Source organism: Sinomonas susongensis (genome assembly GCF_005877005.1).
Lineage (GTDB): Bacteria > Actinomycetota > Actinomycetes > Actinomycetales > Micrococcaceae > Sinomonas > Sinomonas susongensis.
Genome location: NZ_SSNH01000014.1, coordinates 1 through 56,540, shown reverse-complemented (window position 1 = coordinate 56,540; position 56,540 = coordinate 1). Strand labels below are relative to the sequence as shown.

51 protein-coding genes and 1 pseudogene (1 of these 52 running past the window's edge) are annotated in these 56,540 nt (G+C 68.1%); 34 read left to right on the top strand and 18 right to left on the bottom strand.

What is annotated here, in order from left to right; translation table 11 throughout:
• The 3 genes in view from E6A21_RS15905 to E6A21_RS15895 are tightly spaced (at most 2 nt apart) and all read left to right on the top strand, a layout consistent with a single transcriptional unit that may run on beyond the window.
• Positions 1 to 1,260: the 3' portion of an MFS transporter gene (locus E6A21_RS15905; protein ID WP_212745961.1), read on the top strand. Its footprint begins 93 nt before the window's first position; 1,260 of the gene's 1,353 nt are visible here — the last part of the coding sequence; its start codon lies beyond the left edge, outside the window; the stop codon is at positions 1,258 to 1,260.
• Positions 1,261 to 1,262: 2 nt separating this feature from the next.
• The gene (locus E6A21_RS15900) at positions 1,263 to 2,534 is read left to right on the top strand and encodes a CaiB/BaiF CoA transferase family protein (RefSeq protein WP_246036575.1); all 1,272 of its coding nucleotides are present in this window, start codon (positions 1,263 to 1,265) and stop codon (positions 2,532 to 2,534) included.
• Entirely contained in the window at positions 2,531 to 3,304 is a 774-nt protein-coding gene (locus E6A21_RS15895) for an enoyl-CoA hydratase/isomerase family protein (RefSeq protein ID WP_138445135.1), read from the top strand. The genes E6A21_RS15900 and E6A21_RS15895 overlap by 4 nt, the downstream gene beginning before the upstream one ends.
• A 22-nt stretch (positions 3,305 to 3,326) precedes the next feature.
• Here the strand turns inward: E6A21_RS15895 and E6A21_RS15890 are convergent, their stop codons facing one another.
• Both E6A21_RS15890 and E6A21_RS15885 read right to left on the bottom strand, forming a co-directional pair.
• Positions 3,327 to 4,679, bottom strand: a complete 1,353-nt coding sequence (locus E6A21_RS15890) for an MFS transporter (protein WP_138445134.1) — start codon at positions 4,677 to 4,679, stop codon at positions 3,327 to 3,329.
• 55 nt (positions 4,680 to 4,734) lie between these two features.
• Entirely contained in the window at positions 4,735 to 5,712 is a 978-nt protein-coding gene (locus E6A21_RS15885; RefSeq protein ID WP_138445133.1) for a LacI family DNA-binding transcriptional regulator, read from the bottom strand.
• A gap of 173 nt (positions 5,713 to 5,885) precedes the next feature.
• Here E6A21_RS15885 and E6A21_RS15880 point away from each other — a divergent pair, with 173 nt between their 5' ends.
• The 6 genes from E6A21_RS15880 (at position 5,886) to E6A21_RS15855 (ending at position 12,897) form a co-directional block, all read left to right on the top strand.
• The gene (locus tag E6A21_RS15880; RefSeq protein WP_138445132.1) at positions 5,886 to 7,106 is read left to right on the top strand and encodes a glycosyltransferase family 4 protein; all 1,221 of its coding nucleotides are present in this window, start codon (positions 5,886 to 5,888) and stop codon (positions 7,104 to 7,106) included.
• Complete coding sequence (locus E6A21_RS15875) at positions 7,103 to 8,113, top strand: glycosyltransferase family 9 protein (RefSeq protein ID WP_212745960.1); 1,011 nt, start codon at positions 7,103 to 7,105, stop codon at positions 8,111 to 8,113. Before E6A21_RS15880 ends, E6A21_RS15875 begins: the two co-directional genes overlap by 4 nt.
• Positions 8,114 to 8,175: 62 nt before the next feature.
• A complete protein-coding gene (locus E6A21_RS15870; protein ID WP_246036574.1) occupies positions 8,176 to 9,009 on the top strand; it encodes an IclR family transcriptional regulator in 834 nt (277 codons plus the stop codon).
• Between the two features lie 25 nt (positions 9,010 to 9,034).
• Entirely contained in the window at positions 9,035 to 9,979 is a 945-nt protein-coding gene (locus E6A21_RS15865) for a shikimate dehydrogenase (RefSeq protein ID WP_138445131.1), read from the top strand.
• Positions 9,979 to 11,958: a sugar phosphate isomerase/epimerase and 4-hydroxyphenylpyruvate domain-containing protein gene (locus tag E6A21_RS15860; RefSeq protein ID WP_138445130.1), complete on the top strand. Its 1,980-nt coding sequence runs from the start codon at positions 9,979 to 9,981 to the stop codon at positions 11,956 to 11,958. Before E6A21_RS15865 ends, E6A21_RS15860 begins: the two co-directional genes overlap by 1 nt.
• Before the next feature lie 69 nt (positions 11,959 to 12,027).
• Positions 12,028 to 12,897: a hypothetical protein gene (locus tag E6A21_RS15855; protein WP_246036572.1), complete on the top strand. Its 870-nt coding sequence runs from the start codon at positions 12,028 to 12,030 to the stop codon at positions 12,895 to 12,897.
• 46 nt (positions 12,898 to 12,943) lie between these two features.
• Here E6A21_RS15855 and E6A21_RS15850 read toward each other — a convergent pair whose 3' ends face one another.
• From E6A21_RS15850 to E6A21_RS15830, 5 genes are all read right to left on the bottom strand, one after another.
• Positions 12,944 to 13,303, bottom strand: coding sequence for a DUF202 domain-containing protein (locus E6A21_RS15850; protein ID WP_138445129.1), 360 nt, complete (start codon positions 13,301 to 13,303; stop codon positions 12,944 to 12,946).
• Entirely contained in the window at positions 13,300 to 13,623 is a 324-nt protein-coding gene (locus tag E6A21_RS15845) for a YidH family protein (RefSeq protein WP_138445128.1), read from the bottom strand. The genes E6A21_RS15850 and E6A21_RS15845 overlap by 4 nt, the downstream gene beginning before the upstream one ends.
• Positions 13,624 to 13,810: 187 nt before the next feature.
• Positions 13,811 to 15,997, bottom strand: coding sequence for a glycogen debranching protein GlgX (gene glgX, locus E6A21_RS15840; RefSeq protein WP_138445127.1), 2,187 nt, complete (start codon positions 15,995 to 15,997; stop codon positions 13,811 to 13,813).
• Between the two features lie 50 nt (positions 15,998 to 16,047).
• A complete protein-coding gene (locus E6A21_RS15835; RefSeq protein ID WP_138445126.1) occupies positions 16,048 to 17,103 on the bottom strand; it encodes a zinc-dependent alcohol dehydrogenase family protein in 1,056 nt (351 codons plus the stop codon).
• 4 nt (positions 17,104 to 17,107) lie between these two features.
• Positions 17,108 to 18,115, bottom strand: a complete 1,008-nt coding sequence (locus E6A21_RS15830) for an SDR family oxidoreductase (protein WP_138445125.1) — start codon at positions 18,113 to 18,115, stop codon at positions 17,108 to 17,110.
• A 156-nt stretch (positions 18,116 to 18,271) separates the two neighbouring features.
• Here E6A21_RS15830 and E6A21_RS15825 point away from each other — a divergent pair, with 156 nt between their 5' ends.
• Both E6A21_RS15825 and E6A21_RS15820 read left to right on the top strand, forming a co-directional pair.
• Positions 18,272 to 19,702, top strand: a complete 1,431-nt coding sequence (locus E6A21_RS15825) for an MFS transporter (protein ID WP_212745959.1) — start codon at positions 18,272 to 18,274, stop codon at positions 19,700 to 19,702.
• Positions 19,703 to 19,795: 93 nt separating this feature from the next.
• The gene (locus E6A21_RS15820) at positions 19,796 to 20,566 is read left to right on the top strand and encodes an SDR family NAD(P)-dependent oxidoreductase (RefSeq protein WP_138445124.1); all 771 of its coding nucleotides are present in this window, start codon (positions 19,796 to 19,798) and stop codon (positions 20,564 to 20,566) included.
• A 13-nt stretch (positions 20,567 to 20,579) separates the two neighbouring features.
• Here E6A21_RS15820 and E6A21_RS15815 read toward each other — a convergent pair whose 3' ends face one another.
• Together E6A21_RS15815 and E6A21_RS15810 are read right to left on the bottom strand one after the other, a co-directional pair.
• Positions 20,580 to 21,785, bottom strand: coding sequence for an MFS transporter (locus tag E6A21_RS15815; protein WP_138445123.1), 1,206 nt, complete (start codon positions 21,783 to 21,785; stop codon positions 20,580 to 20,582).
• A gap of 39 nt (positions 21,786 to 21,824) precedes the next feature.
• Positions 21,825 to 22,808 (bottom strand): aldo/keto reductase, encoded by a 984-nt coding sequence (locus tag E6A21_RS15810; protein ID WP_138445122.1) that lies wholly within the window; start codon positions 22,806 to 22,808, stop codon positions 21,825 to 21,827.
• A 368-nt stretch (positions 22,809 to 23,176) separates the two neighbouring features.
• Between E6A21_RS15810 and E6A21_RS15805 the strand changes: the two genes are divergently transcribed.
• Complete coding sequence (locus tag E6A21_RS15805; RefSeq protein ID WP_138445121.1) at positions 23,177 to 23,866, top strand: type IV toxin-antitoxin system AbiEi family antitoxin domain-containing protein; 690 nt, start codon at positions 23,177 to 23,179, stop codon at positions 23,864 to 23,866.
• A 54-nt stretch (positions 23,867 to 23,920) separates the two neighbouring features.
• On the top strand, positions 23,921 to 24,952 hold the full coding sequence (locus tag E6A21_RS15800) for an aldo/keto reductase (protein ID WP_138445120.1): 1,032 nt from the start codon (positions 23,921 to 23,923) through the stop codon (positions 24,950 to 24,952).
• A 72-nt stretch (positions 24,953 to 25,024) separates the two neighbouring features.
• Here E6A21_RS15800 and E6A21_RS15795 read toward each other — a convergent pair whose 3' ends face one another.
• Entirely contained in the window at positions 25,025 to 25,792 is a 768-nt protein-coding gene (locus tag E6A21_RS15795) for a FadR/GntR family transcriptional regulator (RefSeq protein WP_246036570.1), read from the bottom strand.
• 95 nt (positions 25,793 to 25,887) lie between these two features.
• On the opposite strand from E6A21_RS15795, the gene E6A21_RS15790 reads away from it, so the two are divergent.
• From E6A21_RS15790 to E6A21_RS15780, 3 genes are read left to right on the top strand one after another with little or no spacing between them, the layout of a single operon-like run.
• The gene (locus tag E6A21_RS15790; protein WP_246036568.1) at positions 25,888 to 26,766 is read left to right on the top strand and encodes a carbon-nitrogen hydrolase family protein; all 879 of its coding nucleotides are present in this window, start codon (positions 25,888 to 25,890) and stop codon (positions 26,764 to 26,766) included.
• A gap of 31 nt (positions 26,767 to 26,797) precedes the next feature.
• Positions 26,798 to 28,144, top strand: a complete 1,347-nt coding sequence (locus E6A21_RS15785) for an APC family permease (protein ID WP_138445118.1) — start codon at positions 26,798 to 26,800, stop codon at positions 28,142 to 28,144.
• A 16-nt stretch (positions 28,145 to 28,160) separates the two neighbouring features.
• A complete protein-coding gene (locus E6A21_RS15780) occupies positions 28,161 to 28,997 on the top strand; it encodes a carbon-nitrogen hydrolase family protein (protein ID WP_138445117.1) in 837 nt (278 codons plus the stop codon).
• On the opposite strand, the gene E6A21_RS15775 is transcribed toward E6A21_RS15780, so the two are convergent.
• From E6A21_RS15775 to E6A21_RS15755, 5 genes are all read right to left on the bottom strand, one after another.
• Complete coding sequence (locus tag E6A21_RS15775) at positions 28,994 to 30,907, bottom strand: FAD-binding monooxygenase (protein ID WP_138445116.1); 1,914 nt, start codon at positions 30,905 to 30,907, stop codon at positions 28,994 to 28,996. The two genes, E6A21_RS15780 and E6A21_RS15775, sit on opposite strands and share 4 nt — an antisense overlap.
• Before the next feature lie 194 nt (positions 30,908 to 31,101).
• Positions 31,102 to 32,094 carry an aldo/keto reductase family protein gene (locus tag E6A21_RS15770; RefSeq protein ID WP_138445115.1) on the bottom strand — a complete coding sequence of 331 codons (993 nt, stop codon included), beginning with the start codon at positions 32,092 to 32,094 and terminating at the stop codon, positions 31,102 to 31,104.
• Between the two features lie 98 nt (positions 32,095 to 32,192).
• The gene (locus E6A21_RS15765) at positions 32,193 to 33,050 is read right to left on the bottom strand and encodes an SDR family NAD(P)-dependent oxidoreductase (protein WP_138445114.1); all 858 of its coding nucleotides are present in this window, start codon (positions 33,048 to 33,050) and stop codon (positions 32,193 to 32,195) included.
• A 74-nt stretch (positions 33,051 to 33,124) separates the two neighbouring features.
• Complete coding sequence (locus tag E6A21_RS15760) at positions 33,125 to 33,868, bottom strand: hypothetical protein (protein ID WP_138445113.1); 744 nt, start codon at positions 33,866 to 33,868, stop codon at positions 33,125 to 33,127.
• Complete coding sequence (locus E6A21_RS15755) at positions 33,865 to 36,249, bottom strand: hypothetical protein (RefSeq protein WP_212745957.1); 2,385 nt, start codon at positions 36,247 to 36,249, stop codon at positions 33,865 to 33,867. The genes E6A21_RS15760 and E6A21_RS15755 overlap by 4 nt, the downstream gene beginning before the upstream one ends.
• 301 nt (positions 36,250 to 36,550) lie before the next feature.
• Between E6A21_RS15755 and pcaH the strand changes: the two genes are divergently transcribed.
• From pcaH to E6A21_RS15700, 11 genes are all read left to right on the top strand, one after another.
• Positions 36,551 to 37,366: a protocatechuate 3,4-dioxygenase subunit beta gene (pcaH, locus tag E6A21_RS15750; RefSeq protein ID WP_138445111.1), complete on the top strand. Its 816-nt coding sequence runs from the start codon at positions 36,551 to 36,553 to the stop codon at positions 37,364 to 37,366.
• The gene (pcaG, locus tag E6A21_RS15745; protein WP_138445110.1) at positions 37,359 to 37,925 is read left to right on the top strand and encodes a protocatechuate 3,4-dioxygenase subunit alpha; all 567 of its coding nucleotides are present in this window, start codon (positions 37,359 to 37,361) and stop codon (positions 37,923 to 37,925) included. The genes pcaH and pcaG overlap by 8 nt, the downstream gene beginning before the upstream one ends.
• 4 nt (positions 37,926 to 37,929) lie before the next feature.
• Positions 37,930 to 39,378, top strand: a complete 1,449-nt coding sequence (locus E6A21_RS15740) for a lyase family protein (RefSeq protein ID WP_138445109.1) — start codon at positions 37,930 to 37,932, stop codon at positions 39,376 to 39,378.
• Between the two features lie 51 nt (positions 39,379 to 39,429).
• Entirely contained in the window at positions 39,430 to 40,263 is an 834-nt protein-coding gene (locus E6A21_RS15735) for an alpha/beta fold hydrolase (protein WP_138445108.1), read from the top strand.
• Positions 40,260 to 40,727 carry a 4-carboxymuconolactone decarboxylase gene (pcaC, locus tag E6A21_RS17980; RefSeq protein WP_212745966.1) on the top strand — a complete coding sequence of 156 codons (468 nt, stop codon included), beginning with the start codon at positions 40,260 to 40,262 and terminating at the stop codon, positions 40,725 to 40,727. The genes E6A21_RS15735 and pcaC overlap by 4 nt, the downstream gene beginning before the upstream one ends.
• Positions 40,724 to 41,959, top strand: coding sequence for a thiolase family protein (locus E6A21_RS15725; RefSeq protein WP_138445106.1), 1,236 nt, complete (start codon positions 40,724 to 40,726; stop codon positions 41,957 to 41,959). Before pcaC ends, E6A21_RS15725 begins: the two co-directional genes overlap by 4 nt.
• Positions 41,960 to 41,996: 37 nt before the next feature.
• Positions 41,997 to 42,656: a 3-oxoacid CoA-transferase subunit A gene (locus E6A21_RS15720; RefSeq protein WP_138445105.1), complete on the top strand. Its 660-nt coding sequence runs from the start codon at positions 41,997 to 41,999 to the stop codon at positions 42,654 to 42,656.
• 4 nt (positions 42,657 to 42,660) lie between these two features.
• Positions 42,661 to 43,350 carry a 3-oxoacid CoA-transferase subunit B gene (locus E6A21_RS15715; RefSeq protein ID WP_138445104.1) on the top strand — a complete coding sequence of 230 codons (690 nt, stop codon included), beginning with the start codon at positions 42,661 to 42,663 and terminating at the stop codon, positions 43,348 to 43,350.
• Positions 43,351 to 43,453: 103 nt separating this feature from the next.
• Positions 43,454 to 44,251: an IclR family transcriptional regulator domain-containing protein gene (locus E6A21_RS15710; RefSeq protein ID WP_138445103.1), complete on the top strand. Its 798-nt coding sequence runs from the start codon at positions 43,454 to 43,456 to the stop codon at positions 44,249 to 44,251.
• Positions 44,252 to 44,335: 84 nt separating this feature from the next.
• The gene (locus E6A21_RS15705) at positions 44,336 to 44,776 is read left to right on the top strand and encodes a hypothetical protein (protein ID WP_138445102.1); all 441 of its coding nucleotides are present in this window, start codon (positions 44,336 to 44,338) and stop codon (positions 44,774 to 44,776) included.
• Positions 44,773 to 45,009 carry a hypothetical protein gene (locus tag E6A21_RS15700; protein ID WP_138445101.1) on the top strand — a complete coding sequence of 79 codons (237 nt, stop codon included), beginning with the start codon at positions 44,773 to 44,775 and terminating at the stop codon, positions 45,007 to 45,009. The genes E6A21_RS15705 and E6A21_RS15700 overlap by 4 nt, the downstream gene beginning before the upstream one ends.
• A gap of 212 nt (positions 45,010 to 45,221) precedes the next feature.
• Here the strand turns inward: E6A21_RS15700 and E6A21_RS15695 are convergent, their stop codons facing one another.
• The gene (locus E6A21_RS15695; protein ID WP_138445100.1) at positions 45,222 to 45,599 is read right to left on the bottom strand and encodes a hypothetical protein; all 378 of its coding nucleotides are present in this window, start codon (positions 45,597 to 45,599) and stop codon (positions 45,222 to 45,224) included.
• A gap of 575 nt (positions 45,600 to 46,174) precedes the next feature.
• Between E6A21_RS15695 and E6A21_RS15690 the strand changes: the two genes are divergently transcribed.
• Positions 46,175 to 46,843: a response regulator gene (locus E6A21_RS15690; protein ID WP_138445099.1), complete on the top strand. Its 669-nt coding sequence runs from the start codon at positions 46,175 to 46,177 to the stop codon at positions 46,841 to 46,843.
• A gap of 21 nt (positions 46,844 to 46,864) precedes the next feature.
• On the opposite strand, the gene E6A21_RS15685 is transcribed toward E6A21_RS15690, so the two are convergent.
• Positions 46,865 to 48,562, bottom strand: a complete 1,698-nt coding sequence (locus E6A21_RS15685) for a sensor histidine kinase (RefSeq protein ID WP_138445098.1) — start codon at positions 48,560 to 48,562, stop codon at positions 46,865 to 46,867.
• A 375-nt stretch (positions 48,563 to 48,937) separates the two neighbouring features.
• On the opposite strand from E6A21_RS15685, the gene E6A21_RS15680 reads away from it, so the two are divergent.
• The 6 genes from E6A21_RS15680 (at position 48,938) to E6A21_RS15655 (ending at position 56,306) form a co-directional block, all read left to right on the top strand.
• Positions 48,938 to 49,693, top strand: a complete 756-nt coding sequence (locus E6A21_RS15680; protein ID WP_138445097.1) for an IclR family transcriptional regulator — start codon at positions 48,938 to 48,940, stop codon at positions 49,691 to 49,693.
• Between the two features lie 303 nt (positions 49,694 to 49,996).
• The gene (locus E6A21_RS15675; protein ID WP_138445152.1) at positions 49,997 to 51,187 is read left to right on the top strand and encodes a 4-hydroxybenzoate 3-monooxygenase; all 1,191 of its coding nucleotides are present in this window, start codon (positions 49,997 to 49,999) and stop codon (positions 51,185 to 51,187) included.
• 122 nt (positions 51,188 to 51,309) lie between these two features.
• Positions 51,310 to 51,900 (top strand): PadR family transcriptional regulator, encoded by a 591-nt coding sequence (locus E6A21_RS15670; protein WP_246036567.1) that lies wholly within the window; start codon positions 51,310 to 51,312, stop codon positions 51,898 to 51,900.
• A 12-nt stretch (positions 51,901 to 51,912) separates the two neighbouring features.
• The gene (locus tag E6A21_RS15665) at positions 51,913 to 53,841 is read left to right on the top strand and encodes an ABC transporter ATP-binding protein (protein ID WP_138445096.1); all 1,929 of its coding nucleotides are present in this window, start codon (positions 51,913 to 51,915) and stop codon (positions 53,839 to 53,841) included.
• A gap of 46 nt (positions 53,842 to 53,887) precedes the next feature.
• On the top strand, positions 53,888 to 55,138 hold the full coding sequence (gene rlmN, locus E6A21_RS15660) for a dual-specificity RNA methyltransferase RlmN (RefSeq protein WP_138445095.1): 1,251 nt from the start codon (positions 53,888 to 53,890) through the stop codon (positions 55,136 to 55,138).
• 7 nt (positions 55,139 to 55,145) lie between these two features.
• Positions 55,146 to 56,306, top strand: a complete 1,161-nt coding sequence (locus E6A21_RS15655; protein ID WP_138445094.1) for an FUSC family protein — start codon at positions 55,146 to 55,148, stop codon at positions 56,304 to 56,306.
• Between the two features lie 115 nt (positions 56,307 to 56,421).
• Here the strand turns inward: E6A21_RS15655 and E6A21_RS18230 are convergent.
• Positions 56,422 to 56,540, bottom strand: a pseudogene (locus E6A21_RS18230) (IS30 family transposase); the annotation flags it as partial.

Here is a 56,540-nt window from a genome sequence, read left to right as displayed (position 1 = left end):
TTCCTCTACGGAACCGCAGCCGCCCTCGTCTTCCCGCAGCTGTTCTTCCCAGGAGGGGAGAGCTCGCTCACCGGAACGATCGCGGCGTTCGGCACCCAGTTCGTCGGGTTCGTCGCGCGGCCCATCGGAGCCGCGCTCTTCGGCCACTACGGCGACAGGATCGGCCGCAAGACCACGCTCATGGCGACCCTGCTCCTCATGGCCATCGGAACCGTGCTCATCGGGCTCCTCCCCACATACCAGTCCATCGGTCTGTGGGCTGCAGTCCTGCTGACCGTGCTGCGCGTCGTCCAGGGCATCGGCGTGGGCGGCGAGTGGGGCGGCTCGGTGCTCATCGCCATGGAGTGGGGCCAGAAGCACCGCCGGGGCCTCTCGGCGAGCTGGCCGCAGCTGGGCGTTCCGCTCGGCCTCATCCTCTCCACCGGACTCGTCCGCCTCACGACGGCGGCGACGGGGAAGGACTTCGTCACCTACGGATGGCGGATCCCCTTCCTTGCGAGCATCATCCTGATCGGCGTCGCGGTCTTCGTCCGGCTCCGCGTCGTCGAGAGCCCCGAGTTCCAGACCCTCCGCAAGGAGGAGAAGGTGGTGGTCGCGCCGATCATCGAGGCGATCCGGCGGCAGCCGAAGGAGATCCTCCTCTCGGCCCTCGTCCGCATGTCGGAGCAGGCGCCCTTCTACCTCTTCATCACGTTCGTCATCACGTACGCCACGAAGCATGTCAAGTTCAACAGCGACGCCATCCTCGTGGACACCCTCATCGCCGCAGCGCTGGGCCTCATCAGCATCCCGGTGTTCGGCATCCTCTCGGACCGGTTCGGCCGGAGGCTGGTCTACGGCGTCGGAATCGTCCTGACGGGTCTGTACGCCTTCCCGTACTTCGGGCTCCTCAATACCGGCAACGCGTTGGTCATCGGTATTGCCGTCGTGGTCAGCCTCATCTTCCATGACATCCAGTACGGGCCACAGGCGGCGCTCATCGCGGAGAGCTTCGACGCCGACATCCGGTACACGGGAGCCGGCCTCGGGTACCAGCTCGCGAGCGTCATCGCGGGCGGTCCCGCCCCGCTCATCGCCGCAGAGATCCTCCAGGGCACGGGCAGCTCGACCTGGATCTCGATCTACATCATCTTCTGCGCGGTTGTGAGCATGGTGTCCCTCCTCCTTCTCAGGAGGTCGACGGCGGGCGGCGGCCTGGCCTCGAGGGCGGCCCGAAGCAGGGGGACGGCCCGCAACAACCGGGGAACGACGACGGTATGACGGTGAGCGAGACGGCCCCGCAGTCCCGCGAGCCCGACCCTGGGACCTTGTCTTGGGCTCCTTTGGCCGAGGGTCCCCTGCGGGGCCTGCTCGTCCTGGACCTCAGCCGTATCCTTTCCGGTCCCTTCGCGACGATGACGCTCGCGGACCTCGGCGCCGACGTGATCAAGGTCGAGCAGCCGGGCCAAGGCGACGACACCCGGCACTGGGGGCCGCCCTTCCAAGGGGGCGAGGCGGCCTACTTCCTCTCGGTCAACCGCAACAAGCGGAGTCTCGCCGTCGACCTCAAATCGCCGGAAGGGCTCGCGGCCGTCAGGCGGCTCGCCCTCAAGGCCGATGTGATCGTGGAGAACTTCCGGCCGGGCACCGCGCAGCGCCTCGGACTCGGCTACGAAGAGCTCTCGGCGGCGAATCCGGGTCTGGTCTACGCCTCGATCAGCGGCTACGGCCAGACGGGACCGGAAGCGGGCCGGGCCGGATACGACGCGATCGCGCAGGCTCGGAGCGGGATCATGAGCGTGACGGGTGAGGCGGACGGCCCCCCTGTCCGCGTCGGTATCAGCAGCGCTGACCTGATTGCGGGGACGTGGGCCGTCATCGGGATCCTCGCGGCCCTGCACGAGAAGGCGCGCACCGGCCAGGGCCAGTGGGTCGACATCAGCCTGCTCGACGGCTCGGTCTCGTGGCTGACGTACGTCGCGAGCGGCTTCTTCGCGAACGGCGAGACTCCGCGCCGCTATGGATCTGCCCACCCGACCATCGCGCCCTACCAGGCATTCCCCACCTCCGACGGCTTCGTGATGATCGCGGTCGGAAACGACAGCCTGTGGAGGAAATTCGCCGTGGCCCTCGGACGGCCCGAGCTTGCGGACGACGAGCGCTTCGCGACCAACCCCTTGCGGGTGGCCCACCGCGACGAGCTCATCCCCCTGCTCGAGCAGGAGCTGCAGCGGTCGACGACGGCGGAATGGGTCGCAGGCCTCGATGCGGCGGGGGTGCCGGTCGGCCCAATCCAGACCGTGGACGAGGCGCTCGCGGACCCGCAGGTGCTCGCGAGGGGCATGGTCGCCGAGGTGGAGCATCCCGAGGCGGGCACGTTGAAAGTCCTCAACTGCCCGGTCCGGCTGACGCGAACCCCCGCGTCCGTGCGGATGCCGCCGCCACTGCTCGGCCAGCACAGCGACCAGATCCTGGCCGGAGCCGGGCTGTCTCCCTCGGACATCGACCGCCTCCACGCGCAAGGTGCCGTTCAATCGCAAGGTGCCGTTCAATGACGGGAAGCGGAGCCGGGGTGAGGGAGGGAGTGTCGGTCGACGTCGTGCACGACGTCGCGACGGTCGCCTTCGGCAACGGGGAGCGGCTCAATGCCCTCGGCATGGAGCAGTGGGGGGAGGTGGGACGTGCCGCGCGGAAGCTCGCGTCCGCGGAGTCGCTGCGCGCCGTCGTCGTCCGCGGCCGGGGAGGCGTGTTCAGTGCGGGGTCGGACCTGCGGGAGTGGGCAGCAGCAGATCCGGAGGAGGTGAACCAGCGCTTCTGGCGGATGGAGCAGGCGCTCCGTGCGGTCGAGGACCTTCCCGTGCCCACCGTCGCCGTCGTCGAGGGCGTCGCGGCGGGTGGCGGATTCCAGCTCGCGCTCGCTTGCGATCTGCAGCTCACAGCCGCTTCTGCGCGGGTGGGGATGCCGATATCGCGGCTGGGAATCCTCGTGCCGCCGTCGTTCGCCGCTCGGCTCTCCCTGCGCGTTGGGCCGGCTCGGGCAAAGGACCTGCTCTACGGCGGCCGCATCCTGACGGGTGAAGAGGCGCACGACGCCGGCCTCGTCACCACCTTGGCCGACGACGGCGAACTCGACGCCGAGTTGGGCCGACTGCTCGAGGCTTGGGCGGGCTCGGCGCCGGGGTCGCTGCGGGCCGCCAAGGCGGCCGTCGACTTTGGCCTGCGGCCGCTTGTCGGGCCGATCCGCGAGGAGCCCCCCGGACTCGCAACCGACCCGGACGAGTTCCCGGAGAGGGTCGCGGCGTTCCTGCATCGGCACCGCCGCTGACCCTCTCCCGGTTGCCGTCGACCTACTTCGAGCCGCGGACCTGGTTGCCGAGCTCGTGGATCGGCGTGCGGAACGTCTCTCGACCCCACACGGCACCGATGAGCGCGAGCACGGAGGAACCGGCCACGATCCAGGCGGCCGGGCCCCAGTTGGAGGGAACCCCGCCGACGAGCGCGGTGCCGAGCAGCGGTGTGAAGCCCGCGCAGAGGATGCCGATCTGCAGGCCGATCGCCATGCCCGAGTAGCGGACGCGGACGTTGAAGAGCTCTGCGAACCAGGCCGGGTAGATCGCGTTCGACATCGCATAGGTGCCTGCGGTGATGAGCGTGCTCGTGAGGAAGACGAGGGGCACGTTCTTCGTCGAGATCGACGAGAAGTAGATGAAGATGAGGACAGCCGAGCCGATGATGCCCGTGATGAAGAGCGGCTTGCGGCCGAAGCGGTCGGAGAGCATGGCCGCGAGCGGCTGGGTCGCGATCGCGATCACGTTGCCCACGATGCTCACCCACAGCATGGTCGACGTCGGGATGCCGACCGAGACGGCGTAGGCGAGCCCGAACGACTGCATGAAGGTGTTCGTCACCGTCTCGAAGGACATGAGTGCGACCTGGATGAACTGGGGTGTGTGCGTCTTGAACATGTCGGCGACCGGCAGCTTCACGAGCTCGCCGTGCTCCGCCTTCTGCTCGAAGACCTCGGGCTCCTCGAGCGAGCGGCGCACGATGTATGCGACGACGAGGACCACGAGCGAGCACCAGAACGGGATGCGCCAGCCCCAGGCGAGGCGCTCGGCCTCGCTCATCGCCGCGACCGGGAGGAACACGAGCGACGCGAGCACGATTCCGGTCGAGATCCCGCTCATCGAGAACGAGGGGAAGAAGGCGCGTCGGCCGACGGGGGATTCCTCCATGGTGAGCGCCGAGGCGCCCGCCGTCTCGGCGCCGGCCGAGAGGCCCTGGCAGAGGCGGAGCAGCACGAGGAGGACCGGGGCGATGTAGCCGGCCGTGCGGAAGTCGGGGAGCACGCCGATGAGGAACGTTGCGCCCCCCATGAGCACGAGGGTGAGGACCAGGGTGTTCTTGCGGCCGATGCGGTCGCCGAGGTGGCCGAAGACGACGGCGCCGAACGGCCGCGCGACGTAGGCGACGCCGAATGTCGCGAAGGAGGAGATCAGCGCGATCGTGGGGTCGCCGGAGGGGAAGAAGATCTTCGAGAACACGAGCGACGCTGCTGTCGCGTAGACGAAGAAGTCGTAGTACTCGAGCGCACCGCCGAGGAAGGCTGCGAGGGCTGCCTTCTTGGCGCGCTTGAGGCGGCGCGCCTGTTCCTCGGGGGTCCTGACGTCGGGGTCGGTGATGCCGCTGAACTCGGGCATGGGCTCTCGCCTTTCGTGGGAACAGGTGGAGTGGGACAGGTGGACGGGGTTGGGGTCAGGCAAGGGAGACGTGGGCGGGCGCGGTGCTGTTGCGCACGATGAGGTCTCCGGAGAGGTGGACTAGGCTGGCTGGCCGCGTTGGGTCGGCGATCCGCTCGGTGAGGAGCCGGAGGGCGACGGCGCCACCACGTTCGTACGGGGTGTTGACCGTGGTGAGCGCGGGCCGTGAGGCGGACGCGAGCCAGATGTCGTCGAAGCCGATGACGCTGATGTCGGTCCCGGCCGTGACCCCGCGGTCGGCGAGGCGGTTGATGCAGCCGAATGCCATGAGGTCGTTGTGCGCGATCACCGCTGTGACGGATTCCGCCAGGACGAGGTCCGCTGCGCGGACGCCGGCGGCGTACGTCGGCTCCGCGTGAGTGAGGACGATGAGGGTGCAGCCGAGGTGATGGGCCGCCTCCTCTGCCGCGGCAAGGCGCACTCGGCTCGAATAGTTGTCTTCGAGGCTGGCGAGGTACGCGATCGAGCGGTGCCCCAGGGCTGCGAGGTGTTCGACTGCCTGACGGGCGCCTTCAGGAGCGGAGAGGATGACCGAGGGCAGCCCTTCCGCAACGTGGTTGATGAGGACGACGGGGGAGACCGCGTCGAGCGCGCGGAGCCTCTCGGCGTCCATGCGCGGCGCGAAGATGATGGCGCCGTCGACACGGCCGATGACGCGCTCGAGCTCCTCGGCGTCAGCCTCCGGGTCGTTCTCGCCGTCGACGACGAGCAGCGAGATCGACTGTCGGCGGCACGCCGCCTGGATCGCCTTGACGAGCGGCGGGTAGTACGGGTTTGCGATGTCCGGGATGAAGAGCGCGATGGTCCCGGTGGCCTCGGCCCTCGCGGGGGCCGGGTTGTAGCCGAGCTCGGAGGCGACGCTGAGGATGCGGTCACGGGTCTCGCCGTTGACCGAATCGGGGCGCGTGAACGACCTCGACACTGTCGACTTCGACACGCCCGCGGCCTTCGCGATGTCGGCGATCGTGGTCATCCCCACCTCCTCGTGTGTTTGGCGTCACAGCCGTTTCACAGGATGACACCGTTTCTGCAACGCGTCAAGCTGTTGCTGAAACACACTGCATCGGTCTCATCGGCCTCCGGCTGGCTAGCCCACGGGGGAGCGGGTAAACCCGGGTTGCCGGAGTCGCCGAGGAGGGAGCAGCCGTGCGACGAGAAGGGTGCCGAGAGCGCCAGGGGCCGTTGCGGATCGGCTTGGTCTGCGGGTGGCCGCGCGCGGACCTCGACGGAGTCGCCGGCTACGTCGCAAGGCTCGCACACGAGCTCGAAGCCAGAGGCGTGGAACCGGTCGTCGTCGGGAGCGGCACCGAGACGGCAGGCAGTACTTCCATCACCGAGCGCTGGGACCTTGGCGGAACAGCCACGGCAGGCAGGGCCCTCCACAGGTTGGGCCTCGACGCCGTGCACGTCCAGTTCGCCCCCTCCATGTACGGCTTCCAGGGGTCGATAGGCCTTCTGCCCCTCCTCATCCCGCGGTCGCTGCCACTCCTGACGACCCTGCACGAGTACGGCTCGTGGGAGCTCCCGGTCGCCCGGGCCCGCGCGTCGCGCCGGCTCTGGCCCTTCGCGGAGCGGCGCAGAATCGCCGACCGCGAAACCGGCTTCCTCGTTCCCCGGAGCCGCGCCGTCGTCGTCACCAATCCCGCCCATCTCAGCACGCTCCGCGAACGCTTCCAGGGTCGGATCGAGGCGCACCACATACCAATCGGCGCCAACGTCCAGTCACCGCAGGACCGAGACCGCCACCAGTGCCGGCGCGAGATCCGTGGACGTCTGGGCCTCGGGCCGGGCACGAGGCTCCTAGCCTTCTTCGGCTTCGTGCATCCGGTCAAGGGGATCCGATACCTCCTCGAAGCCACGGCGCGGCTGCGTTCGGAGGGCGAGGACCTCCACGTGGTCGTCGTCGGCGGCTTCGAATCCCTTGCCCTGCCGGGGCAGGAGGCGCGGGACTTCCGTGCCGAGCTGCTGGGACAAGTGTGTCGCCTCGACATCGAGAGCCACGTGACCTTCACGGGATTCGAGCCCCCCTCCGAGGTCTCGCGGTGGCTTCTCGCGAGCGACGTCGGCGTCCTGCCCTTCACTGGCGGGGTCACCACCAAGAGCGGGTCCCTTCTCACGATGCTCGACCATGGGCTTCCGGTCGTGGTGACCGCTGGTGCGGACGCCGCGATCGAGGATGGCCGCAACTGTGTCGTGGTCCGCACTGTCCGGGACAGCGAGGCCTTGGCGGTTGGGCTGCGCCGCGTCCTGCACGACGACGGTCTCCGGGCGCGCGTTTCCCGGGCCGGCAAGGCGCTCGCGGAGGAGCACTCGTGGCGGGACATCGCGCGTCGTCACGCGGACCTCTACCGGGAGGTCCTCGCGTGAGCGGCGTCCGGAGCATTCTCATCGTGGACGTCATGGGCGGGCTCGGCGACGTCGTCCTCGCCCTCCCGGCGATCCACGCCCTCGCGCTGTCCCACCAGGACGCGGCCGTCCACGTCGTCACCCTCGAGCCTTGGGACGTGCTGCTCGAGCGGGACGCGCTCATCGACGAGGTCATTCCCGTTTCAGGCCGGGAGACGGAGGACATACACCGGGCGGTGGAGAAGGCGCTGGACCGGATCCGCCCGGACCTGAGCATCACGACCAATCGCGGCCATGGGCTGCCCAGGCTTCTCGAGGCTGCCGGTGGCGTCGCGATCACCAATCTCTGGCGGTCCCCGCCGCCGGACGAGCTCGTGGACCAGAGGTACCTCGGGCTGCTCGCCCGCGACGGCGTCATCGACCTGCAGTTCCTCGGCCAGCCGCCGCGCGTTGCCCTCGGCTCGGACGAACTCGCCGAGGGCCGGGAGCTGCTCTCGGCCCTGGTCCCCGATGGGTGCCCCGCAGTGATCCTGGTCCCGGACTCGGGGATGGCCGTCAAGCGGTGGCCCCAGCAGCACTGGGTTCGCCTCACGACCCGCCTCCTGGCGGCTGGTCGAGCCCCCGTGCTGGTCGCGGAGGAGCCCGGACGCTGGTCTGGGCTGACCGACGCGGGGGCCCTGCAGGCCCCTCGGCTCACCCTGCGGCAGCTTGCCGCGCTGTGTGCAGCGGCCGGGGAAGCGGGTGGCAGCTGCGTCGGCGGCGACACGGGGCCGGTGCGCCTGGCGACCGCCGTCGGCCTGCGGGCGGTAGGACTGTATGGCCCGACCGTTGCGAGCCGCTACGGGCTGCACCCCCTGCTCGGCGTCAGCCTCCAGGGGTTGCCGGAGTGCCCGGAACGCCGCCCGGCCAACTTCACCGAGCAGGTGTGCTGGTGGGATGCTCAGTGCCCGTTCGCTCGCGGAGACGGTCCCGCCTGCATGGCTGACATCAGCCCGGAGCAGGTGGAGGCGGCCCTCGGAGTCGAGTGAGGACGTGTGTTCACATCGTGGTGATGATTGCCACTATGTGAAAGCTATGTCAGTATCGGGATATGACCCCCGCCACTTCCGACGAGCGGCCCGGCGTGCACGGAAGGCCCACCGACGTCGAACGGCCCCCGAAGACCGACATGGTCGGCAAGGCGCTGAGCCTTCTCGTCATGCTCGGCGACGCCCCGGGCGCGACCACGGCCGCGGACCTCTCGCGCCGGGCCGAGCTGCCGTTCAGCACGGCGTACCGGCTCCTCCAGTCGCTCCAGCGCGCGGGGTTCGTGGACTTCGATCCCGTGGGCAAGAAGTACAGCCTCGGTCTCCGGGTCTTCCAGCTCGGCCTGTACGTCGCGAACAGCCTCGGCTTTGCCGGGACCGCGACACCGGTCCTCTCGCGCCTCACGGAGAAGACCCAAGAGGCGAGCATCCTCGCCGTCCAGGACGACGACCGCTTCCTGACTGTCGCGAAGGTCGAGGGCCCCAGCACGCTCCGGGTCACGAGCGACCCCGGCTACCGCGGCTACCTCCACTGCTCGGCTGTCGGCAAGGCACTCGTCGCCTTCGCCCCCGAGGAGGAGCGCGAGCAGCTCATCCGCTCTGTTGAGCTTGTGCCGGTCGCACCCCGGACCATCACCGACCGCGACGAGTTCAGGGCCGAGCTCGAGCGAGTCCGAGCCCAGGGCTACTCGCTCATGGACGAGGAGAACGAGGTCGGGATGCGGGCCATCGCCGTGCCCGTGCTCGTCGATTCTGGGCCCGGGGAGCCGGGGGTGGCCATCGGGTCCATCGCCTGCTCTGCCCCGACGGTCCGCATGACCGTCGACGACCTCGTCAGCCAGCTTCCAGCCCTCCGCGAGGCCGCCGAGGAGCTCGCGGCCCGCCTGCCCCGCCACTGAACAGAACCCCCTGAAAGGACTCCGAGTGAGCCTCCCCGCCGAGTCGTACCTGATCGGACTGATCGGTGACGGCGTCGTCCCCTCCCTCACGCCGCCGATGCACGAGCGCGAGGGTGCCGCCCACGGGCTGCTGTACCTCTACCGGCCGATCGACCTCGCCGTCCTGGGCCTCCCCCCGGAGCGCGTTGGCGAACTGGTGCGCGCGGCGCGCAGCCTCGGCTACAACGGCCTCAACATCACCCATCCCTGCAAGCAGCTCGTGATCCCGCACCTCGACGAGATCGACGACGACGCGGTCCGGCTCGGTGCCGTCAACACGATCGTCATCGACGAGGGTGGCCGCACCGTCGGCCACAACACGGATTGGTCCGGCTTCCTGAGCGCGTTCCGTTCCGGGCTCCCGGAGGCGGAGCTCGGTCGTGTCGTCCAGCTCGGCGCGGGCGGCGCCGGCTCGGCCGTCGCGTATGCGCTGCTCACCGCCGGGGTGGAGCACCTGAGCATCGTCGACCTCGACTCCCAGCGGGCGGTCGAGCGCGCTGCCGAGCTCGCTGCGATGTTCCCGCTGGCGTCCATCGAGGGGCGCACGACGGCGGAGCTCGCCTCCCTGCTCGAGGCGGCGGACGGCGTCGTCCACTGCACGCCCGTGGGCATGGCCGCCCATCCCGGGACCCCGTTCGACACCTCGGTGCTCGATCCCGGGCAGTGGGTGGCCGACATCGTGTACCGGCCCATCGAGACCCAGCTCGTGCGGGAGGCGCGTGCCCGCGGCTGCCGCGTGCTCGACGGCGGCCGCATGGCCGTCGGCCAGGCGGTGGACGCGTTCCGGATCTTCACGGGCCGGGAGCCCGACGGGGAGCGCATGCGCGCTCACTTCCTTGAGCTCGTCGAGCGTGAGGAGCAGGCCCGGTCCGAGGCTCGGGGTCCGGTCGGCCCCGGCGTGACGGCCGGGGCGCAGGCAGGTGCCCACTGATGCGCACCGGAATCGCGACCGTCTGCCTCTCCGGGACGCTCGAACAGAAGCTCCGTGCTGCCGCGAGGGCCGGATTCGGGGGTGCTGAGATCTTCGAGGCCGACCTCGTCGCCTCGTCCCTCAGCCCCGAGGCCGTCCGAGCCCTTGCCGAGGACCTCGGCCTCGGGCTGGACCTCTACCAGCCCTTCCGCGACTTCGACTCCGTCTCCGACGAGCTGTTCCGGGCCAACCTCCGTCGCGCCGAGGCGAAGTTCAAGCTCATGGGCCGGCTCGGCATCGACACGATCCTCGTGTGCAGTACCGTGGCCGCTGCCGGCGCAGAATACCGGGACGACGACGGCCTGCGCGCCGAGCAGCTCCACAGCCTTGCCGAACTCGCGGCGGACCATGGTGTGAAGGTCGCCTACGAGGCCCTCGCGTGGGGCACCTTCGTGAACGACTTCGAGCACGCATGGCGCCTCGTCGCTGACGCCGACCACCCGAACCTCGGGGCGTGCCTCGACACGTTCCACATCCTCTCCCGCGGCTGGAATACCGAGCCGATCGAGGGGATCCCGGGGGAGAAGATCTTCTTCGTGCAGGTTGCGGACGCCCCCAAGCTGTCCATGGATGTCCTGAGCTGGAGCCGCCACTACCGAGTATTCCCGGGGGAGGGCCAGTTCGACCTGCCGAAGTTCCTCGGCCATGTGGCACGCACGGGCTACAACGGTCCGGTCTCGCTCGAGGTCTTCAACGACACGTTCCGGCAGTCGGACGTCGAGCGCACGGCCGTCGACGCGATGCGCTCCCTCATCTGGCTCGAGGAGCGGACGGCGAAGCACTTGGCCGCAGAGGCAGCAGGAGCCTCCGCACAAGCCGACGGCGCAGCGCCCACTCCCGCCCAGCTCGCCGCCGCTTCGCGCGCCCACCCGATGCCGCTCACGACCCTTCCGCAGGTCGCGCCGCCGACAGGCATCAACTTCGCCGAGGTCAAGTCGGCGGACGCCGCGGCAAGCACCGTCGAACTCGAGAGGCTGCTGGTGCAGCTGGGCTTCGAGCCGCAGGGCGAGCATCGGACCAAGCCCGTGAGCCTCTGGACTCTCGGCGATGCGCGCATCATCGTCAACCGCCAGCAGGCCAGCGGTGTCGCCCCGGCGATCTCGGCGCTGGGCTTCGACGTCGAGAACTCCGTGAGCGCCGTCGCCCGCGCGCTACAGCTCAAAGCGGTCGCCGTCCCGCGCACCTCGCAGGCGAACGAGGAGGTGCTGCAGGCGGTCCAGGCGCCGGACAGCACCGAAGTCTTCCTGTGCCAGGACACGCTCTGGGTGGGGGAGTTCGGTGCCGCGTCGGCCCAAGAGGACGACGGCGCGATCACCCCGCCAGCCGCTTCCACGGCTCCGGCCACCTCGTCGGCGCGGATCGACCACATCAACCTGGCCCAGCCCTGGCAGCACTATGACGAGGGCGTGCTGTTCTACTCGTCCGTGCTCGCCCTGACCCCGCAGCCGTCACAGGAGGTCTCGAGCCCCACGGGACTCGTGCGCTCGCAGGTCATGCAGACCGAGCTCGCACAGGGCGGACGGGCCGTGCGACTCGCCCTCAACCTCGCCCCGTGGGTTCAGGCCGACACCGTGCGGGGCACGGTCGAGGACACGTTCCAGGAGCACATCGCGATCTCGGTGCCGGACCTCGTGGCGACTGCCCGCGGCTGCCGGGCGCGGAACCTGCCCTTCCTCGAGATCCCGGAGAACTACTACGAGGACCTCGACGCCAGATTCGCCCTGGAGCCCGAGTTCCTCGCGACGCTCCGCGAACTCGACCTCATGTACGACCGCGACGAGAACGGCGCGTTCCTGCACTTCTACACCGCCACCGTAGGCAGCGTGTTCTTCGAGATGGTGCAGCGGATCGACGGCTACGACGGATTCGGCGCCCCCAACGCCCCCATCCGGCACGCGGTCCAGCATTCCATGCAGCCCGCGGGGCGGCTCAGGGCCTGAAGGAGCAGGTTCACTCCGGGAAGGACGGGTAACCCCTCCACACCTGACAGCGGGGAAGTGGAGGAAACCGTGGACTTGAAGCGCATCGCGGCCGTGGGGATGATGGGCGTCACCGGACTGGCCCTCGCGGGGTGCACGGGTGGGGGAGGGACGACGGCGCCGTCCACCTCGGCGACCCCCTCGACGAGCGCCTCGGCTCACGTCTACAGCGACTCGGAGCTTCGGAACCTCATCTCGGGGCTCAAGGATTCGGACGGGAACCCCCTCAATCTCTATTCGCAGGAGCAGGTGAGCGCGGGGAAGAACCTGGGAAGCCTCCTCTTGAGCACCGCCACCGTCGATCCGGCCGACTGCAAGTCGATCGCGACGGCGGGCCTCGTGAACAGCGTCGACAACGGTTCGGTCGCGGTCGCCATCTCGGACAGCCAGAAGCCCAGAACCGTCTCCGCGCAGTCTGGCTCGCAAGGCCCGGACGCCGAGCAGCTCGTCAAGGACATCAGCGGCAAGATGACACAGTGCTCGACCTTCACGGTCTCAGCAGTCGGCCAGAAGGTCACGGTTTCGAGCAGGCAGCTGCAGGCCAAGACGAGCGCGGACGAGACATTCGGCACGGTCAGCACTCGGGGCGGCAACTCCTCCGACATGCTCATGCAGGTCTCGGCAGGGCAGGGCCGGCTGCTCGTCGTCGCGACCAAGAGCGGCGGGAATCTCGGCGACACCGATCAGCAGGAGCTCGAGGGCCTCGTGAACAGCGTCCTCCAGAACGCCTCATCGCCCGCGACCACAGGAGCCACGTCCTCGTCTGGATCCACCTCTGGCTCCAGCCCGAGCAGCGGGACCAGCACGCCGACGGCTACCGTGACCGTCACGGCCACGCCGTTGGGCAGCAGCACCCTGAGCTCGAGCGGAGCCACCGCCACCAGCACGACGGGCCAGTAGCCCGGAACACTCTCGGCTGCCCTACGGGGCGAGCTGGGATGGAACCCTACTTTCCGAGGATGATGGCAGCGATCGTGGCCCCGGCCAAGGCGATGATCGCCGTCGTCGCTGACAGCAGGAGCCAGGCCGGGGGCGCCGTCGTGCGTCTGAGCGCCCAAGTGCGGTAGAGGACGCAGCCGCCGAGGACTGCCGTCGCGGCGGCCGCGACGGCGGCTGCGATCCCGAGCCCGAGCGCGGAGCCCTCGATCTGGCCGCTGTGGTGCGCGATGGAGGCGGTCCATGAGCGCCAGATCAAGAAGTCCGAGACGAGGAGGGCCAAGAGCGTGCGCCGCCACGCCAGGGAGGTCCGCTCGGGCTGCAGGCCGGGATCGCGGGTCTCGTCCATGCTGCCCGGAGGAGACGTCATCGCACGAGGAGGATGAGCAGGGCAACCACTGCTCCCGCCGTCGCCACGACGATCGTCATGGCAACAAGGAGCCACGCGTGCGGAAGCTCGCGGCCCTGGCGCATCGCCTGCTCCTGAAGCGACCAGCGCCGGTAGGCCTCGATCGCCAGGAACGCGCCGATGACTGCGAGCACGAGGCACAGGACGATCCGGACCGGCGTCGGGGCGATCTGGGGGGTGAGCTGGTCGACGGCGATGGCACCGGCGAGAATCGCCATGGCCGTGCGGATCCATGCGAGGAACGTGCGCTCGTTGGCCAGCGAGAACCGGTAGTCCGGCATCTCTCCTTCGCGCCGCCACTGCGGCTCCCTGAGCTTCACTGGGTCCGGCTCATTTTCGGTGCGAGCGGTTCCATCGTTCCTTTTTCCGGCGTCGGCGCACTTCTTTTCGAATCTATCACCGCTCTTCTCGCCACCCTGCCTGATCCCCGCGCAGGTTCCGCCGCCGACCGTCAGAGCCGGTCCTTCCTCACGCGCCCTGAGCGCGTCCCGCTGCCTGCAGCCGGCGCAGCGCCGCGAGCGATGCAGCGACCGAGTGGTCCGGGGCCTTGCTGGGAGGGGAGTACGTACGGAGGACCACGACGGACTTCTCCATGACCTTGAGCTCCTCGCTCGCACTGCAACGGGAATTGCCGGGCAGTTCACCTGCTGTGTCCAGCACGAGCTCCCATTCGGGGTTGTACTCCTCGGGAGGGAGGACGAACGTGGCGGGGTGGCTGTTCGAATTGAAGCAGAGGAGGAAACTTGCATCCTCGATCGGGCGCCCGCGGTGGTCCTTGCCGATCCCCGCACCGTTGTAGAAGACGGCCACGGCACGGGCCAGCTCCTCATCCCAGTTGCTCGGGAGCATCGGAGAGGCATCCAGGTTCAGCCAGACGATATCGGGCAGAGGATCCCCGACCCCGCGCTCGACGGGCCGCCCCTCGAAGAAGCGATTTCGCCGGAAGGTCGGATGCTCCTTCCGAAGCCGGCTGGCCTCCGCGGTGAATTCGACGAGGGGAGTGTCCGCCGCGCTCCAGTCGACCCAAGTGAGGTCCGAGTCCTGGCAGTAGGCGTTGTTGTTCCCCGACTGGGAGCGGCCCAGCTCGTCTCCGTGCAGGAGCATGGGGACACCCTGGGAGAGCATGAGGGTCGCGATGAAGTTCCGCTGCTGGCGGGAACGCAGGGCCAGGATCGCCTCGTCGTCGGTCTCCCCCTCGGCACCGCAGTTCCAGGAGCGATTGAACGACTCTCCGTCGTTGTTCCCCTCACCGTTCGCCTCATTGTGCTTCTCGTTGTAGGAGACGAGGTCGCGGAGGGTGAAGCCGTCGTGCGCCGTGACGAAGTTGATGGACGCCACCGGCCGGCGCCCCGACGACTCGTAGAGGTCCGCTGATCCTGCCAGACGCGAGGCGAATTCCCCCAGAGTGGCGGGAGCCCCGCGCCAGAAGTCCCTCACCGCGTCACGGTACTTCCCGTTCCATTCCGTCCACAGGGGCGGGAAGTTTCCCACCTGATAGCCGCCCGGTCCCACGTCCCAGGGCTCCGCGATGAGCTTCACCTGCGACACCACAGGGTCCTGCTGGACGAGGTCGAAGAAGCTCGAGAGGCGGTCCACGTCGTAGAACTCCCGGGCGAGGGTCGCCGCGAGGTCGAAGCGGAAGCCGTCCACGTGCATTTCCGTCACCCAGTACCGCAGCGAATCCATGAGGAGCTGCAGCGTGTGCGGGTGGCGCACGTTGACGGTGTTCCCGGTGCCCGTGTAGTCCGCGTAGAACGCCGGGTCCTCGGCGAGTCGGTAGTACGCGTGGTTGTCGATCCCCCTGAAGGAGAGGGTCGGGCCGAGGTGGTTCCCCTCAGCGGTGTGGTTGTACACGACGTCGAGGATGACCTCTATCCCGGCCGCGTGGAGGGACCGCACCATCGCCTTGAATTCCTGCACCTGCAGGCCGGGTTCGCGGGTCGAGCTGTAGCCGCTGTGGGGCGCCAGGAACCCGATCGTGCTGTAGCCCCAGTAGTTGGAGAGCCCTCGCTCGAGGAGCAGGCCGTCCTGCGCGAACTGGTGGACGGGCATGAGCTCCACGGCCGTGACGCCCAAGCGGAGGAGGTGGTCGATCACGGCGGGGTGCGCGATGCCTGCGTACGTGCCCCGCTCCTCCTCGGGGACGTCGGGGTGCAGCTTGGTGAGGCCCTTGACGTGGGCTTCGTAGATGAAGGTCTGGTTGTACGGGATGTTGGGCGCCTTGTCGCCCTGCCAATCGAAGAAGGGGCTGATGACGACGGAACGCATCGTGAAAGCGGCGGAATCCAGGCTGTTCAGCGAATTGGGGTCGCCGAAGTTGTAGGAGAAAAGGGCCTGATCCCACTTGATGTCGCCGTGGAGCGCCTTGGCGTAGGGATCCAGGAGCAATTTGGCGGGATTGCAGCGGAGGCCCGCGGAGGGCTCATAGGGACCGTGGACCCTGTACCCGTACAACTGGCCCGGGAGCACGTGGGGCAGATAGCAGTGCCATACGAACGCGTCGACTGATTCGAGGGGAATCCGCGTCTCGTTCCCGCGGTCGTCGAAGAGGCACAGCTCGACGGCAGTCGCGACTTCGCTGAATACCGCGAAATTGGTTCCACTGCCGTCATAGGTCGCCCCGAACGGGTACGGACTGCCAGCCCAGACTTCCACGATGTACCTCTTCTCGATTTCTCCTGAGATCCGCGATCGGCCGGAAGGCCTCAGCGCGTCGGATCGATCATGGTCATGCCTGCGACGTTCGCGGTGTCGAAGCCAGGCAGCATGCGGGCCGCCTCCTCGAGCCCGATGACGCGCTCGATGAGCTTCTGCGGTTCGAGCGCACCGGACGCGATCAGGGCGAGCATCCCGGGGTAGTCCCTCGCCGCCATTCCGTGGCTGCCGAACACGTCGAGCTCCCACGCGATCACGCGCGCCATCGGCACACGAGGGTGGCCCTCCACTGGCGGCAGGAGGCCGATCTGCACGTGCCGGCCCCTACGGCGCAGGCTGAGGATCGCGCTGGCGCTCGTCTGTTCGCTTCCGACGGCGTCGACGGAGACATGGCTGCCGCCTCCCGTCAGGGCATGGACCTGTGCGGGGATGTCGGTGCCGTCGGCCGTGACGGTGCCGTCGGCCAGTAGGACGTGGTCAGCCCCGAGGGAGGCGGCGACGTCCAGGGCTGCTGAGTTCCGGTCGACTGCGATGACCCTGCCGCCGAGCGCCTTCGCGATCATGACGGCGCTGAGCCCGACGCCGCCCGCGCCGACGACCGTGGTCCACTCGCCCTCCCTGAGGCGCGCCCGCCCTGTCAGTGCGCGGTAGGCGGTCGCGAACCGGCAGCCCAGGCTCGCGGCGGCCTCGAAGCTGACCCCCTCGGGGATCGCGACGAGATTAGTGTCCGCCGCGTGGATCACGACGCGCTCGGCGAAGGAACCCCAATGGGTGAAGCCGGGCTGCTGCTGGTCCGGGCAGACCTGGGCGTCGCCTGCGCGGCACCACTCGCATTTCCCGCAGCCCTCCACGAACGGAGCGGTGACGCGGTCGCCGACCGACCACTTCGCCACGCCGGGCCCGACGCGCGTGATGACGCCGGCGAGCTCGTGCCCGGGAACGTGGGGCAGCGCGATGTCGTCGTGGCCGGCCCAGGCGTGCCAGTCGCTCCGGCAGAGCCCGGTCGCGACGACGGTGATCGCCACTCCGCCCTCGGGCACCTCCGGCTCTGCGACTTCCCGGACGGCGAGCGGCGCGGCGATCTGGTCCATGACGATCGCGCGCACGGGCTCAGGTCTGCGGGTTCAGGGAGCCGAGAGCGGTGGCTGCAATGCGATCGAAGGCCGCGTCCAGCTCCTCGTCGAGGACCTGCAGTTCGGGGTGCGCCTCGTAGTGGGCCACGAGGCGCCGCGCGCCTTCGTCGAACGTGATGGTCGTGCGGAACTCGGGGACGAGCGCCCGCAGCTTGGCCGTGTCGAACACGACCGAGTGGGAACGGTCTCCCAGGAGCCCTGGCCCGAGGGCAGGGTGCAGCCGAGCGATGGTCTCGGACGCGACATGGACGAAGTCGGGGCTTTCCACCCCCGCAGCATTGGCGAGCCAACGGTAGACCTGGTTCCACGTCGGCACGTGGTCACCTGTGATGGTGAAGGCCTCCCCGATCGCGTCGGGGTGGCCGAGGAGCCCGGTGAAGCCGACTGCGAAGTCTTCGCTGTGGGTCAGAGTCCACAGGCTGGTCCCGTCGCCGTGGATCAGGACGGGCTTCCCCGCACGCATGCGGGCGACGTCGGTCCACCCGCCGAGGGTCGGGAGCAGCCGGTGATCGTAGGTGTGGGACGGCCGGACGATGGTGATGGGGAGTTCACGCTCCCTGAAGGCGCTCATGAGAAGGTCTTCGCAGGCGATCTTGTCCCGGGAGTACTGCCAGAACGGGTTGCGCAGGGGAGTGGACTCCGTGATCGGCAGGCGCCGGGGTGGCTTCTCGTAGGCCGAGGCGGAGCTGATGAAGACGTACTGTCCCGTCCGCCCCTCGTAGAGGTCGATGTCGGTCGCAACCTGCGCCGGGGTGAAGGCGACGAACTGTGCGACGACGTCGAACTCTCGGTCCCCCAAGGCGTCCCGCACGGACTGGCGGTCCCGCGCGTCGGCGACAACGCTCTCCGCCCCGTCTGGAATGGGCTGCCTTCCCGTGCCCCGGTTGAGCACCGTGACCGAGTCGCCTCGCTCAAGGGAGCGGGCGACGCAGGCCGCGCTGATGGTGCCGGTCCCCCCGATGTAGAGGATGCTCTTTCCGGACATGGGTTTCCTCCTGATTGAGCGAACGAGTGTGCCGGTCTCCATGGCGGGAGCGGGAACGATCTGGGCCGCCGAGATGGCCGTACCGTATCGCCGAATTGGAGAGTCTGTCCAGATGTTGTTAGCCTTGCTAACAATGCGTCTATCTGCAGGAGTGTCATGACCGACCACCCGCGCAAGGGGCTCGTGCTCGCCATCTGCTGCATGAGCCTGCTCATCGTCTCTTTGGACGCCACCGTGGTGAACGTGGCGCTGCCCTCGATTCGGCGCGACCTCGACACCACTGTCTCAACGCTGCAGTGGACCATCGACGGGTACACAGTGGCCATCGCCAGCTTCCTGCTCCTCGCCGGCTCCGCCGCGGACCGGATAGGCCGGCGCCGGGTCTTCCAGACCGGGCTGGTGACATTCGGCGTCGCCTCGCTGCTGTGCAGCCTCGCCCCCACGATCCACCTGCTCATCCTGTTCCGCATCCTGCAGGGCATCGGCGGCTCGATGCTCAACCCTGTCGCGATGTCGATCATCACCAACACCTTCACCGATCGCCGCGAGCGGGCTCGCGCAGTCGGCGTCTGGGGCGCCGTCGTCGGTGTCTCACAGGCCTTCGGGCCGCTCGTCGGCGGGTACCTCACCGAGCACGTCGGGTGGCGCTCGATCTTCTGGATCAACGTCCCCATCGCGATCCTTGCTGTTGTCCTGACCTCGCTGTTCGTGCCGGAGTCGAAGGCTCCGCGCGCCCGCAGCATTGACCCAGTGGGGCAGGTGCTCGTCATCGTCGGGCTCGCCTCACTGGTCTATGCCCTCATTGAGGGACCCGGCCAGGGGTGGGGCTCGCCCATCATCGTTGCGCTCATCGTGGTTGCAGCAGCCGCAGTTGCGGGGCTCATCGGCTACGAGCGCCGGCTCGAGGAGCCATTCCTCGACATGCGGTTCTTCCATTCGGTGCCGTTCTCCTCGGCCACCCTGTGCGCGATCCTCGCCTTCGGAGCCTATGCCGCCTTCCTCTTCGTCAATGCGCTGTACCTGCAGCAGGTCCGCGGCTATTCTCCCTTCGCCACCGGGCTCTACATGCTGCCCCTCGCCGCCTGCACCCTGGCCGCCTCGCTCAATTCCGGGCGCATGGTCGCCCGATTCGGCACCCGTCCCTCGCTCATGATCGCCGGCGGCATGCTGTGTGCGAGCGGGATCAGCCTCACCTTCCTGCGCGCCGACACGCCGTACGCCGTGCTGTTGGTCTCCTATGTGCTGTTCGGCCTCGGGTTCGGCACGGTCAACGCTCCCATCACGACGACGGCAGTCGGGGGCATGCCGCTCTCCCAGAGCGGCGTGGCCGCGGGCGTCGCCTCGACAAGCCGCCAGGCGGGCACGTCCATCGGCGTCGCGCTCGCGGGCACACTGACCGGTGCGGGGGCGAGCGCCGTGATCGGCCCGTCCTTCACGGGCGACACCCACCCGTTGTGGTGGGCGGTCGCAGGCGCGGGGCTCGCCGTGCTCGTCATCGGCTACGTCTCCACGACGCGATGGGCGCACCGTTCGAGCGATGCAGTGCGGCTTCTCTTCGAGGGCAGAGGTGATCGGGCGTCGGTTTAGGGGTGGTCATGGTCGGGCATCAGGCCGACCCACCACGTGCGGCGCTCCCGCACCATTCGCTACTGTCGAAGCAGCCTGGGAAGGAGGCCTGACGTGGCCCGCATCTTCATCACCGGATCAACCCAAGGCCTCGGGCTCGCGGCCGCCAGGACGCTCATCGCGCAAGGGCACGACGTCGTCGTCCACGCCCGCAGCTCCCAGCGGGCCGCCGACCTCGGTGACGTGGCCGCGCAGGCGGCAGGCGTCGTCGTGGGCGACCTCGCCGTGCGCGCGGAGACGCTTGCCCTCGCCGACGAAGTCAACGAGCTGGGGCGCATGGACGCCGTCGTCCACAACGCGGGCGTGTACACCGAGTCCCGGCGGGTCGCGACGCCGGAAGGCCACCCGCGGGTGCTGGCCGTCAACGTCCTCGCGCCCTACCTCCTCACAGCGCGGCTCGCGCGGCCGTCCCGCCTGGTCTTCCTGACGAGCGGCATGCACCGCAGCGGCACCCCCTCGCTCGACGACATCGAGTGGCTCACGCGCCGCTGGGAGGCCTATCAGGCGTACTCGGACAGCAAGCTGCTCGTGACGGCGTTCGCGTTTGCGCTCTCCCGGCGCTGGCCTGCCGTCAGCAGCAACGTCGTCGACCCCGGCTGGGTCCCCACCCGCATGGGGGGCCCGGGTGCGCCCGACGACCTCGAGCAGGGCCACCTCACCCAGGCCTGGCTCGCGGCGGGGGAGGACGACGACGCCCGGACCAGCGGGGGCTACTGGTACCACCGGCGCCGCCGCGAGCCGGCAGCCTCGGTCCGCGACGTTGCCTTCCAGGACGCGGTGGTCGAGAAGCTTGCCCAGATCACCCGGGTGGCCCTTCCTGACTGATGTGCAGACGCCGTCAGTGGGTCACGAGTGGCCCGCGGCGCCCGAGCGCCCACACGGCAAGCGCCCAGCAGCTCATCACGATGCCGGCGATCGCGACCCCGGTCCATCCTCCCGAGGACCACAGGAGCGCAGAGACGCCCGAACCGATGGCCCCGCCGATGAAGTTCGAGGTCACGTACGCCGTGTTGAGACGGCTGCGCCCCTCGTGCGAGAGCGAGAGGAGGCGAGTCTGGTTGAGGACGTTCTGGCCTTGGATCGCGACGTCGAGGATGAAGACGACGAGGACGAGCATCCAGACCGACTGGCCAGAGAATGCCGCTAGCACGAAAGAGGCGAGGACGAGGACCCACGCGATGCCTGTGGCCGGAAGCGACCAGCCCCTGTCGTGTAGCCGGCCGGCGCGCTGGGCGGTCACGGCGCCGGCGATGCCCACGAGCCCGAACAGGCCGATGATCGAGACGGGGTAGTGGAACGGCGGCCCCGCGAGCAGGAACGTGAGCGACGTCCAGAACAGGGTGAACGCCGCGAATGCGGTCGTCGACAGTGCGAGCGTCCACCTCACGGCGCGCTCGCGGACGACGACGCCGGCCACCGAGGCGAGCAGCTTCGGGTAGGGGACGCGCGCCTTGCGGTGGAGTGGAGGAAGCGCCCGCCAGACGAACCCTGCGAGGACGACGACGGCGACGGCGGCCGCGGCGTAGACCGCGCGCCAGCCCCCGAACACGGCGACGAGGCCGCTGATGGCGCGGGACGCGAGGATCCCGGTGAGGATGCCCGCGACGACCGTCCCGACGATGTGGCCGCGATCCTTGTCGTCGGCGAGGTCCCCGGCGAGCGGCGTGAGGATCTGACCCGCGACGGTCGTGATGCCCAGGAGGCACAGGGCAGCCAGCAGGAACCCGAACGTCGGAGCGAGGGCGCACAGGACGAGCACGACCGCCGAGACGAGCATCATCGCGACGGTGAGCCGCCTCCGATCGAGCACGTCCCCGAGCGGGACGATGAAGAGGATGCCGACGGCGTAGCCGATCTGGGTCGAGGTGACGAGCCAGCCGGCTGCGGATGGAGTGGCGTGCAGCTGGCCCGCGATCGTGTCGAGGAGCGGCTGAGCCCAATACAGGTTGGCGACGGCGGCCCCCGACGCTATGGCGAAGAGGAGTGTCAGGCCGCGTGTCATCGAGGGCTGCTGGGGCCCCGCCTTGGCCTGCGTCCGGCTCATGCTTTTCCCTTCAGTGATGCCCCTCGGGCTTCGGCGGGTTCAATTCCAGTTCCCCGTGAGGACCTCGGACCTATCGGTAGCGGGGGGCGGTGTCGGCGAGAGCTCGGAGATCCGGTGCCGCAGTTCGGGGGTCATCTCGATGTCGAGCGCCGCGAGCGATCCTTCGAGCTGTTCCGGGTTCCGCGCCCCGATGATCGGAGCAGTTACGGCCGGGTGGGCCATCGCCCAGGCGACGGCGAGCCCGGCAGGCGCGATTCCGGCGTCGTCCGCGAAGGCGACGAAGCGGTCAGCGGTGGCGTGGTCGCTCTCGAGGCCGTAGCGGTCCGCGTACCGGGCATTCTCGACGAGCCGCCCGCCCTCGGGCTGTGCGCCGCCACGGTACCTCCCCGTGAGGAGGCCGCCGCCGAGGGGGCTGTAGGTGATGACCCCCATGTTCTCCGCCTGCGCGAGGGGCAGGATCTCGACTTCCGCCTGCCGTTTCACGAGGTTGTACATGGGCTCGACGAGCTCGAACCGGGCGAGGCCCTCCCGGTCGGAGATGCCGAGCGCCGTGGCGATCTGCCACGCCGCCCAGTTGCTCACGGCCGGGTACAGGATCTTGCCCTGCTGCTGGAGGTCGTCTAGCGCGCGGAGGGTCTGCTCGATCGGCGTGCGCGGGTCGAGGGTGTGCAGGAGGTAGAAGTCGATCCGGTCCGTCCCGAGCCGCGTGAGGCTCGCTTCGACCGACTGCATGATGTGGCGGCGTGAGAGGCCCTGGCCGTTCGGATCGCCCTTCATCGGGAAGCCGACCTTCGACGCGATGACGATATCGTCTCGCTCGCCGACCGCGAGCTTGCCGAGGATCTCCTCCGAACGGCCGCCGCCATAGACGTTGGCTGTGTCGAAGAAGTTGATGCCTGCGTCGCGGACCCGGCGGTACATCTTCGCCGAAGTCTCCTCGTCGGCCTCCGATCCGAACGACATGGTGCCGAAGCACAAGGGCGAAACCTGCACGCCGGTGGCACCGACTGTCCTGTAGTCCATGCGTCTCCTTCCTCCGGAGGCTCTGTTGCCCCATTCCTTCGTGCCGAACCCGTTCGGGCTCGCACCGCGTGAGTTCGCGGTCATCCCGGCGCCACTACTGAGTCTGGGCGGCGGCCGGACCCGGAGACAAACGTGTATCTACGGAGTACCACCTCGGGTCATGGCCGCGCGCGGGACGGAGATGGCGCCCGAGCGCCACTGAGTTCACCTCGTAGCGCACTGACGTCGGACGGCCCGAGCCTAGTCTCACTGAGGACGCGGCTCCGGCTGTACATGCGAGCAGCGGCGGCACGGCCGCCTGGACTCGCGCCTTTGGGGGGCAGCCGGTTCCGCGGCCGCAACGTGCAGGGGGACTCGCAAGGATGGACATGACCTCGGATCTGATCGCTCGCCTCGCTGAAGCCTCGGGCAACCGCTGGGGACTCGTGACCACCGCGCAGGCAGAGAGGGCGGGCGTCAGCCGCAAGCAGATGTCGCGCCTGGCCTCGCTGGGCGCCGTCGTGCGGGTCGCCCAGGGCGTCTACCGGATGGCCCCCGCCGGCGACCCGCGGCTCGAAGGGATCGCTGCACGCTGGCTCATGCTCGCGGCCCCGGTGGAGCCGACGACGGCGACAGGTGCCCCTTCCGTCGTCGCCGCCGGCGAGAGCGCCGTCGTCCTGCACGGGATCGGTGGCGTCCGTACGGGAAACTACGAGTTCATCGTGCCGGAGCGCCGCCGGACGCGGCTTCCCGCCGTCGTCCTGCGTGCGGACGCCCTCACCCCCGGCGAGGTGGCCGTCCTCGACCGCATCCCAGTGCTCACGGTCGAGCGCACTGTCGCCGACCTCCTCAGGACCAGGACGCCGCTCGCCGTCGTCGACAGGGTCCTGCGCGAAGCGGTCCGGCAGAAGAAGCTCGTCTCGACGGACAAGTTCGCCCAGTACCTCGCACCGCAGGCTTCGGACCACGGCCTCCCGCTCGGGGACGGCCGCGGTCTTGCCAAACTCCTCTTCCAGCGGGCAGGGGTGATTACCCTCCCGCCGAAGAATTCCGTCGGGAAAGCCTTCTCCCGCGTCTGATTGCTGAATAGGCTGGAACGCGGCCCACTCAGCAACCTCATACGGAGGATCGTGATGGAATACCGCAATCTGGGCGCCAGTGGCGCTGTCGTCTCAGCCTTCTGCCTCGGGACGATGACCTTCGGCCATGAAGCCGACGAAGCGACTTCGCACGCCATTCTCGACGACTTCGTCGCCGCGGGAGGCAACTTCATCGACACCGCCGACGTCTACACCGCGGGGGCATCCGAGGAGATTATCGGCCGGTGGCTCGCCGCTGACTCTGCCCGACGCGACCGGCTCGTCATCGCCACGAAGGGCCGCTTCCCGATGGGCGAGGGGCCCAACGACCTCGGCACGTCGCGCCGTCACCTGCGGACTGCACTCGATGCCTCGCTGCGTCGCCTCGGCGTCGACCATATCGACCTGTACCAGATGCACGCGTGGGATCCGCTGACTCCCATCGAGGAGACGCTGCGCTTCCTCGATGACGCCGTCGCCTCGGGCAAGATCGGGTACTACGGCTTCTCGAACTTCCTTGGGTGGCAGCTCACGAAGGCGGTGTACGAGGCGAAGGCCCACGGCTGGGCACCTCCCGTCACGCTCCAGCCGCAGTACAGCCTCCTCGTCCGCGGCATCGAGTCCGAGATCGTGCCCGCGTCGCTCGACGCCGGCATCGGCCTCCTGCCGTGGTCCCCGCTCGGCGGCGGCTGGCTGAGCGGCAAGTACCAGCGGGACACCGCGCCCACGGGAGCGACCCGGCTGGGCGAGAACCCGCAGCGCGGCATGGAGGCGTGGGAGCCCCGCAATGCGAAGTCCCGGACGTGGGACGTCATCGACGCCGTCCGCGAGATTGCGGACGCCCACGGGGTCTCCTCCGCCCAGGTCGCGCTGCGCTGGCTCGCGGACCGGCCCGCCGTCACGTCCGTGATCCTCGGCGCCCGGACGCAGGAGCAGCTCGCGGACAACCTCAAGGCCGATGCCCTCCAGCTCGAGCAGGAGGAGACGGAACGGCTCACGAAGGTCAGCGAGCCGGAGCTCGACGTCTACCCGTACGGTGAGCAGGCGGTCCAGCAGAGGAGCCGCAAGATCGAGGGCGGCCGCTAGAGGCAGCCGCTTCGCTTCCGGCGGGGGCCCGCGCCCGAGCGGCGCGGCCCCCGCCGACGTGCGTGGAGCCGGTCAGTCCGTCAGGAGCCCCACGACCATTGTCCGGTGGAGCGTTTCCACGTGTTCTCTGGAGACGGCGGCGGCGGCGACGACGTCCGAGGCCCGGAGCGCCGCGGTCAGCACCGCATGGTCGCGGTTGGCGAGGTGAAGCTCCTCGATCGGGTAGGGGACGAAGAAGGCGTACAGCTCGTCGAGGGAGTGCTGGTACTCCTCGACCGCAGCGCCCAGCCCTGAAGCCTGTCCCACCGCCGCATGGAACTCCGCGTCGCACTGGTGGTACTCCGCCCAGTCGGTTGCCGCGGCCATGCGCTCGGTGAGCGACTCGAGGCGGGCGAGCTGCTCGCCAGTCGCATTCAGCGCAGCAAAGTGCCCGACGGCGCTCTCAAGAAGCATGCGCCGGTCGATGAGCCGATGGATCTGCTTGAACTCCGAAGCCGGCATGGTGAGGCCGTGGAGGACTTCGGCCGGCGGCGCGTCCGCGACGAATGTTCCCCCGCTCCGTCCCCGCAGCCGGACGACGACGCCGTCGTCGGCGAGCGAGGCGAGGGCACGCCGCGCCGTCATGGGGCTCACGGAGAGCCCGAGTGCGACGTCGTCCTTGTCGGGCAGCCGCTCGCCGGGCTTGAGCAGCCCCAGGCGAATGGCCATGCCGATCCTCATCCGGACCGCGTCGATTGCGCTGCGCCTGCCGATGCCTGAGAGCGACACGTCCTCGGTGAGCGGGCTCCCGGGCTCGTGGGGGACGCCTGAAAGCTCCGGCTCTGCGTTGGTGTGGGTCACCCCGATCTCCTGTTCCTTTAATGGTTCAGCTTGATCTATTATGGCTGGCGTCACATCGAAAATCGAGGTCTACCTTGCAACGTCATCTTCCCCTCGTGGCCGTACAGGCGTCGCCGCAGCTCATCGGCGCTCCGCTCGCAAGCTTCGCCGATGAAGCGCGCCGGGCCCTCGAGCGGCATCCCGAGGCCAAACTTCTCGTCTTCCCCGAACTCCACCTCTTCGGGGACGGCATGCCCGACCTCCAGCGGAATGAGGCCCTCCGCGGGGCCGCGGAGCCCCTGGACGGCCCGCGGGTCGACGCCCTGGGCGCACTGGCGCGCGAGCTCGGCGTCTGGCTCGTGCCCGGAAGCGTCTGCGAACTCGGCCCCGCCGGCGAACTGTTCAACACGCAGATCGTCCTCTCCCCGGACGGCACGCTCGAGGGCAGCTACCGAAAGATCTTCCCGTGGCGCCCCCACGAGCCGTACGACCCGGGAAGCGGCTTCACCGTCGTCGACCTCGATGGGATCGGGCGGGTCGGGCTGAACATCTGCTACGACGCCTGGTTCCCCGAGACCGTCCGGCAGCTCGCCTGGATGGGTGCGGAGGTCATCCTCAACGTCGTCAAGACGACGACGGCGGACAGGGCCCAGGAGCTCGTCCTCGCCCGCGCCAACGCCATCGTCAACCAGGTCTTCATGGTGAGCGTCAACTGCGGCGGTCCGACCGGCATGGGCCGCAGCATCATCGTGGATCCCGAGGGAGATGTCATCGCCGAGGCCCCCGACGCTTCCGCCGTGCTCCTCGCCGCGGACCTCGACCTCAGCGCCGTCGATCGCGTGCGTACCCAAGGGACCGCCGGCGTCAACCGCATGTGGTCGCAGTTCAGGCCCGGCGAGCACCCCATAGAACTCCCCGTCTACCAGGGTCGGATCGATCCTGCGACGTGGGAGCCCTCGACCCCTTCATCCGAATCCACCCACCGGCCACGTTGACGTGGCTCCCCGCCCCAGTCAGGAGCACTCTATGACCGACTCGTCGGCAACCCTCACCCGGACGCTGCGGCTTCCGTCGCTCGTCCTCTTCGGGCTTGCGTACCTCGCGCCGCTCATCGTCCTCGGCATCTTCGGCGTCATCGCACAGACGACGGGCGGAGCGACGCCGTCCGCGTACCTCGTCGCCCTCGTCGCGATGTTGTTCACGGCGCACAGCTACGGCCGCATGTCGGTCGCGCATCCCGTCGCCGGGTCGGCCTACACCTACGTCCGGAAGACGATCGACTCTCGGGTGGGCTTCCTCGTCGGATGGGCGATGCTCCTCGACTATGTGTTCCTCCCCATGGTCATCTGGCTCATCGGCGCCTCATACCTCGGCTCCGCCTTCCCGAGCGTGCCGATGCCGGTCTGGATCATCTCCTACATCGTCCTGACCACTGCGCTCAACGTGCTCGGCATCAAGGTCGCGGACAAGGCCAACTTCCTCCTCATGGCGTTCCAGCTGCTCGTCATCCTGCTGTTTGTCGTGCTGTCCATCGCGTCGATCATGGGGCCGCACGGTTCCGGGAGCCTGTTCAGCGCGACGCCGTTCGCGAACCCGAGCACGGGCTTCGGTCCCATCACGGCGGGAGCGGCCATCGCGGCCTACTCCTTCCTCGGCTTCGACGCGGTCACGACGCTTACCGAGGAGACCTTCGAGCCGCAGAAGACCGTCCCGAGGGCGATCATGCTCGTTGCCCTCATCGGTGGCGGCATCTTCATCGTCGTCTCGTATGTTGCGCAGCTGGTCCACCCCGGCGGCGACTTCGCGAATGTCGACTCCGCGGCGACCGAGCTCGCCGTCCAGATCGGAGGGAACCTCTTCGCGGCGGTCTTCCTCGCGGGTCTTGTCGTCGCCCAGTTCGCGTCCGGCATCGCCGCCCAGGCGAGCGCGTCCCGTCTCATGTATGCGATGGGCCGCGACTCAGTCCTGCCGAAGAAGGTCTTCGGGCGCCTCAGCCCGCGCTTCCGCACGCCGGTCGTCAACATCGCCATCACCGGCGCTGTGGGCCTCATCGCCATGTTCCTCGACGTCTCGACCTCGACGTCGTTCATCAACTTCGGCGCCTTCACCGCCTTCACGCTCGTGAATGTCTTGGTGATCTTCCACTTCGTCCGGGAGACCAAGCGGGGTGCACGGCTCAACCGCGTGAGTTATCTTGTTGTGCCGGCTGTCGGAGCGATCATCTGCGCATACCTGCTCTCGCAGCTCGACTCGAACGCACTGACGCTCGGTCTCTCGTGGCTCGGGGTCGGCATCATCGTGCTCGCCACGATCACCCGCGGTTTCCGCAAGGCGCCGCCCGAGATGCAGACTGCTGAAGCAGCACTCGTCTGACCAGAAAGGACGCATAGTGCGTGTGGCCGTCGCCCAGCCCGCCTCGACCGACGACGTCGCGGCGAATCTCGCCGCGATAGACCGGATGACGGCGGAGGCGGCCGGCTCAGGCGCCGAGCTCGTGCTGTTCCCCGAATACGCGACGTACGAGAAGAAGCGTCTCGACGAGACCTTCGCGCGCGCTGCCCAGCCCCTTGACGGATCCGTCGGAACGAGGCTGGCCTCCATCGCCCGCAGCCAGGGGATTGCCCTGGTGGCGGGAGTGGTGGAGGCCAGCCCCGACCCGGCGCGGCCCTACAACACCCTCGCTGCCTTCTCCGCGGACGGCAGCCTTGCGGCGGCATACCGCAAGATCCACCTCTTCGACGCGCAAGGGCAGCGGGAGTCGGACTTCATCTCGCCGGCCCCCGTTGCCGATCCGGTGACGTTCGAGGCCAGCGGGGTCACCTTCGGGCTCCTGACCTGCTACGACCTGCGCTTCCCCGAGCTCGCGGGCGCATTGGCCGATGCCGGCGCCGAAGTGCTCGCACTCGGCGCGTCCTGGGTGCCGGGCGAGCTCAAGACAGAACAGTGGCGCACGCTCGCTGCCGCCCGGGCCATCGACAACGCGGTATTCCTGGCCGGGGCCTGCCAGGCGCCTCCCGTCTCGATCGGCAACAGCCTTGTCGTGGATCCGCAGGGCGGAGTGCTCGGACAGCTGGAAACGGCCCCAGGGCTCCTCGTTGCCGACCTCGACCCGGCCCGCATCGATCGGGCCCGCCGGGAATTCCCGATCGCCGGGCAGCGACGCGTCGGCGCCGGGCTGGGCGGCGATCCCGTTTCGCGGTCCGCTGCCCAGCCCTCTCCCGCTTAGACCGTCTGGGGCTTCCGCGCCCCGAGGATCGCCGCGAAGAACGCGCCGAGTTCGGCGGTGGCGGTGAGCGGCAGGATGTTCGCCACGTACTGATCGGGGCGGACGACGACGACCGCGCCCCCGCGGTCGACGCCGCGGAGATCGAAGATGTCGGCCTTCGGGTCGCTCCCGTAGACCTTCTCGAGGTAGGTGAGCTTGAACGGTCCGACCTCGGGCTTGAAGACGGCGGGCACAGCGTTGATGTCCACCCTCGTGTGGTCCTGCTGGTAGATGACCCTGACGTCGAACCACGCGTCACGGTCCAGGCCTGCCGGCGTTGCGGCCAGTGGCGAGTCCGCCGCGGTCTGGAGCCATTCCGCGAAGTCCGCTACCGATGACGGCTCACCGGCCGGGGCGGCGTCGGCGAAGACGTAGAGGCGCCAACGGCCGTCCGCGCTCGCCTGGTGGCCGAGCTGGAGCGGATTCGTGTCGCACACCCGGACGACAGGTGCGGACTTGAAGCGCTTGCCGATCGGGAAGCCCGCGGCCAGCTCCTGATGCGCCGGTTCTGCGACGAGCATCGACGGAGCGTATTGGGTCATGAATCCCGCGGGGAACTCCGCCGTCCGCACATAGAAGTCCTCGAGCTCCGAGGGATCCTCGAATTCCTCGGGCTTCTTGGCCATGAGCGTCGACCACTCCTTGTCGAAGTCGATGAGGTTCTTCGCGATGACCTGGCGTTCCTTCGAGTAGGTGGAGAGCAGGGTTTCCGGGCTGCGTCCTTCGAGGACGTGCCCGAGCTTCCAGCCGAGATTGAAGCCATCCTGCATGGAGACGTTCATGCCCTGGCCAGCCTTGGCGCTGTGGGTGTGGCACGCGTCGCCGGTGATGAACACGCGCGGCGTGCGGGCGCCGAGTTGCTCGGGGAGGACGTCGTCGAAGCGGTCGGTGAGCCGGTGCCCGACCTCGTACACGCTGTGCCACGCGACGTTGCGCACCTCGACGGTGTACGGGTGCATGATCTCGTTCGCCTTGGCAATGATCTGCTCGATCGTGGTTTTGCGGATTTCCCCGTGATCTTCGGGGGAGACCTCGCCGAGGTCCACGTACATGCGGAACAGGTGTCCACCCTCACGGGGGATCAGGAGGATGCTGCCGCTCTCGGCCTGGATGGCGCACTTGGTGCGGATGTCGGGGAAGTCCGTGACGGCAAGAACGTCCATGACACCCCAGGCGTGATTGGCCTGATCGCCAGCGAGGGTGCAGCCGATCGACTGCCGCACCTTGCTGCGGGCGCCATCGGCGCCGACCACGTATTTGGCCCGCACAACGCGCTCCTGGCCCTCATGCTCTCCCACGGTGTGGGCGACGGTGACCTTGACCGGATACTGGCTCTGTGCGCCGTCCTCGCCGTCCAGGACCTCGAGGCTGCGGAACTCGAGCCCGTAGTCCGGCTTCATCCGCGTGGGGGAGTTGGCCATGAATTCGGCGAAGTAGTCGAGCACGCGGGCCTGGTTGACGATGAGGTGCGGGAACTCGCTGATGCCCATCTCGTCGTCGACCGCTCGGGCCGCGCGGACGATCTTCGAGGGATCGGCGGGGTTGGGCTTCCAGAAGGCCATCTCGGTGATGCGGTAGGCCTCGGCGATGATCCTCTCGGCGAAGCCGAAGGCCTGGAACGTCTCGACGCTTCGCGCTTGGATGCCATCGGCTTGGCCAATGGCGAGCCGGCCTCCGCGCCGCTCGACGATCCGGGTCGTGACCCCGGGGAACTGGGAGAGCTGCGCGGCGGTGATCATGCCCGCGGGTCCCGTCCCCACGATGAGGACGTCGACCTCGTCGGGGAGCTCCTCGGGCCGGTCGAGGCCCACGCCGGCGGCGGGCTGGATGCGCGGGTCACCGGAGACGTATCCGTGGTGGTGGAACTGCACGGGCTTTCCTCACTTCGTTGTGGCTAGCTCTCGCCTAAAGGCTTGTTCGATAATAGAATTTCTTGTTCTAATATCGCTCAACCCATGGTAGGGCAGGTCACAGTGGCCCATCAAGCCCCTCCGAGGAGGACAAAAGAAGAGGAGGACGACGGCGGCGCCGCTGCGCCGTCGTCGTCCTCCCTTGGTTCGGCCCTCTAGCGGTGCCTGATCCCCAGCTGGGCGTTGTTGGCGGGGGTCTGACCCTTGACGGGGACGTCGCCGAGGGCCTCGTCGATGGCGCGCAGCACATCGTCGCTGAGCTCTACGCCGGAAGCGGCTGCGTTGGCGTGGACCTGCTCGGGGCGCGACGCGCCGATGATCGCCGAAGCGAGTTCGCTCCGCCTGAGCACCCACGCGAGTGCCATCGTCGTGAGGTCCATCCCGGCTCCCTCGGCGATGGGAACGAGTCGCTGCACGGCTTCGAGGATCGGCTCCTGAAGGAAGCGGTCCTTGAAGGCGTTCATGGCGTCGTTTGCGAAGCGGCTGTCGTCGGGCAGGGCCTGGCCCGGCTTGTACTTCCCGGTGAGCACGCCCTGCGCGAGCGGGGACCAGACGATCTGGGAGATGCCGTTCGCCGCGCACAGCGGGAAGACCTCTTCCTCCGGCGCCTGCCACAGCATGGAGTACTGCGGCTGGGAGGATACGAAGAGATCCGGACCGGCGATGTCGATCGCGGCCTGGATCTGCTCCGGCGTCCACTCGCTGAACCCGAGATAGCGGGCCTTGCCCTGCTCGACTACTTTCTGGAACGCCTCGATCGTCTCCTCGATCGGGACGGAAGCGTCGAAGCGGTGGGCCTGATACAGGTCCACGTGGTCGGTCTGGAGGCGGGTGAGCGACGCGTCGATCTGCTTCGCGATCTGCTCTCCCGAAAGCCCTGAGTCAGTGTCCGACATTTCGCCGAAGACCTTCGTGGCAAGGATGTACGAGCCCCTGGGGTGCTTCGAGAGGATTTCGCCCCATGCCGTCTCCGCGGCGCCCCGGCCGTAGACGTTGGCGGTGTCGAAGAAGTTGATCCCGGCATCGAAGGCGGCCTCCGTGCAGGCTCTCGTCTGCTCGGCCGCGACGCCGCCCGAGAACGTGAGCCACGAGCCGAGCGAGATCTCTGAGACTTCGAGGTCGGAACTGCCGAGTTTGCGGTAGCGCATGTGGATGTTCTCCTGATCGGTCTTGGCTGACTCTTCTATGAGTACGCCCCTTGGGCTGGGCGGAGGAAGGCTCTCTCAGACCTACGCACGGGCAGGCCTCAGACCTCGTGCCGGGCGAGCCGCACGCACTCGTCCCACAGCCGCTTCCGCGCCGCCTCGTCGGAGCCCATGCCCGGCGTCGGCAGCATTTTCCGATTCGCCCACAGCTTCCCGGTGAACACCGCTCCTTCGGCAGAGGTGGCGAGCCAGACTGCGGTGTCGGCAGCCTTCTCGGCGGGCTTGCCGAACGTATTGGTGACCCAACGGAATGGACCGCCGACATCGTGCAGGAGCGCCGTGTTCTTGACCAGACCGGGATGCACTGCGTTCACCACCACTCCCGTTCCGTGGAGCCTTTTGGCAAATTCCTGCGTCAAGAGAACGCGGGCAAGCATGGTCGGGGGAGTTGAGCGGAAATAGCTGTATCTGCTTCTCGAGGTCTGAAGGTCGGTGAAATCCAGTCTGGTCCTGCCGTATCGAGACGTCACGTTGACAACGCGGGGCACGAAACTTCCTGTCGCCGCCCGTTTGAGCGCGTCGAGGAGCAGGTTCGTCGTGAGGAAGTAGCCCATGACATTGGTCGCGAACGTGAGCTCGAGCCCATCGGCGGTGGTGTGGCGCTCCTTACGGAACACGCCAGCTGCATTGACGAGGACATCGAGCCTCTCGTGATGGGCCGAGAATTCCCGGGTGGCCGAGCGGATCGAAGCTTGAGACGAGAGGTCGCAGACGAGTGGCTCGAGTTCGGCGGAAGGGACGAGCGAGCGAATGTCCCGGATCGCATTCTCGGCGCGTCCCTGGGTTCGCCCGACGACGACGACCCTCAGGCCTTCGCGAGCAAGCGCCGCCGCTATCGCTCCGCCGATGCCTCCGGTCGCGCCTGTAACAAGAGCCAGCCGTCCATCTGTCGAGGGCATTGCCCGTCGCCTCCCGCGCGCCAGCCGTGAAGCTAGGCTTTCCCTCCACAGTAGGTCCGCCGTCGCCCCGCGATCTAGAGACGGCTGTCCCACGGTTGGCCATCCAGCCAATACCGTACTCGGTCTGGCCAGCCGAAAATGCTGGGGGTAAAGAGGTGAGGGTCTTTGGGGCGCAGATTCTCCAACCCGTCTTCTGGTGGCCGCAGGATCGCTATTCCGCCCAGCAGGGCGAAGAAGCCCGCTGTTCCACCCACCGAGGAAGGCATGCTGAGGATGCCGACGACGGACAGGGTAAGTGCTAGCACGACGCTCATCGACCGATTGACGATGAGCGCCGCTCGCGGGGCGCGCGATGAGAGCCAAGGCGCGATGACGAGCACCAGAGCCCCAGGGAGCGGCATGTAGACCATGAAGGCCACGGCCACGAACGCGGCGGCCGCGAGGCCGAGAGCCCGCAGAGCCAACACCTTCAGGGGCATCAGATTCGACCAACCGACAATCATGGCGAGCATTGCGGGAGGGAATACGAAGCCGAGGAAAATGAAGTTGGCGGCCGAGGCGTAGCCGAGGGCGGCGTACAGGAGGGTGATCGCGAAGCTCCCGACTAGGCCTTTCCACCTCGGCCTCACGGCCAGCATCATCACTGGCCAGGAGACGAAGGGGGTTACAAGGCCGCCGGTTTCGAAGGCGCCTTGGGTCCAGTCCAAAACGGCCAAGACGATCATTTCGCCGAGCGTGATAACGGTGGCAGCCCCAACGGAGGCGTGGAGCGGGGAGGTTTCCTTGCCAGCTTCGACGTCCTTTGCGTGGGTTCTCATACTTTGATGGTGAAGCCGACGCTGCAGAGACCGAGGAGGCCGTTGCCAAAGCCACATCTTCGGTCATGAAGCATGAAAGGAATGTATTCACCGGGGACGTATCCTCCCCAAATTTCGTGGGCAGGGGCACCGTCGTGAACACCTGAGAGGGTGAATCCCCCCGGACCGTACTTGTAGTGGACGCCATAGGTGATGGCGGGTGGGCTGATGAGACCCCAGATGAAGCTATGTGGCTTGATGGGTAGCGCAACCTCATGATTGATGAACCCAACATGGATTCCCCGAAGGGCTGACGCGGTCATACTAATGCCCGAATCGCTGGCCTGGGCTTGCTTGACAAACCTGCAGTCGGCGAATGTGTTCTTTGAGCAATGGTATTCAGTGGTGATTCCGACGAATTTGCGGAACGAGTAGCTCTGGACTCGCCAGTTCTGATCGAAGTAGTACGTTACGTCTGTGCGAGTCTTGTAGGGCGAGAGCCAGGCTCCGAATCCGCGGTTGTTCCCGTCGAAGACCTGGGTGTCCCAATTCGCGGGACGTATGTATAGGTCAGGAATGAAGGTTTGGTACCGGAAAGTCCATGGGAGGGGCGCGGGTGACGCCGCAGCCCGGATCTGCTGAGGGGTGCCAGCGGTGGCGGGAGGCCGACGGGAGCTAATCAGAGCTTGTTCGGCGATTGTCGGGGTGGGCGCGTTTGGGGGTCGGAGGACATTTTGGTTGGTTCTAGCCGTTCCGAACGTCGTCGACAATGACGGCTGCGCCAGTGAAAGCATGTTCGTGGCGGGTACGCGGGCAGAGGAAAGGGTGATGCTCTCTTCCCTTTGGGAGTGGTCGGGAGTGGAGGTGGAGCAAATGTTCCTTTCTGGGGTTCCGTCTTGGCTTATCTCATAGATGACTTCCGTGCCGACTGGCCTCCCTCGATCGATGTACTCGGTGCTGCAGGTCGTGCCGATCTGAGCTCGTCCCTTCATGGCCAGTCTCCCGTCCGAGTCACGCACGAGCTCGGATCGGACAACGGTTCGGGGGCGGGCATCCGCGGCTTGCTGTTTCCAATTGACGATGCTGACCTCTGTGTCCGAGGTGATGACGGCGGAGACGGTTGCCGTCGGCTTCTCCTCGTCGGCTACGACGACTCGGACGTCTCGCTGCGCGAGCAGGGCGCCTATGGGGTTATAAGCCTTCGCGCTGAACGTGGTCTGGCCACTGGGAAGCTTGAATATTGGAGTGGTCGACTCGGTCGAGAGTGCCCCCGAGAGGTCAAACAGGCGGTAGCGGGCCGCCCCGGGGTACGGAGACATCTCGAGCGTGTGTTGAGCGTCCGTGCCTGTCGATGATCCAACGACTTGAAAGCTCGTTTTCGGGGCTCGCTGTCTGGTGATGGCGTTCTCAAGACTGGCCAAGAACGTGTTCGGTATGGCGGTCGACGCGCCAAAGATCTTGCCGTCCAACGCTTCGATACCCCAGGCATTCGCCTCATCGGCCAAGTGTCCGGAGAAGGACGCTCCGGAATCGGTGAAGCGCACAAGGGTTCCACTGAGCGCCGCTTCATAGGCCGCGGGTGCCGCCGCTGCAGCTTCCTCCGGAACTGAGATGCGGAATTTTCGGGTATCGACGTTCTTGCCGCGTAGGAGGTTCACGACCTTGAGATTTCGCTCGACCGGGCTCGCGCCTTCGACTGCCATCGTGGGGTAGCCAAGGGCTTCAACCCGAGACAGTGCGGCGGAAGCCGCAGCGGCATTCCCCACAAAGACAATCCGTTTAGGTTTGAGCCGGGCCAGTTCGGACTCCTCCCAACTACCCAGAGAGTCCGCGATGGTGAAAAGAGGTGACTTCTGGAAGCTTGAAGCCGAGGAGGCTGTCACAAGATCTGCAGTGTGTCCTGCGTCAGTGATATAGAGCTCATCCACAGGGGCGCTGAACATTGTCGAAATCGGGACGTCAAGCTCAAGCGGGCCCGGACCGCTGATCCATTGCTGGAGCGCCGTGACTCCGTTGATCTGCTGACGGATCCCGCTTTTCGGGCTGAAGCCAGGACCCACCAGTACGGCTTCTCTCGCCCTGAGCTGCGCAATCACTTCGAGGACGAGGGCTGGGGCGGAAGGTTCCACGAGGAGAAGTGGAGCATTCTGGTTAAGCGCGGCAGGCGCCGCGACGGCGATGGCAATCGTGTCGTGCGCGTCCGCGATGAAGACCTTTGACGCTCCGGTGGGCCATTTGTTCTTCGCAATCTGAACCGAATACGCGCTGGGGTTGTCCATGGCTTCTCGCGTCACCTTCGTCAAGGTGGCCCCTTGGGCCAGAGCGGCGACGGGTGGCCCGACAAGTGTCGTGCTGGCCAAGGCGGCGGCGACAATAGCTCCCCTGATCGGCTTGTTCTTCAACGTGGCTCCCTCAGCCCGGTGGCCAGCGGTGTTGTCTGGCGTGAACACCCGCTCGCGAGCCTAGGGATTCCTGGAGACACTGAGTTGTGGAACACGGAGGGCGCTCGGCGAACCCTGATTCGTTCCGTTGATCGGAAGAACCTCTATCCCTTCGCATTCCCGGACCCTACGCTGGCAGCACCCCGCAGTCGATGTTCGTGTTCGCTCTGCGAACATTTGTACAGAATGCGAACAGCGGTTACCCTCGAAATGAGACGGTGCCGCTCGCGGGGCACTCGGCAAGGAAGCTAGAGGAGGAACCATGGGCGAACCCGTCAAATCGTCCGACGCCGCCGCTGACAATCAGGCGATCGTCAGCCGGGAGATCCGGGACATCGAAGAGGGATACAGGGCCGCGCTCTCAGCAGGGCAGCCCGCAGAAACCCAGCCCCGCATCGACTACGCGCCGTACCGCAGCTCGATCCTGCGGCACCCCACAAAGAGCCTGCACCACGCTGACCCGGAGACCATCGAGCTGTACAGCCCGGCCTTCGGCCATCAGGACGTGCACGCCCTCGAGTCGAATCTGACCATCCAGCACGGCGGGGAGCCTCTGGGCGAGCGGATGGTCCTGCGGGGCAAGGTGCTCGACGGCGACGGCAGGCCCGTTGCGGGCCAGCTAGTGGAGATCTGGCAGGCCAACTCCGCGGGCCGCTACATCCACAAGCGCGACCAGCACCCCGCGCCGCTCGATCCGAACTTCACGGGCGTGGGCCGCTGCATCACCGGCCCGGACGGCTCGTACGAGTTCCTGACGATCAAGCCCGGCGCGTACCCGTGGAAGAACCACCTCAATGCGTGGCGCCCGGCCCATATCCACTTCAGCCTCTTCGGCACCGAGTTCACCCAGCGCATCGTCACTCAGATGTACTTCCCCGGTGACCAGCTCTTCCCTCTCGACCCGATCTACCAGTCGATCGTCGACCAGGACGCGCGGGACCGCCTCGTGGCCCGCTACAACCATGACCTCACCTCGCCCGAGTGGGCCTTGGGCTATGAATGGGACATCGTCCTCACGGGCCCGAAGCGGACCTGGACCGAGAACGAGGCGTACGGAGAGCAGGGTGACAATGAGTAGGTCCCTTATTCCCACCCCCGGCCAGACTGTCGGCCCGTTCTTCGGGTACGCCCTGCCCTTCGCGAAGGGCGGCGAGCTCGTTCCGCCGGGGAGCCCGAACAGCGTCCAGCTCCACGGAACGGTCTACGACGGCAACGGCACCCCGATCCCCGATGCGCTCATCGAGATCTGGCAGGCCGACGAGAACGGCAATGTCGTCTCTGAGACCGGCTCGCTCGTCCGCGACGGCTACACGTTCACGGGCTGGGGCCGCATCCCGGCCGGCAACACTGGCAAGTACGTGTTCACGACCGTGAACCCAGGTGCCACCGAGCCCGGCAAGGCGCCGTTCTTCGCCGTCGCCATCTTCGCGCGCGGCCTCATGAACCGGCTTTTCACGCGCGTCTACCTCCCCGAGGACTCGGAGGCGCTAGAGAAGGACGCGCTCCTGAGTTCGCTCGAACCAGCCCGCCGCAAGACGCTGATCGCAGAGCGCCTTGCCGACGGTTCGCTCCACTGGGACATCCGCCTCCAAGGCGAGGACGAGACCGTGTTCCTCGACTTCAACAGCGAGGCCTAGCCACATGAGCGACCCCACCGCTCCGGACCTGGACAGCTTCGATCCCGCGGACCGAGGCCTGCTCTCTCCGGTCTGGGCGAGCCCCGCCGTGTCGGGCGCGACCGGTGACGACGCGGTCGTCGCCGCGATGCTCGCGCTCGAGGCATCGTGGGCCGAGGCTCTCGAGGCGGCGGGCCTCGTCGAACCCGGCGCGGGCCATGCGGTCCGGCTCGCGGTCAGCGAGGGGATGACGGCGCACGCTTACGACGGCGCGCGTCTCGCCCAAGCTGCGCAGGTCGGAGGAAACCCCGTCATCCCCTTGGTGAAGGCGTTGCGGGAAGCCACGGCTGAGCCGGGCACGTCCGCCGTCCACAGGGGCCTCACAAGCCAGGACGTGCTCGACTCGGCCCTCATGCTCGTGGCGAAGCGCGCCGTCGCGGGCGTTCTCGCCGACCTGAGCCCGGCCGCGGAGGCGCTCGCGAAGCTCGCGGACTCCCACCGCGCCACGCCGCAGGTGGCGCGGACCCTCACGCAGCATTCCCTGCCTTCGAGCTTCGGTCTCAAGGCAGCGAACTGGCTGCAAGGAGTCGCGCACGCCGAGGCGCTCCTCGGTGGACTCCGGTTCCCAGTCCAGTGCGGCGGTGCCGCGGGGACGAACGCCTCGCTCGTCGCCCTCGGCGGCGAACCTGATGCACTCGCCGCCGACTGGGCCCAACGCAGCGGGCTCGACCGCGCCGTCGCGCCCTGGCAATCGTTCCGCGGCCCGGCCACCGACCTCGGCCACGCGCTCGCGGCGGCATGCGCCGCCGCCGCCCACGTGGCGAACGACATCATGCTGCTGGCCCGTCCCGAGATCGGCGAGCTCGGCGAGCCCCTCGCCCCGGGGCGAGGCGCCTCCTCGGCCATGCCGCAGAAGCAGAACCCGGCGCTCTCGGTGCTCATCCGCTCGGCCGCGCTCCAAGCACCAGCTCACGTCATGCAGCTCGAGCTCGCCTCCGCCCTGACCGAGGATGAGCGCACCGGTGGCGCGTGGCACAGCGAGTGGCCGGCCCTGCGCGAGCTCCTACGACTGGCGGGCGGGGCCGCGGCAGCCCTGCGCGAGCTCGTCGAGGGCCTCCGCGTCTTCCCGAGTCGCATGCGCCGCAACCTCGAGGCGAGTGGGCCGCTGCTCTTGGGCGAGAGGATCATGCTCGAGCTCTCCGGCGTTGCCGAGGGCGGCCGGGCAGGAATCCAGAAGGCGGTCGACGCCGCCCTGGCCGCGGCAGCGGACGGAGCCGACCCCGCCGAACAGGAGAGCGTCCTGCGGAACGAGCTGCGCGCCGTCGTGCCTGCCGACGCCGCGGGCGAAGACTTCGACGCGCGGCTCGACGATCTTCTCGACCCCGCCGGGTACCAGGGCGACGCCGCCGGAATCGTCGACCGGATTCTTGCGGCCTATGAGAATCGGCCGGCTCACCACCGCCATCGGGATTGAAGACAGCCACCATCAGGACTGAAGACATCGACATGAGGAAGTGATCAGCGCGTGAGCGTTCCACAGATCCGCGCCGTGCGGCTCTCTCCGCGAGAGCAGCTCGGCCAGAGGGAGCTCGTCGTCCTCGGGCCGTCCCTCGGGACGTCGACCGTCATGTGGGATGCCGTGGCGCGTCTCATCGGGGAGGACTACGACATCCTCGGCTGGGACCTCCCTGGCCACGGCGTCTCCCCGGCAGCCGCACCGGACGCCGCGTTCAGCGTGGCCGAGCTTGCCGATGCCGTCGTCGGCCTTGTCGACTCGATCCTGCCCGGCACCCCGTTCCACTACGCAGGCGACTCCGTCGGGGGTGCAACGGGCGCGGAGCTCGCGCTTCGCCATCAGGAGCGCCTCCTGAGCCTCGCAATGTTCTGCTCGTCACCGCGCTTCAACGGTGCAGAGGGCTACGCCGAGCGCGCCGAGCTCGTGGCTCGGCAGGGAACTGCCGTGCGGCTCCAGGCCTCGGCGGAGATCTGGTTCGCACCCGGTTTCCTCGCTGAGCACCCAACCGAGTCCTCGCGGCTCCTCCACGCACTCCGGGATGCCGACCGCTTCGGCTACGCCGCCGTGTGCCGCGCGATCGCCGAGTACGACGTCCGGGACCGCTTCGGCGAGATCGCGGTCCCCTTCCTTGCCGTCGCCGGCGAATTCGACTCCGTCTGCCCCTTCTCCGACGCTCAATGGATGGCCGAGCACGCTCAGCGCGGCAGCGCCGTCGAGCTTCCCGGCGTCGCCCATATCGCGCCCACCGAGGATCCGGCGGCCGTCGCACAGCTGCTGCGCGACCACTTCGCCCTGGCAGCCTCGGAAGCCAGTGGCGAGAAGGCAGCGGAGGGCGCCGAGTGAGCGGCCAGCAGGTGGGGGAGAACTGGGCCCACGACGAGCGGGCGGGTGCCGTCCAGCCCGACACCACGCAGCGCGAACTGTACGACGGCGGCATGGAGGTGCGCCGCGAGGTGCTCGGGGCCGCGCACGTCGACCGCGCAAACGCGAACTCGGACGAGTTCACGGCCGAGTTCCAGAACATGATCACCCGCATCGCGTGGGGCGGCATCTGGACCCGGCCCGGGCTCACGCGGCAGATGCGTTCGGTCGCGGTGCTGACCGCGATGATCGCGCACGGGCACTGGGACGAGTTCGCCATGCACGTCCGCGCGGCCCTTCGGAACGGGCTCACCCGTGACGAGATCAAGGAAGTGATCCTGCAGAGCGCCATCTACTGCGGGGTGCCGTCGGCCAATACGGCCTTCAAGGTCGCACAGCGGACCCTCGCCGAAGCAGACGCAGAAGACAGTGAGGAAGAGCAGTGACGGAAGCATTTGTCTACGACGCGGTCCGCACGCCGTTCGGCAAGTTCGGCGGAGGCCTCGCCGGCGTCCGACCCGACGACCTTGCCGCGCACATCGTCCGCGCCGTGGTTGACCGCGCGCCCGGGCTCACCGTGGAGGCCCTGGAGCACAGCGCCGTGGACGAGGTCATCTTCGGCAACGCGAACGGCGCGGGCGAGGAGAACCGCAACGTCGCCCGCATGGCGACGCTCCTCGCAGGCCTCCCGACGTCGATCCCCGGAACGACCGTGAACCGCCTGTGCGGCTCCTCGCTGGACGCGGCCATGATTGCCTCGCGTCAGATCGCGGTCGGCGACGCCGAGGTCGTCCTCGTCGGCGGCGTCGAATCGATGAGCCGCGCTCCGTGGGTGCTCCCGAAGACCGAGAAGCCCTACCCGGCCGGGGACCTGAAGCTCTCGTCCACGACGCTCGGCTGGCGGCTCGTGAACCCGCAGATGCCGTCGCAGTGGACCGTTTCCCTCGGCGAGGCCACCGAGCAGCTGCGCGAGCGCCACGCCATCGGGCGCGACCGGCAGGACGAGTTCGCCGCCCGCTCCCACAACCTCTCCGATAGGGCATGGAACGAGGGCTTCTACGACGACCTCGTCGTCCCCGTGCCCGGGACGGACCTCGCGCGGGACGAAGGCATCCGCCCCGGCTCGAGCGCCGAGAAGCTCGCGGGCCTGCGCACCTCCTTCCGTCCCGACAACGGCGACCGCTCCGGGACGACCTCGGGCGGTACCGTGACCGCGGGCAACGCGTCCCCGCTCTCCGACGGCGCGTCGGCCGTGCTGCTCGGCTCGGAGGATGCAGCCGGCGTGCTCGGGCTCGAGCCGATCGCCCGCATTGCGGGCCGCGGAGCCGCCGCCAACGAGCCCCAGTTCTTCGGCTTCGCGCCGGTCGAAGCCGCCAACCGGGCGCTCGCGAAGGCGGGCATCACGTGGGACCAGGTCGGCGCCGTCGAACTCAACGAAGCGTTCGCCGCCCAGTCCCTCGCGTGCCTCGACGCGTGGAAGATCGATCCCGAGATCGTGAACCGGCACGGCGGCGCCATCGCGATGGGACACCCGCTGGGCGCTTCCGGCGGACGCATCCTCGGCACGCTCGCTCGCGGACTGCAGCGCAGCGGCGAGAGGTGGGGCGTCGCGGCCATCTGCATCGGCGTCGGGCAGGGCCTCGCCGTGGTGCTCGAAAACGTCTCGGCCACGAAGTAGCCGAGACGGAACCGGCCGAGAGGGAACAGGAAAAGGGATGCTGGAATTCAAGGACACCGTCGCCGAAGCCGTCGCCGGCGTTCAGGACGGATCGACGGTCATGATCGGCGGCTTCGGCAACGCGGGGCAGCCGTTCGAGCTCATCGATGCACTGCTCGAGGGCGGTGCCCGTGATCTGACGGTCGTCAACAACAACGCGGGCCAAGCCGACGAGGGCCTCGCGCTCCTCATCAAGGAGGGGCGGGTGCGGAAGATGATCTGCTCGTTCCCGCGGCAGAGCGACTCGTGGCACTTCGACGCGAAGTACCGCGCGGGTGAGATCGAGCTCGAGCTCGTCCCGCAGGGCAACCTCGCCGAGCGCATCCGCGCGGCCGGCGCGGGAATCGGCGGCTTCTTCACGCCGACCGGCTACGGCACGATGCTCGCCGAGGGCAAGGAGACGCGTTTCCTCGACGGCAAGTGGCAGGTCTTCGAGACGCCGATCCACGCGGACGTCGCCCTCATCAAGGCGCTGAGGGCGGACGGCAAGGGCAACCTCGTGTACCGCAAGACCGCACGGAACTTCGGGCCCATTATGGCGGCCGCCGCGAAGCAGACCGTCGCGCAGGTGTCCGAGATCGTCCCCATCGGCGCGCTCGACCCGGAGAACGTCGTGACGCCGGGCATCTATGTCAACACGATCGTCAAGGTGGGCTGAGAGCATGAGTGAGATTTCGACGTCGGCCGTTTCCTCAGGGGCGGCCCCCAAGACCAGTGATGCCCCCCTCGGACGCGACGATCTCGCGCGGCTCGTCGCGCGCGACATCGCCCCTGGCTCGTTCGTGAACCTCGGCATCGGCCAGCCGACGCTCGTCTCGAACTACCTCACCGAGGAGCAGGACATCACCCTCCACACCGAGAACGGCATGCTCGGCATGGGGCCGGTCGCTGTGGGCGAGCAGATCGACCCCGACCTCATCAACGCCGGCAAGATCCCCGTGACGGAGCTGCCCGGGGCGAGCTACTTCCACCACGCGGATTCCTTCGCGATGATGCGCGGCGGCCACCTCGACGTGTGCGTGCTGGGTGCGTTCCAGGTGTCCGCGAAGGGGGACCTCGCGAACTGGCACACCGGCGCACCCGATGCGATCCCCGCCGTCGGCGGCGCGATGGACCTCGCGACGGGCGCCAAGGACGTGTATGTCATGATGACCCTGCTCACGAAGGACGGGAAGTCGAAGCTCGTCCCAGAGTGCACGTACCCCATCACGGGAGTCGGCTGCGTCACCCGGGTCTACACGGACAAGGCCGTCTTCCTCATCGCGGACGACGGCGTGCGCGTCCGTGAGACGTTCGGCGTGACCTTCGACGAGCTCGCCGGACTCATGGACGTCCCGCTGCTCGCGGGCTGAGACAGTAGCGTTGCTATGGCCGTCCCCAGAAGGCAGAACCGTCGCGGGTGTGGGACGGTTATGCCGCTGAGCGACGGTCGTGGCATGGAAAGGCGGAGCAGTGATGGGTGAGGCAGTGTCGGCGCCGAGCGACCAGTTCGTGCAGTCGCTCGCCCGCGGCCTCGCCGTGATCCGTGCCTTCGATGCCGACCACCAGGAGATGACCCTCTCCGAGGTGGCCACGAGGACCGAGCTGACGCGCGCCACGGCCCGGCGGTTCCTGCACACGCTCGTCGAGCTCGGGTACATGCGCACCGATGGACGCCTCTTCGCCCTCACCCCCCTCGTGCTGCAGCTCGGCTACTCGTATCTCTCTGCCCAGCGTCTGCCCGAGCTCGCGCAGCCGTTCCTCGAGGACCTCTCGCACCGCGAGGGAGAGTCCACGTCGATGGCGATCCTCGACGGGACCGACATCGTCTACCTGGCACGGATCCATACACGGCGCATCATCTCCGTGGGGATCTCGCCGGGCACCCGCTTCCCTGCCCACGCGACATCGATGGGCAGAGTCCTCCTCGCGGCCCTCCCCGGCGCCGACCTCGCAACGTACTTCGCCACCGCGCGCCTCGACCCGCTCACGCCCCGCACCCTCACATCGCGCGAGGCGATCGAAGCGGAGCTGACGCGGGTCCGGGGGCAGGGCTACGCCGTCGTCGACCAGGAGCTCGAGGTGGGCTTGCGCTCGCTCGCCGTGCCCGTGCTTGGCTCTGACGGGCGCACCCTCGCGGCGATCAACCTCGCGCTCTCGGCGAGACTCGAAGGCGACGGGGACAGGGAGGCCGAGGTGCAGCGACTCGTCCCCGAACTTCGGAAGGCCGCCGCTGGGATTGCCGACGCCGCGCGGGCCGCGGGGGTGGCGTAGGGCCCTTCCCGGCCGTCCGCCGTGGGTCCGAGGTTTGGGGGTGCGGCCGTCCACCCGCCCGGGTGGACGGGCTTACCCTTAATCATGACAAGCAACTATGTCCGGGGTGCCACCGTCAGCTGCTCCGCTTCTCAGGCAGAGATCCAGCTCATGCTCACCGATCACGGAGCCCACGGGTTCCGCTGCGCTTCCGAACATGGAAAGGCCGAGGTCGCCTTCAGCTCCGACGACCGCCGGTTCCGTCTCGCGTTGGCCCTCCCCAGTGCTTTGCCGTCGGGTCGGGGAAGCGACCCGCTCGTGCCTGATGCCACTCAGGGGTCGAGGACAACTCAGGACGTGGCGCGCCGGCGCTGGAGGCAGCTGTCCTCGCTCATCAAGGCCAAGCTCGAGGCTGTCGACGCCGGGATCGTGACGTTCGACGAGGAGTTCCTCGCCTACATGGTGATGCCCGGCGGCGAGACGGTGTTCGAGGCCTCGTTGCCAGGAATCGCAGCAGCCTATGCCGCTGACGGCGGCAGGCGATGAACGAGCTCGAAGCCTCGTTGATTCTGCGGGCCGGGGCCGACCTGCTCAATAGCGCTTCCGCCGATCCACGCTCTGAAGAGGGATACGCGGACGTGAAGGCGAACATCGCCTCCGCCTTGGAGTCCATCGCGGAGGCGCTTTCGAACTTCGAGGCGGCATCGCCCCAAGCCAATCGCTCGACCGGCTGGGTCCAGGACCTGCGCAGGGTTGCGGACGATCTGGGTGAGGGCTGACTCGAGCCGGGCGGCCACTGGGTACTGGCGAGGCGGGGTCGCGCGGCCTTCCGGCCCGCTTATCCTGCCCTCACGCGCGACACGCCGCCGGTTTTGCGCCGACACGGCTCAGGCGGACGGACAAACGGGCCGGACGGACGGCTTCGAGGAGTTCGGAAGCCCGCGCAGTGACCCCGTTGTCACCTGCGCGGGCCGTCTGTGGGCGTGCAGGATCACGTCAGACGCAGGAACGCCTCGAGGATCCTGAACGCGTGCTCGGCACGCCGCAGCGGGTTGGGCCGCTCCTGGAGCCGGTCGAGCAGACTGCCGTTGTGGCTGAGGCGGCGACGCGCGCGGTCCAACGCCGAGCGTGCTACCGAGACGTCGCCCGGGTGCCTCAGGATCGGCTGCGTCACGCCCTGCATCGAGCGGAGCCCGACGGCGACTGCATTCGCCTCCGTCTGGCGCCCGGCCGCACGGTGCCGGCGCAGTTCGTCGGCGAACTCGTCCCACACGTCTCCCGCCGCAATGCGTGCCACCTCAGTGCGGGCCTCGCAGTCGCTGAGCCCCTGTCCGATGAGCACGAGCCGGAGCCGGTCCCAGCGGGACATCAGGTCGTCGTCGACCGATTGCTGCGGCGGGGCGTCTGGGGAGGGCTGATGATTCGAAGGGTGGGCCCGGAGGGAGCGGGATCGTGAGTCTTCCGGCTCGGAGGGAATTGCTTGGAGTTGAGAACGAACAGTGGCGGGGGTGTCGGCGAGCATGCCGGCTCCTTTCCACGGTCGCGCTGCTGCGTTCGCAGCGCGGCCCAAAAGAAATACATCGGACTCTGTCCGCGGGAACCACTGCCTGATCCCCGGCTGAGCGACGCGCGTCCCGCGGCCTCGCGCTCTGAGGACCCTTGGGACAGCACCTCCACTAGGATCTCCCATGTGATGTGCGGCACTATAGGGCTGAAAGTCCCTATTTCGCCTCATTGAGGTTGAATTTCGGCGTGGCGCGGTCCTTCCCGCCGCGGCGGTCGACGCCGATCACCGACTTTGGTCCCTAGCGCGCGGCTCACGCCCGTCCGAGACTTAGAGTCTGCTGGTTCGGGCACAGGGCTTGGGGGCTCCTGGCTGCTCGCTCGCGAGTGGGGTGTCGCGAAGCAGGGCAGAGCATCAAAGCGATGGGAGACGGTCTCGGCATGACAACGCCAACTGCAGTAGAGAAGACGCGTGTCGACGCGATCCGGGTGTTCATCCTGGATGACCACGAGCTCGTTCGCCAGGGTCTCCGCGACCTGCTCGAGCACGAGGGGATGGAAGTTGTGGGGGAGAGCTACTCCGCCCACGAGGCGTCCCGCCGCATACCGGCTCTGAGGCCCGACGTCGCAGTCCTGGACGGGCGGCTGACAGACGGTACGGGGATCGAAGTCTGCCGGGACGTGCGGTCGGTGGACGCGCGCATCCGCTGCCTCATCCTCACGAGCTACGACGACGATCAGGCTCTCCGCGCAGCGATCCTCGCAGGCGCCTCCGGCTATGTGCTCAAGCAGATCCGCAGCCACGACCTTGCCAACGCCATTCGCCGCGCGGCCAACGGCGAATCCCTCTTCGACCCGATCCTGCGGGATGCGGCACTCAAGGGGATCGTGGCCGGCGCCGTCGCTGATCCGCGACTGGACGTCCTGAGCCCTCAAGAGCGCCGGGTCCTTGTGCTCATCGGGCAGGGCCTGACCAATCGTCAGATCGGCGAGGAATTGCGGCTCGCGGAGAAGACGGTCAAGAACTACGTCTCCTCGATGCTCGCCAAGCTCGGATTCGAGAGGCGGACGCAGGCCGCGCTGTACCTCGCCCAAGCAGGGCAGCGCTAGCCCTTCCGGCAAGCGATAGTCCTATTCCGCCAACGGGACCCGCCAGGTGATCTTCGTCCCTTCACCCGGAGCGCTCTCGAACACGCTCGTTCCGCCGAGCCTCTCGGCGCGGTGCTCGATGTTCGCGAGCCCGCTCAGGCGCTCGGGGTCGGAGAAGCCTCGGCCGTCGTCCTCGATGACCACCTCGAGCGAGGAGTCGTCGCTGGTCACCGCGACGCTGACCCCTTGGGCCCCCGAATGCCGCACTGCGTTGCTCACTGCCTCGGAGACGACCGCGAGGAGCTGGCGGGCTATCGGCCCGGGGACGTCGTCGATGCGCCCGGCCACGCTGATCCGGGGCCGGATCGGCGAGTTCAGCAGGCCTTCCCGTACGGTGTTGAGGAGGATCTGGGAGAAGGATTCGTCTGCCTCTTCCTCCGCCCGGAGCGAATAGATCGTGTTCCGGAGCTCCCGGATGGTCTCGTCCAGCTCCTCGGTGACCTTCGTGATGCGGGCCTCCGCGGTGGGGTCCGTCGTGAAGCGGCGCAGGTTCTGGACGCTCAGGCCGGCGGCGAAGAGCCGCTGGATGACCAGGTCGTGGAGATCCTGCGCGATGCGGTCGCGGTCGACCGAGAGGAGTGCGTGCTCGCGCTGGCGATTCGCACGGTTGAGATCGAGGGCAAGGCCGACGTGGGAGCCGAAGACGGCGGCGGAGTCGAGGTCCGACGACGGGTAGGGGCCACCGCCCTGGGCCCGCGCCAGGATGAGCAGCCGATTCCCGATTCCGCTGTGGCCGAGCGGAACGGCGAGAATCTCACCGAGCTTCTCGGCGGCCTCGGGTCCGAAGACCTCTGCGGCGTTGGTGATCATGACGGGCTTGCCCTGTTCGTCCACGTGCTTCAGGGCGGCCGAGAAGGGAAGGTCTTCTCCCGCGCTGAGGGCCAGAGTTCCGACCGCGGTGCGCACCTCCAGACGCTCCTCCTCAGGCCGGGCAATGACGGCGAGGACCGAGTCGCTCGCGTGAAGGGCCCGCTCCGCCACGAGGTCGAGATCGGAGGACGCATCAAGGTCGCCCGCGAGGCTGTCGAAGTCGGAACCCGCTCCTCCGGGAACGATGAGGGTCGTGCTGGCCTCCATGCTCGCTTCGAGCCACCGTTGACGGCGGCGGCTGTCGTCATAGAGGCGGGCATTCTGGATGGCGACGCCGGCCGCCGCGGCGAAGGCGACGGCGAGTTCCTCGTCCTCCACCGAGAAGTCCTCGCCGTCCTCCTTGTCGGTGAGGTACAGGGTCCCGAAGACGGAGTCCCGGACCCGGAGCGGAACCTCGAGGAGGGTGTGAAGAGGCGGATCGTCCGCGGGGAAGGCCATCGAGACCGGGAGGTCGCGGAGATCGTGGAGCCGGAGCGGTCGTGGGTTGCGCAGGAGTTCCCCCAGAGGGCCTTCCGGCGCGGTGAGCTCGCGCAGCAGCTGGGCGGTCTCCTCATCGGTGCCAGCGGTGACGAAGTGGCTGAGCGTATGCCCTTCGGCTATGACCCCGAGGGCACCGTACCGTGCGCCGACGAGGGTGCGGGCGGATTCGACGACGCGCTCGAGAACGGACTGGAGTGCCAGGTCCTCTGCGATCGAGACGACGGCGGAAAGCAGGCCATTCATGTGCTCCTGCAGGCGCATGAGCTCTTCAGCACGAGAAACGAACTCGCGGAGCAGGCCTTGGAGACGGCGAGGTAGACGATCCGGCATGGGTGCAACCTCCGATGATGAAGTTGTCAGCTCCCGCCTCCAGGAGCGGCGCCGGAACGGATCGGCACAGCACTTCGGGCGAGAGCAGGCGCTGATGAGGCGTCTGGGACGTCCAGCAACTGCCCGGCGGCTGCTTCACTGGGTGGCCCGAAGGCCATTGCTTTCAATCCTCGATGTACGAACGGATTTCGATTCTCGGTGGGCGGACGGAACAAGACCAGTCTCGCCGAAGGAGGGAACCTCGGGAAGAGGGATACTTCAGTTTTCAAACGATTGGAAAAAATGAGCCTTTGCTTGCATTTCGCGCAATTGAGCGGGCAAAGTAAAGGACCGGGCATTCCATTCAACAGAAGCCAGCCGACAGAAGGACGGTCTGTGGCCAACTCGAACTCTGGGGATTCGGTCGTCGATCGCGTGGTGCGGGTCCTCGAGGCATTTCCCGAAGGGGTCAGTTCTCTCCCGCTCACGGAGCTGGCGGAGCGTGCGGGGCTCCCGCTCACGAGTGCCCACCGGCTCGTCCGCCAGCTCGGGGACCACCGGCTGCTCGAACAGGCCCCGGGGGGCAAGGTGCAGCTCGGCCTGCGCCTGTGGGAGCTCGTGAACCGCAACTCGCCGATCCTCCTCCTGCGGCAGGCGGCGCTCCCGTTCATGGACGACATCCATCAGGTCCTCAATCAGAACGTCAACCTCGGGGTCCTCCAGGGCGACGACGTCCTGTTCGTCGAGCGCCTCTCGCGCCGCGGGTCGGTGGCGAACCGCGCGAAGGTCGCCGGACGGATGCCCGTCCATGTCTCCTCGGCGGGGGTCGCACTCATGTCCGGCCAGCCGCGCACAGCGCAGAACGCCTACCTCGAGCGCTTCCGGGATCCGACCGGGAAGGTCGACGCCGACCATGTCCGTCGGCTTCTGGCGACGGCGGCGGAGCGGGGCTATGCGGAGCTCGCCGGCGTCGTCGATCCGGAGACCTGGGGCATTGCCGTGCCCATCGAGGACCGCCAGCGCCGCACGGTCGCTGCGATCGGCGTCGTCGTCCCCCACGCCGAGGTGCGGATCCACCAGATTGTGCCCGCCCTCCGGACCGCGGCCCGAGGCATCGGGCGACAGCTGGGCTCCCTGTCCCCCAACTCCTGACGTTTCGGGTACAGCTATCGCGCCCCTCAGGTTGTCTCGGGTACAGCTTTCGCGCCCCTCAGGTTGTCTCGGGTACAGCTTTCGCGCCCCTCAGGTTGTCTCGGGTACAGCTTTCGCGCCCCTCAGGTGTCTCGGGTACAGCTAGCGCGCCCCTCAGGTCGTCTCGGGTACAGCACCGTCCCGGACTGATTCCGATGAACGGAAATGGATAGCACTCCTCGCTGTGATTCGGCGCACACTCGAAGGAGGCCCCGGAGCCGATCCCGAGGACGGGCGGCCCGCACAGGAAAGCGAGTGACGACGATGGCGCAGAGCAGGACGCAGAAGACCCAGGTGGCGATCATGGGAGCAGGGCCGGCAGGGCTCATGCTGTCCCACCTGCTGTACCGCGCGGGGATCGACAGCACTGTGGTGGAGATCCGCAGCCGGGACGCCATCTCCCACACGATCCGGGCCGGCATCCTCGAGGCCGGGTCCGTCGACCTCTTGGTCGGCTCGGGCGTGGACAATGTGCTCCGGAACGGCCACGAGCACGAGGGAACTGAGTTCCGCGTGAACGGCGAGGGCCACCGGATCGACTTCAAGGGGCTGACCGGCCAGTCCGTGTGGCTGTACCCCCAGAACGAGGTGTTCGACGACCTCGCCGCCCAGCGTGAGGCCGACGGCGGGGACGTGCGCTACTCGTGCTCGGACACCCAGATCACCGACCTCACGGGCAAGCCCAAGGTGACATTCAAGGACTCGGAGGGCCAGGACTGGGAGCTTGAAGCCGACGTCCTCGTCGGTGCAGACGGCTCGCGCTCGCACTGTCGCCAGCAGATTCCCGAAGCGGACCGCACCCGGTACTTCCAGGAGTACCCGTTCGCGTGGTTCGGCATCCTCACGGAGGCCCCTCGCAGCGCGCCCGAGCTCATCTACGCGAACTCGGCGCATGGCTTCGCGCTCATCAGCCAGCGGACGGACACGGTGCAGCGGATGTACTTCCAGTGCGACCCGAAGACCGACCCCGCGGGCTGGACCGACGAGCAGATCTGGGAGCAGCTGCGCCTTCGCGTGAACGGCAATGGTTTCGAGCTCAAGGAGGGGCCCGTCATCGACAAGGTCGTGCTGCCGTTCCGCTCGTTCGTGCACGCCCCCATGCGGCACGGCAACCTGTTCCTCGCCGGCGACGCCGCCCACACCGTCCCGCCCACCGGAGCGAAGGGCCTCAACCTCGCCTTCCACGACGTCCGGCTCCTGTTCGAAAGCCTCGATTCGTACTTCAAGACGGGCTCGACGGCGCTCGTCGACACGTACTCGGACCGCGCCCTCGACCGCGTGTGGAAGGCGCAGTACTTCTCGTACTGGATGACGACGCTCCTTCACACGGTGCCGGGGGAGGAGAACCACGCGTTCTTCCGCGCGCGCCAGCTGGGAGAACTCCGCTCGCTCCTCGAGTCCGAGCATGGGCGGGCGTACATCGCCGAGTGCTACACGGGCTGGCAGGGGAAGTAGCCCGGGAGCAGCCCCTGACTTACGTTAGCTCTTGTTCTTCGACAGTCAGCGATATATCGTTAACAGCGTCCGGATCATTTCGGGTCCGGACGCTGTTAACAACTGACGACCAGGAGAACACCGTGCGCGGACATCCAGAACACCATCATCACGAGGGACGCGGCTTCGGCCCCGGCGGTCCCGGCGGCTTCGGGCCAGGGTTTGGTCCCGGTTTCGGCCCGGGCTTCGGGCGCGGCCACGGCTTCCCGCCAGGCTTCGGACCCCGCGGCGGCCGGCGGGCGAGCCGCGGCGACGTGCGGGCCATGATCCTCTCGCTCCTCGCAGAACAGCCCCTCACCGGCTACGGCATCATTCAGGCCGCCAACGAGAGGACCGGCGGCGAGTGGCGCCCGAGCCCCGGGTCCGTCTACCCCACCCTTCAGCAGCTCGTGGACGAGGAACTCGTCGAGCCGGTCGGCCAGGGCAAGCGCACCGAGTACACACTGAGCGAAGCGGGCCGCGCCTACGTGGCGGATCATGCCGAGGAACTCCAGCGGTCCTGGGAGGCCGCCTCGGGCCGAAGCGAATCGACGGACGCCCTCATCGAAAGCGCCAAGAAGCTCATGGGGGTGCTGAACCAGTTCCGCATCGCCGCGAACGACGAACAGCGCGCGCAGGCCGCTGCAAAGCTCGACGAGGCACGCAAGGCGCTGTACCTGATCCTCGCCGACTAGCCAAGGAGGCCCATGTCCCAGAACGTGCCCGGGCGGCCGCCCGCCGTCGTCCGCGGGGGCCGCATCTCGAGCGGCGACGCGGCGCTGCAGAAGAAGCTCAACGCCGAAGCGCCGCGCATTCCGCACCTGTTCCGGCGAATCGCCGAGCTGTTCTCGCCCCACAGGTATGCGCTCGTCCTGACGGTTGTCCTCGTGCTGGCAGGGGCGGCGCTCTCCGTCGTCCCGCCGCTGCTCACCCAGAGGACGTTCGACGACGGCCTGTTCCCGCCGGGCGGGCACCCCAACCTCCCGCAGCTGGCCGAGCTGGTTGCCCTCATGATCGGCGTGTACGTCGTCTCCGCGCTGCTCGGCGTATGGCAGACCTATGTGACGTCGACGGTGGGCAACTCGGTCATGGGCTCACTGCGCGTGAAGCTGTTCAGCCACCTGCAGTCCATGGAGCTGAGCTTCTTCACGCGCACGAAGACCGGCACCATCCAATCGCGGCTTCAGAACGATGTCGGCGGGGTCGCGAGCGTCCTGGCGAATACGGTCTCGGGCGTCGTGGGGAACATCGTCACGGTCATCGCCGCGTTCGTGGCGATGCTCGCCCTCAACCCGCAGCTGACGCTCATCGCGGTCCTGCTCATGCCGTTCCTCGTCGTGGCCCAGCGGAGGGTCGGCCAGGTCCGGGCGCGGATCGCGACGAAGACGCAGGAATCCCTCTCCGACATGACCGCGATCACCCAGGAAACGCTGAGCGTTTCCGGGATCCTGCTCTCGAAGAGCTTCAACCGGCAACGGGACGAGATCGCGAAGTACTCGGCGGAGAACCGGAACCTCGTGGGCCTTCAGGTCAGGCAGGCCATGAGCGGGCAGTACTTCTTCGCGCTCGTGAGCATCTTCCTCTCCTCGATTCCCGCGATCGTCTACCTCGTGGCCGGCTGGCTCATTTCGGGGGGATCCGCGAGCATCACGGCCGGAACGATTGTCGCGTTCACGACGGTCCAGGCTCGGCTCCTGTTCCCCCTCATCGCGATCATGCGCGTCGCCCTCGACCTGCAGACCTCGGGTGCGCTGTTCGCCCGGATCTTCGAATACCTCGACCTGCGCCCCGCGATCGTCGACACCCCCAGCGCCGAGCCGCTCCCCGCGGGCTCCCCACGGCTCGGGGAAGTCGAGTTCGACAAGGTCTCGTTCCGCTACCCCGACGCACGCGGCGAGGAGCGGGCCACTCTCGACGACGTCTCCTTCTCCATCCAGCCGGGCCAGTTCGCAGCGTTCGTCGGGCCGAGCGGGGCGGGGAAGACGACCGTCTCCTACCTCATCCCCCGCTTCTACGAGGCCAGCTCCGGATCCGTGCGGTTCGCGGGCAGGGATGTGCGCGAGATCGATCACGAGTCCCTCGTGAGCCATATCGGGATCGTGAGCCAGGAGACGTACCTGTTCCACGCGACGATTGCCGAGAACCTGCGCTACGCGAAGGTGGACGCCACTCAGGAGGAGCTCGAAGCTGCGGCGCGCGCAGCCAACATCCACGACACCATCGCGTCCTTCCCCGACGGGTACGAGACGGTCGTCGGCGAACGCGGGTACCGGCTCTCCGGAGGCGAGAAGCAGCGGATCGCCATCGCCCGCGTGCTCCTCAAGGACCCGGAGGTGCTAGTCCTCGACGAGGCGACGAGTGCGCTCGACACGATCTCCGAGCGGGCCGTCCAGCAGGCCCTCGACACGGCCGCCCACGGCCGCACCACCATCGCCATCGCCCACAGGCTTTCGACGGTTGTGGGCGCCGACGTCATCTACGTGGTCGACCACGGTCGGATCGTCGAACACGGCTCGCACGCAGAGCTGCTCGTCGCGGGCGGCGCCTACGCGAGGCTGTACGCGGAACAGGCGGCCGAGCCTGTGGCTTCCGCAGCCCTCCCAGGGGCCGTGCTTCCCGAGAGAGCGGAATCATAGCCGTCCGATTGGGAATCACGAAAACCGGCGTGGGATGATGGATGAGATGACTTCCCCCACGCGAACCCCCGACACTGCCGTGAGCCCTGCAACGACCGGCCCCGCGGACCTTGACGCGCGCCCTCAGGTGCGCCCTGCGGCTGAGGGCTGGGAGCAGCAGCGCACCTCCGAGGGGCGCCCGCTGCTTCAGTTCGCGTCCCCGCGGGTGAAGCAGCCGCCGCAGCACCTCGCGGACCAGACGCTCGAGGAGCGGCAGGAGAGGCTCAAGGAGCTGGGACTCCCGGCGTTCCGCGCGAAGCAGCTCAGCACCCACTACTTCCAGCACTGGACGACCGATCCCGAGAGGATGAGCGACCTGCCGAAGGCGGGCCGCGAGGAGCTCGTCGCTGCGATGTTCCCGCCGCTCCTCACCGAGGTTCGCCGCCTTCGCACGGACGACGGCAACACCATCAAGTTCCTGTGGCGCCTCTTCGACGGCGCGCTCGTCGAGTCGGTCCTCATGCGCTACCCGGGCCGCATCACCCTGTGCGTGTCCTCGCAGGCCGGCTGCGGCATGAACTGCCCGTTCTGCGCGACGGGGCAGGCCGGCCTCACCCGAAACATGTCGACAGCCGAGATCGTCGACCAGGTCGTAGCAGCGAACCGCGTCATCGCGGCTGGTGAGCTGGGTGGGGCTGGGCACGCCCAGCAGAATTCAGCAGAGCGGGTCACGAACATCGTCTTCATGGGCATGGGCGAGCCGCTCGCCAACTACAAGCGCGTCATGGCCGCCGTCCACCGCTTCGTCGACCCCTCGCCCGAGGGCCTAGGGATGTCGGCGCGCAACATCACGGTCTCGACGGTCGGGCTCGTCCCCGCGATCCGGAAGCTCGCCGAAGAAGAGCTCCCGGTCACGTTCGCCCTGTCGCTCCACGCGCCCGACGACGAGCTCCGCGACGAGCTCATCCCGGTCAACAACCGCTGGAAGGTCGACGAGGCAATCGACGCCGCCTACGACTACTTCCGCAAGACGGGCCGCCGCGTGAGCATTGAATACGCGCTCATCAAGGACATGAACGACCACGCGTGGCGCGCGGCCCTGCTGGCCAAGAAGCTCAACCAACGCGGTCGCGGCTGGGTGCACGTCAACCCGATCCCGCTCAACCCCACCCCGGGGTCGATCTGGACCTCGTCCGAGCCAGAGGTGCAGGACGAGTTCGTCGAGACCCTCCGGGCGGCCGGAATACCGACAACGCTGCGGGACACGCGCGGCAAGGAGATCGACGGCGCCTGCGGCCAGCTTGCGGCGGCAGAGTAAGCGCTGGATGAGCCGCACTCGCATTTCGGGCACAGCTAGCGCCCGGGAGGGGGCTAGGGCGTACGACGCCGGCACGCGCCCACGCGGCCCGCTCGCCGTCGTCGGCCGCTTCCTGCACGAGCTCCTGTTCAGCATCGGGCCCGCCAAGAGCGACCACCATGCGGCGCTCCGGGTGGCCGCCGGGGTCTTCCTTCCGCTTGTGGCCCTCGTGCTCTTCAACCGGCTCGACCTCGCGATCTTCGCGACCTTCGCCGCGTTCACCGGCATCTACGGCCGGAACGAGCCGCATCGGGTCCGTTTCGTGGCTCAGGCCCGTGCGGGCCTCCTCATGCTCGTCGTCATCCTGGCGGCCGCCCTTTCCGCTGGCCTGCACCCGGGAGGGGTCCCCAATCCGTGGGAGATCGTCGCCGGGACCACCTTCGTGGCGTGGGTGTGCAGCCTCGTCGTGGGCCGGTGGAGGCTCCGCCCGGCCGGTTCCCTGTTCCATACCTTCGCGTTCGCGGCCGTCCTGTCGCTTCCGCATCAGCCGCCGCTGGGGGACGTGGCCGTCGTGGTGGTTTCGACGTTCGTGCTGTCCCTCGCGATCGGCCTCGCTGCGCGCGTGCTGCCGTCGCACCGCACCCCTCTCGGCTGGTCGGAGGTCTGGGCAGCTGGGCGGGTCCGGCTCAGCGGAGCGGAGCGGCGCGTGCTGTGGCTCGAGTCCGTTGGCTACATCGTGGCGCCCGCCGTGGCGGGGGCGGCCGCGACGGCGGTCGGCCAGGCGCTGGGCTTCGGGCACAACTACTGGGCGATGGTCGCCGCCGTCGTTCCGCTCGTGGGCCACTCGACCCGGCACCGCGTGAACCGAGGCCTCCAGCGTGTGCTGGGAACCGTCGTCGGCCTCGTGCTGCTCGCGGGGATCGCCGCGCTCCGGCCGGCCCCCTGGATCATGGTGGTGCTCATCGCGGCGTGCCAGTTCGGCGCGGAGATGCTCGTGACGCGGCAGTACTTCCTGGCTATGGTGTGCGTGACGCCGCTCGCCCTGCTTTCGACGCTTCTCGCGGCCCACACTGACCCCGCGGCCCTCGTTCACGACCGTTTCATCGACACCGCTATCGGTTCCGTCGTCGGCGTGCTCGTCGTGCTTGCCCCGTGTGCGTACGGGCGCCTCGCGCCGTCCCGCAGCTGACCTTCCTCCCCAACTTCCGCCCCGGTTTCCCCAGCTTCACGCGCACGACGACGCGACTCGCCGCTGCTTCCCGGCAACACGCCGCCTTGGGTCTCCAGAAGATGGGGAGGCGGATTCAAGGCATGTTGGCAACGGCCTGTTCGATGTCTTCGAGGAAGACTTCTCGTGGTGTTTTGAAGCCTAGTGTCTTGCGTGGCCGGTTGTTCATCTCGAAGGCGATGGCCTCGAGGTAGG

Excerpts from the sequence above, each read along its gene's own strand:
- E6A21_RS15870 (WP_246036574.1), top strand. The coding sequence starts at position 8,176 with ATGACCCCCGCCACTTCCGACGAGCGGCCCGGCGTGCACGGAAGGCCC.
- E6A21_RS15845 (WP_138445128.1), bottom strand. The coding sequence starts at position 13,623 with ATGCCGGACTACCGGTTCTCGCTGGCCAACGAGCGCACGTTCCTCGCA.
- E6A21_RS15720 (WP_138445105.1), top strand. The coding sequence starts at position 41,997 with ATGCTGGAATTCAAGGACACCGTCGCCGAAGCCGTCGCCGGCGTTCAG.
- pcaG (WP_138445110.1), top strand. The coding sequence starts at position 37,359 with ATGAGTAGGTCCCTTATTCCCACCCCCGGCCAGACTGTCGGCCCGTTC.
- E6A21_RS15695 (WP_138445100.1), bottom strand. The coding sequence starts at position 45,599 with ATGTCCCGCTGGGACCGGCTCCGGCTCGTGCTCATCGGACAGGGGCTC.
- E6A21_RS15825 (WP_212745959.1), top strand. The coding sequence starts at position 18,272 with ATGACCGACCACCCGCGCAAGGGGCTCGTGCTCGCCATCTGCTGCATG.
- E6A21_RS15810 (WP_138445122.1), bottom strand. The coding sequence starts at position 22,808 with ATGGACTACAGGACAGTCGGTGCCACCGGCGTGCAGGTTTCGCCCTTG.
- E6A21_RS15760 (WP_138445113.1), bottom strand. The coding sequence starts at position 33,868 with ATGAGAACCCACGCAAAGGACGTCGAAGCTGGCAAGGAAACCTCCCCG.
- E6A21_RS15765 (WP_138445114.1), bottom strand. The coding sequence starts at position 33,050 with ATGCCCTCGACAGATGGACGGCTGGCTCTTGTTACAGGCGCGACCGGA.
- E6A21_RS15690 (WP_138445099.1), top strand. The coding sequence starts at position 46,175 with ATGACAACGCCAACTGCAGTAGAGAAGACGCGTGTCGACGCGATCCGG.
- E6A21_RS15850 (WP_138445129.1), bottom strand. The coding sequence starts at position 13,303 with ATGACGTCTCCTCCGGGCAGCATGGACGAGACCCGCGATCCCGGCCTG.
- E6A21_RS15710 (WP_138445103.1), top strand. The coding sequence starts at position 43,454 with ATGGGTGAGGCAGTGTCGGCGCCGAGCGACCAGTTCGTGCAGTCGCTC.
- E6A21_RS15700 (WP_138445101.1), top strand. The coding sequence starts at position 44,773 with ATGAACGAGCTCGAAGCCTCGTTGATTCTGCGGGCCGGGGCCGACCTG.
- E6A21_RS15895 (WP_138445135.1), top strand. The coding sequence starts at position 2,531 with ATGACGGGAAGCGGAGCCGGGGTGAGGGAGGGAGTGTCGGTCGACGTC.
- E6A21_RS15715 (WP_138445104.1), top strand. The coding sequence starts at position 42,661 with ATGAGTGAGATTTCGACGTCGGCCGTTTCCTCAGGGGCGGCCCCCAAG.
- E6A21_RS15685 (WP_138445098.1), bottom strand. The coding sequence starts at position 48,562 with ATGCCGGATCGTCTACCTCGCCGTCTCCAAGGCCTGCTCCGCGAGTTC.
- E6A21_RS15675 (WP_138445152.1), top strand. The coding sequence starts at position 49,997 with ATGGCGCAGAGCAGGACGCAGAAGACCCAGGTGGCGATCATGGGAGCA.
- E6A21_RS15705 (WP_138445102.1), top strand. The coding sequence starts at position 44,336 with ATGACAAGCAACTATGTCCGGGGTGCCACCGTCAGCTGCTCCGCTTCT.
- E6A21_RS15770 (WP_138445115.1), bottom strand. The coding sequence starts at position 32,094 with ATGCGCTACCGCAAACTCGGCAGTTCCGACCTCGAAGTCTCAGAGATC.
- E6A21_RS15655 (WP_138445094.1), top strand. The coding sequence starts at position 55,146 with ATGAGCCGCACTCGCATTTCGGGCACAGCTAGCGCCCGGGAGGGGGCT.
- pcaH (WP_138445111.1), top strand. The coding sequence starts at position 36,551 with ATGGGCGAACCCGTCAAATCGTCCGACGCCGCCGCTGACAATCAGGCG.
- E6A21_RS15800 (WP_138445120.1), top strand. The coding sequence starts at position 23,921 with ATGGAATACCGCAATCTGGGCGCCAGTGGCGCTGTCGTCTCAGCCTTC.
- E6A21_RS15805 (WP_138445121.1), top strand. The coding sequence starts at position 23,177 with ATGACCTCGGATCTGATCGCTCGCCTCGCTGAAGCCTCGGGCAACCGC.
- E6A21_RS15890 (WP_138445134.1), bottom strand. The coding sequence starts at position 4,679 with ATGCCCGAGTTCAGCGGCATCACCGACCCCGACGTCAGGACCCCCGAG.
- E6A21_RS15815 (WP_138445123.1), bottom strand. The coding sequence starts at position 21,785 with ATGAGCCGGACGCAGGCCAAGGCGGGGCCCCAGCAGCCCTCGATGACA.
- E6A21_RS15785 (WP_138445118.1), top strand. The coding sequence starts at position 26,798 with ATGACCGACTCGTCGGCAACCCTCACCCGGACGCTGCGGCTTCCGTCG.
- rlmN (WP_138445095.1), top strand. The coding sequence starts at position 53,888 with ATGACTTCCCCCACGCGAACCCCCGACACTGCCGTGAGCCCTGCAACG.
- E6A21_RS15740 (WP_138445109.1), top strand. The coding sequence starts at position 37,930 with ATGAGCGACCCCACCGCTCCGGACCTGGACAGCTTCGATCCCGCGGAC.
- E6A21_RS15830 (WP_138445125.1), bottom strand. The coding sequence starts at position 18,115 with ATGTCCGGAAAGAGCATCCTCTACATCGGGGGGACCGGCACCATCAGC.
- E6A21_RS15665 (WP_138445096.1), top strand. The coding sequence starts at position 51,913 with ATGTCCCAGAACGTGCCCGGGCGGCCGCCCGCCGTCGTCCGCGGGGGC.
- E6A21_RS15885 (WP_138445133.1), bottom strand. The coding sequence starts at position 5,712 with ATGACCACGATCGCCGACATCGCGAAGGCCGCGGGCGTGTCGAAGTCG.
- E6A21_RS15860 (WP_138445130.1), top strand. The coding sequence starts at position 9,979 with ATGCGCACCGGAATCGCGACCGTCTGCCTCTCCGGGACGCTCGAACAG.